Here is a 57,671-nt window from a genome sequence, read left to right as displayed (position 1 = left end):
CGGCGGACTAGCTCTTCGCCCCGTCCGGCAGCGGCGACCCAATTATCCGCCCTACGGAATCCCCTCACCTGTCGCATGATCGCCCCGCCTGCACCGCACGGCGCGACAATAGACATTTCCCGGTCCGGGCGGCATCCTCCCCTCCATCAAGCGAGACCAGAGCGCCACACCGACGGGGGAAACATCATGTTGCAGACACGGTTCACTAAGCTCGTCGGCGTCGAGCACCCGATCGTCCAGGGCGGCATGCAATGGGTCGGGCGCGCCGAGCTCGTTGCCGCGGTCGCCAACGCCGGCGCGCTCGGCTTCATCACGGCGCTGACCCAACCAACGCCGGAAGACTTGACCAAGGAGATCGCGCGTTGCCGCGACCTCACCGACAAGCCCTTTGGCGTCAACCTCACCATCCTGCCCGCGATCAAGCCGCCGCCTTATGCCGAATACCGTGCCGCCATCATCGACAGCGGCATCAAGGTGGTCGAGACCGCCGGCAACAAGCCGCAGGAGCATGTCGACGAATTCAAGAAGCACCGCGTCAAGGTCGTGCACAAATGCACCAGCGTCCGTCACGCGCTCTCGGCCGAACGCATGGGCGTCGATGCCCTCTCGATCGACGGCTTCGAATGCGCCGGCCACCCGGGCGAGGACGACACTCCCGGCCTGATCCTGATTCCGGCCGCCGCGAACAAGATCAAGATTCCGATGATCGCCTCCGGCGGCTTTGCCGATGCGCGCGGCCTCGTTGCCGCGCTGGCGTTAGGCGCCGACGGCATCAACATGGGCACCCGCTTCATGGCCACCAAGGAGAGCCCGATCCACCAGCTCATCAAGGAGAAGATCGTCGCCAATGACGAGCGCGAGACCGAGCTGATCTTCCGCACCATGCGCAACACCTCGCGCGTGGCCAAGAACGCGATCTCGACCAAGGTCGTCGCCATGGAAAAGGAAGGTGCCAAGTTCGAGGACATCCGCGAACTCGTCGCCGGTGCCCGCGGCAAGATGGTCTACGCGACGGGTAATTCCGACGAGGGCATCTGGTCGGCCGGCCAGGTGCAGGGCCTGATCCATGACATCCCGAGCTGCGCCGAGCTGGTCTCCCGCATCGTGCGGGAGGCGGAAGCCATCATCCGCAGCCGGCTGGGGGGCATGATCGTTCAGCGGCAACACGAAGCGGCGGAATAATCACTGTAAGAAGCGAGTGTAAGACATGAAGGCTTACGTCTACGGTCTTGACGGCGCTACGATTTCCGACGTCGCTCAACCAAAGCCCAAGGGCACGCAGGTGCTGGTCCGCGTCCGCGCCTGTGCCCTGAACCGCGCCGATACCGGCATGCGCAAGGGTCATGCCCACGGCGCAGCCGGCGGCGTCGGCACCGTGCTCGGCATGGAATGGGCTGGCGAAGTCGCCGAGCTCGGGCCGGACGCGAAGGGCGTCAAGATCGGCGACCGCATCATGGGGTCGGGCAGTGCCGCATTTGCCGAATATACGCTGGCCGATCACGGCCGGCTGTTCCACGCGCCCTCGAACATGAATTTCGAGGAGGCGGCCACCCTCCCCGTCGCGCTCGCGACCATGCACAATGCCGTCGTCACCGTCGGCGGCGTGCAAGCGGGCCAGAGCGTGCTGATTCAGGGCGCGAGCTCCGGCGTCGGTCTGATGGCGCTGCAGATCGCCAGGCTCAAGGGCGCCAAGCTCGTAATCGGCTCGTCGACCGACGCCACTCGCCGCGGCCGGCTGAAGGAATACGGCGCCGATCTGGCCGTCGATAGCTCCGATCCGAAATGGGTCGACGAGGTCCTGAAAGCGACCGGCGGCGAAGGCGTCGATCTCATCGTCGACCAGGTCTCGGGCAAGGTCGCGAACCAGAATCTTGCCGCGACGAAGGTGAAGGGCCGCATCGTCAATGTCGGCCGGCTCGGCGGCACCCATGCCGACTTCAACTTCGACCTGCACGCCGCGCGCCGCATCGACTATGTCGGCGTCACCTTCCGCACCCGCACCATCGAGGAGGTCCGCGAGATCTTCGAGGAGGTGCGCAAGGACATCTGGGGCGCGGTCGAGTCGCGAAAACTGCAACTGCCGATCGACAAGGTGTTCACATTCGACGACATCGATCAGGCGTTCGCGCACATGGAGGCGAACAAGCATCTCGGGAAGATCGTCGTGACGGTGCCTTAACCGTCATTCCGGAGCGCTTGAAGAACCGAACCTGAAATCTCGAGATTCGGGTCTGGTCACCATCCCGGAATGACATCGCCGTCGCTCCTGCAAGTCACTTGCGACTACGGCTGTGGATCGTCGCTTGATGTTCACCCACGCCCTGCTAAATCCCCGCCATGATCTCCCAGCACAACAAGACCTCGGTCGCCGCGATCTCGATCTTCGCCAGCGGCGGCATGGCGGCGGCCAAATTCGTGGTCGGAATTGCGATCGGCTCGCTGGCGCTGATCTCCGAGGCCCTGCATTCCTCGATCGACCTGGTCGCGACCATCATCACCTGGGCGGTGGTGCGGGTGTCCGACAAGCCGGCCGACGAGGAGCACCATTATGGCCATGGCAAGCTCGAGAGCGTCTCGGCGCTGGGCGTCACCGCCCTGCTCTACGTGCTCGCCGGCGGCATCCTGGTCGAGGCCTATAGCCGGCTGCGGGAGGGAACCCCGCCGCCGACCATTTCGGCCGTGCCCTTTGTCGTGCTGGTGATCGACATCGCCGTCAATCTCTGGCGCGCCCGCGCGCTGCACCGCGCTGCGCGGGAGACCAGGAGCCAAGCGCTTGCCGCGGACGCACTGCATTTCGCCTCCGACGTGATGGGCTCATCTGCCGTGATCGTGGGTTTGATCCTCGCCGGACTCGGTTTCTGGTGGGGTGACGCGGCCGCGGCCGCCGCCGTCGCCGTGATGATCGCGGCTCTCGGCCTGCGCATGGCGGGCTCGACCGTGCAGACGCTGGTCGATCGCGCGCCGGAGGGCGCCCATGAGCAGGCCACGGCCGCGATCCGCAGCGTGCCCGGCGTGATCGACGTCGAGCGGCTGCGCGTGCGCATGGTCGGTGCAACCTATTTCATCGATACCATCGCAAAGGTGCCGCGGACCTATCCGATCGACCGCGTCGAGGACATCAAGCGCAATGCGCAAGCCGCCGTCAGCAGAGCGTTCGGCGACGCCGACCTCACCTTCACGGCTGTCCCCGTCGCGCGCAACAACGAGACCGTACGCGACCGCATCATGGTGATCGCGCGCAATTCCGGCCTCGCCATCCACCACGTCACGGTGCACGACCTCGGCGCCAAGCTGATCGTCGGCATCGACCTCGAGGTCGATGGCGAAATGCAGCTCGAGGCCGCCCACGATGTCGCCAACACGCTGGAGCGCAGCATCCAGGAGGAATTCGGCGAGGACGTCGAGGTCGACGTCCATATCGAGCCGCTGGAACCGGAACTGCCGTTCGGCGTCGACGCCCCCGCGGAGCGCGTGCAGGCCATTGCCGCCGCGTTGACCGAGCTTGCTGGCGAGGGCGAGATCCACGACATCCACAATGTGCGCGTCCGCAACACTGAGGCCGGCGAGATCGTCAACTTTCACTGCCGCGCCACTCCGTCGATGAGCGTGATCAAGGTGCACGAGCATGTCGACGCAATCGAGCGCGCATTGCGGCGCGCCTTCCCGAGCGTGAAGCGCGTGATCAGCCACGCCGAGCCCCCGCGTGCGTGACACACGTGCGAAGAGTCACACGTTCTCGTTTCGGACCCGTCGCGCACGTCACTTTACGGACAAGCGATGCGCAAACTGCGCGTTGGATAAGAATAATTTCGCGTTAAGGATTCGTTGACTCTCGACAGCCCGCGAAAACTGGATTCAAATCGGTGTGATTCGAAAGCGACGTGGGGCCGCTTTCGACACTCGTCGTAAGCAGGTTTTCAGGGGGCCGAAGGCATGGCGCGTGCAGACGCCGCGAACGCATGCGTTCAATCCGATTCGATCAAGGGATTGGCGCAATCGATCGCGAAACCTGCCTATCACCGGCTGCTGATCGCGGAGCCGGCGCTGCGCCGCGCCGTGCCGACGCTCATCATCGCCTTCCTGATCACGATCTGCCTCGGCGCGTTCGTGCAGGTCGTCGACCAGACGCGCCAGAAGCGGCTGGTGATCCGGCACGACATCTCGGCGCTCGCCGATTTGCTCGCCGAACGCATCGACCGCCTCACTTCCGTGCGACAGGAGCGGCTCAAGAACATCGAGAGCCTGCCGACGCTGCTGCCTGATCTCATTCCGTCCTGGGGCACGGCCTTGGGCCGCCACATCATTGTCGCCTCGACCGGCATCGACCGCCGCATCCTCGCCCGCGTACCGGTCGACAGCGACCCTTCCGGCAACGACCGCCTGCTCGACGCGATCACGACGGCGCAACTGCTCGCGGCGCCCCCGCGCGACGGCAACGTCGCCGACATGACGCTGCCGAACGGCAACGCCGCGATGGCGACCTCGCGCCAGATCAAGTCGCTGCCCGGCTTCGTCACGGTGATCCAGGAACGCGACGAGCCGATTTGGGGCTCGGATGCCGCGCTCTCGGTGACGCTGTCGGCGACCACCGGCTTCGTCGTCCTGATCCTGGGCTTTGCCTTTCACTGGCAGTCGACCCGCGCCCGCGAAGGCGACCTCATCAACGACGCCGTGCGCGGCCGCATCGACACCGCGCTCAATCGCGGCCGCTGCGGACTGTGGGACTGGGATCTGTCGCGCGGCCGGATCTTCTGGTCGCAGTCAATGTTCTCGATGCTCGGCCTCGACGGCCGCAACGAGCTCCTCACCTTCGGCGAGGTCAACGCGCTGGTGAAGTCCGACGATATTGATCTGTTCGAGATCGCCGATCAGCTCATCTCCGAGAAGATCGATCACATCGACCAGACCTTCCGCATGCAGCACGTCGACGGTCACTGGATCTGGCTCCGCGTCCGCTGCGAGAAGACGCGCGGGGCCACCGATTCCAGCGTGCACTTGATCGGGATCGCGGTCGACATCACCGAGCAGAAGAGCCTCGCCGAGAGAACGGTGGAAGCCGACCTTCGCCTGCGCGACGCGATCGAGACCATTCCGGAAGCCTTCGTGCTGTGGGACGCGAGCGATCGCCTCGTGCTCTGCAACTCGCACTTCCAGCGCCTGCACAAGCTGCCCGACACCGCCGTGATCCCCGGCACCTCCTACGAGACCGTGCTCGAAGTCGGCCGCATGCCGGAGGTGCGCACCCGCCATAACGAGACCGCGAGCCAGGGCCCGGGCGCGCGCACCTTCGAGGCACAACTCGACGACGGCAGCTGGCTGCACATCAGCGAGCGGCGCACCAAAGACGGCGGCTACGTCTCGGTCGGCACCGACATCACCCGCATCAAGGAGCACGAGCAGAAGCTGGTCGACAACGATTTGCGCCTGCGCGCCACCGTCATCGACCTCAAGCGCTCGCAGGCCGCGCTCGAACGCCAAGCGATCGAGCTCGCCGACCTGGCCGAAAAGTACCAGCGCGAGAAGACTCGCGCCGAGGAAGCCAACCAGACCAAGTCGAAATTCCTCGCCAATATGAGCCACGAGCTGCGCACGCCGCTCAACGCGATCATCGGCTTCTCCGAGATCATGGGCTCGGGCATGTTCGGCGACCTCGGTTCGGAGAAGTACCAGGAATACTGCCAGGACATCCTGACCAGCGGCCACTATTTGCTCGAGGTCATCAACGACATCCTCGACATGTCCAAGATCGAGGCCGGCCGCATGAAGCTCGACATGGAAGAGCTGGACCTGTCGCGGACGCTGGCGGAATCCCTGCGCGTCGTCACTGGCCGGGCACAGGACAAGCACCTGACGCTCGATGCCGACATCGCCAAATCCATCTCCGTCGTCGCCGACCGCCGCGCCACCAAGCAGATCATCGTCAACCTGTTGTCCAACGCGGTGAAGTTCACGCCCGACGGCGGACGCGTCGTGGTGCGCAGCCGGCAGCTCGACGACCGGATCGTGCTGATGATCGCCGACACCGGCATCGGGATCGCGCCGCATTCGCTGGCGCGGCTCGGCCGCCCCTTCGAGCAGGTCGAGAGCCAGCTCACCAAGACCTATCACGGCTCGGGACTGGGCCTCGCGATCGCCCGCTCGCTGGCGCAGCTCCACGGCGGTTCGATGCGGCTGCGTTCCAAAATCGATGTCGGCACGGTGGTGCGCGTGACGCTGCCGCGCGACGCCGTCAAGGCGGCGTCCGGGATATCGGCTGCAGCGTAAAGCCCTCAAGCATGATGGAGCCCGGTTCGGTCGGCGTTCGGAATCACCTCTCCCCGACGGGGAGAGGTCCGGGTGAGGGGCCGCGGCATCCAGTGAGACCAGATCCCCTCACCCGGACCGCATCTTCGATGCGATCCGACCTCTCCCTACGGGAGAGGTGATCTGGGCTCTCGCCTCGGTTCAAGCGAAGCACATTCCGCTTTAAGATTGCAGCGTCGGTGCGACCTCGCGCGCGACATTGACCAGCGCCGCGATTAGCGGCGTCATCGGATCGCGCTGCGGGATCACGAGGCCAATGCTGTAATTGACTTCGGGGTCGGCGATCGGGATCGAACGCACCGTGTCGGACAGGCCGAGCGTCTCGGCGAGCTTGGCCGGCATCACGCTCGCCCAGCGCCCGGTCTTGACGTGCGTGAACAGCACCAGCAGCGAGTTCGAGGTCAGCGTCGGTGTCGCCTCGGCACCGACCGAGCGCAGCGCGCGATCGATGATGCGGCGGTTCTGCATGTCGGGCGTGAGCAGGCACAGCGGCACCTGCCCGACCTCGGTCCAGGTCACCGTCTCGCGATCACCGAACATCGCATCGGGGGCAGTCAGGAGCCGGTAGCTCTCGTTGTAGAGCGGAATGGTACGCACCTTGCCGATCGGCTCGTTCTCGATATAGGTCAGCCCCGCATCCACCTCGAGATTTTCCAGCAGCCCCAGCACCTCGGACGAGGTGGTGGACTGGATGCGGAAGCGCACCTCGGGATGCCTGGCGCGGAACGGCGTCGTCAGCGCGGCGACCATGCCGAGCACGGTCGGGATCGCCGCGATGCGGATCTCGCCGGAGAGCTGATGCTTCAGCCCGTTGATCTCGTCGCGCATGGCGCGGGCATCGCCCACGATCCGCCGCGCCCAGTCCAGCGCCCGCTCGCCTTCCGGCGTAAAGCCCTGGAAGCGCGACCCGCGCTGGACCAGCATCACGCCGAGGATTTCCTCGAGCTGCTTGAGCCCGGTCGACATCGTCGGCTGCGTCACGCCGCAGACCTCCGCCGCGCGTCCGAAATGCCGCTCCTTCGCCAGCGCCAGCAATAGTTCAAGCTTGTCGATCAACCGGTCGTCCCCTCGAATTCTGTCGTGGCATGCAAGCTAGCACGCTCGCCCCCTTGCAACACGCAAAAACCGCCGAGCGGAATGCCCATAATTGCATTTTCGGATCGACCGATCGCCGGTGCCAATCGATCCGAATTCGCAATCGCAGCACGGGACAGCTTTATTGATCTTCGAGCGATTCCAAATAGTTTGCGATCAGAAACGCTCAAGTTGAGAACGAAGAATGACAGCGGTTTACGAGCCTTGCTACGAGCCTTGGGACGAGACGCGCGGCGCCGAGATCATCGCCGAACACGCTCGGCAGGAAGGCGCGACGCTCGTCATCCTGCATGCTCTTCAGGAGGCGTTCGGCTATGTGCCGGAGGCCGCCATTCCGATGGTGGCTCAGGCGCTGAATCTGTCACGCGCCGAAGTGCACGGCGTATTCACGTTCTATCATGATTTCCGGCACAAGCCGGCCGGCCGCCATGTGCTGAAGCTCTGCCGCGCCGAGGCCTGCCAGGCTGCGGGCGGCGATGCGCTCGCTGCGCGCGCCGAGGCGAAGCTCGGCGTGTCGCTCGGCAGCACCACCGCCGACGATCGCGTCACGCTGGAGCCGATCTACTGCCTCGGCCTGTGCGCGACTGCGCCGTCCGCGATGCTCGACGGGCGCCTGATCGGACGGCTCGATCAGAAGCGCCTCGATGCGCTGGTTGCGGAGGCGCAGCGATGAGCATGCGTCTATACGTCTCACGTGATGCCGGCGCGGTGGCCGTCGGCGCCGACGAGGTCGCGCTGGCGCTTGAGCAAGCCGCCGCCAGGCGGGGCGTTGCAATCGACATCGTTAGGACCGGCTCGCGCGGCCTGTACTGGCTGGAGCCGCTGGTCGAGGTGGCGACACCGCAGGGCCGCATCGCGTTCGGCCCCGTCACCGAAACCGACGTGCCCTCCCTGTTCGATGCGCTCGCCAGCAACACGCCGCATTTTCTACGGCTGGGGGCGATCGACGAGCTCCCCTGGCTGAAGCGCCAGACCCGCCTCACCTTCGCCCGCTGCGGCGTGATCGATCCGCGCTCGCTCGACGACTACCGCGCCCATGGCGGCTACAGGGGCCTGGAGCGCGCGCTCTCGCTCGGCACGGATGCGATCCTGAGCGAGGTCACCGCGTCCGGCCTGCGCGGCCGTGGCGGCGCGGGGTTTCCGACCGGCATCAAATGGAAGACGGTCGCGCAGGCCAAGGCCGACCGCAAATTCATCGTCTGCAACGCCGACGAGGGCGACAGCGGCACCTTCGCCGACCGCATGATCATGGAAGGTGATCCCTTCCTGGTGATCGAAGGCATGACGATTGCTGGCCTCACCGTCGGCGCGGCCAAAGGTTACATCTACATCCGCAGCGAATATCCGCACGCGGTCGAGGCGATGAACGCTGCCATTACGGCGGCGAAGCGCAGCGGCTATCTCGACAGCTATATCGGCGGCTCGAAGCAAGCCTTCGATCTCGAGGTGCGCGTCGGCGCCGGCGCCTATGTCTGCGGCGAGGAGACCTCACTGCTGGAGAGCCTCGAAGGCCGCCGCGGCCTCGTGCGCGCCAAGCCGCCTCTGCCGGCGCATCACGGCCTGTTCGGCAAGCCGACCGTCATCAACAACGTGCTGTCGTTCGCGGCCATCCCCTTCATCCTCGCTGAGGGTGCCAAGGCCTATGCGGATTTCGGCATGGGGCGTTCGCGCGGCACGATGCCGATCCAGCTCGCCGGCAACATCCGCCATGGCGGGCTGTTCGAGACCGCGTTTGGCGTGACGCTCGGCGAGCTCGTCGACGACGTCGGCGGCGGCACGTTCACCGGCCGTCCCGTTCGCGCGGTCCAGGTCGGCGGCCCGCTTGGCGCCTATTTTCCCCGCGCCCTGTTCGACACGCCGTTCGACTATGAGGCCTTCGCCGCGCGCGACGGCCTGATCGGCCATGGCGGCATCGTCGTGTTCGACGACAGCGTCGACATGCGCAGGCAGGCGCGCTTTGCCATGGAGTTCTGCGCGGTCGAATCCTGCGGCAAGTGCACGCCGTGCCGGATCGGCTCGACCCGGGGCGTCGAGACCATCGAGAAGATCATGCGGGGCGAGCGCGTCAGCGAGAACATCACGCTCGTCGAAGACCTCTGCAACACCATGAAATTCGGCTCGCTCTGCGCGCTCGGCGGCTTCACGCCCTATCCCGTGCTCAGCGCATTGAAGCACTTCCGGGAGGATTTCCTTCCGGCGCCGACCACGCTTCAGGCCGCGGAATAGGAGAACGACCATGTCTCTGATCGAAGAAATCGACTTCGGCACGCCGGCTTCCAAATCGGAAACGATGGTGACGCTGACCATCGACGGCAAGCAGATTTCGGTGCCCGAGGGCACCTCGATCATGCGCGCGGCGATGGAAGCCGGCCATCAGATTCCAAAGCTCTGCGCCACCGACATGGTCGACGCGTTCGGCTCCTGCCGGCTCTGCCTGGTCGATATCGAGGGGCGCGCCGGCACGCCGGCCTCCTGCACCACGCCCGCGACGAACGGCCTCGTCGTGCGGACCCAGACCGAGCGGCTGAAGCAGCTTCGCAAGGGCGTGATGGAGCTCTACATCTCCGACCATCCGCTCGACTGCCTCACCTGCGGCGCCAATGGCGATTGCGAATTGCAGGACATGGCCGGCGCCGTGGGCTTGCGCGACGTGCGCTACGGCTATGAGGGCGAGAATCATGTCTTTGCGAAGACGGATGGCTGCAGCAACGACAAATGGATGCCGAAGGACGAGTCCAACCCGTACTTCACCTACGATCCTTCCAAGTGCATCGTCTGCTCGCGTTGCGTCCGCGCCTGCGAGGAGGTGCAAGGAACCTTCGCGCTGACCATCTCCGGCCGCGGCTTCGACAGCCGTGTCTCCCCCGGCATGAACGAGAGCTTCCTCGGCTCCGAATGCGTCTCCTGCGGCGCCTGCGTCCAGGCCTGCCCGACCGCGACGCTGACGGAAAAATCCGTGATCGAGATCGGTCAGCCCGAGCACTCCGTCGTCACCACCTGCGCCTATTGCGGCGTCGGCTGCGCCTTCAAGGCCGAGATGCGCGGCGAAGAAGTGGTGCGCATGGTGCCCTACAAGGACGGCAAGGCCAATCGCGGCCATTCCTGCGTCAAGGGCCGCTTCGCCTGGGGCTACACCAACCACAAGGAACGCATCCTTAAACCCATGATCCGCGAGCGGATCGAGGATCCCTGGCGCGAGGTGTCGTGGAACGAGGCGTTCTCGTTTGCCGCCGCCAGGATGCGGAGCATTCAGAAGAAATACGGCCGCGACGCCATCGGCGGCATCACCTCGTCCCGCTGCACCAATGAAGAAACCTATCTGGTGCAGAAGCTGATCCGCGCCGGCTTCGGCAACAACAATGTCGACACCTGCGCCCGCGTCTGCCATTCGCCGACCGGCTACGGTCTCGCCACCACCTTCGGCACCTCTGCCGGCACGCAAGACTTCGACTCGGTGGAGGACACCGATGTCGTGCTCATCATCGGCGCCAATCCTGCCTCGGCGCACCCGGTATTCGCCTCGCGACTGAAGAAGCGGCTGCGCCAGGGTGCCAAGCTGATCGTGATCGATCCGCGCCGCACCGAGATGGTGGAATCGCCGCACGTGAAGGCGCTCCACTTGCCCCTGATGCCCGGCACCAACGTCGCTGTGATGACGGCGCTGGCGCATGTCATCGTCACCGAAGGGCTCGTCAACGAAGCCTTCGTGCGCGAGCGCTGCGACTGGAGCGAGTTCGAGGAATGGGCCGCCTTCGTCGCCCAGCCCAAGAACAGCCCGGAAGCCACCGCCATCCTCACCGGTGTCGATCCCAGGGCGCTGCGCGAAGCGGCCCGCATCTACGCGACCGGCGGCAACGGCGCCATCTATTACGGCCTCGGCGTCACCGAGCACAGCCAGGGCTCGACCACCGTGATCGCGATCGCCAACCTCGCGATGGCGACCGGCAATATCGGCCGTCCCGGCGTCGGCGTGAACCCGCTGCGTGGCCAGAACAACGTGCAAGGCTCTTGCGACATGGGCTCGTTCCCGCACGAGCTGCCCGGCTACCGCCATATCTCGAGCGACGCGGTGCGCGACCAGTTCGAGGCGCTGTGGAACGTCAAGCTCAACCCGGAGCCTGGCCTTCGCATTCCCAACATGTTCGATGCCGCGGTCGAAGGCACGTTCATGGGGATCTACGTGCAGGGCGAGGACATCCTCCAGTCCGATCCCAATACCTCGCACGTGGTGGCGGCGCTGTCGGCGATGGAATGCGTCATCGTCCACGATCTCTTCCTCAACGAGACGGCAAACTACGCCCACGTCTTCCTGCCCGGATCGAGCTTCCTCGAGAAGGACGGCACCTTCACAAATGCCGAGCGCCGCATCCAGCGCGTGCGCAAGGTGATGACGCCGAAGAACGGTCTTGCCGACTGGGAGGTCACCATCGGCCTCGCCAAGGCCATGGGCTTCGAGATGAACTACAGCCATCCCTCCGAGATCATGGACGAGATCGCGGCGCTGACGCCGACCTTTGCCGGCGTCTCCTACGCCAAGTTAGATGAGCTCGGCTCGGTGCAGTGGCCCTGCAACGAGAGGGCGCCGGAGGGCACGCCGGTGATGCATATCGACGGCTTCGTCCGGGGCAAGGGCAAATTCGTCGTCACCGAGTATGTCGCGACCGACGAGCGCACCGGCCCGCGCTATCCCCTGCTGCTCACGACAGGGCGCATCCTCAGCCAGTACAATGTCGGCGCTCAGACCCGGCGCACCGACAACGTGGTCTGGCACGCCGAGGATCGGCTCGAGATTCATCCGCACGATGCCGAGCAGCGCGGCGTTCGCGACGGCGACTGGGTGCGGCTGAAGAGCCGCGCCGGCGAGACCACACTACGCGCCGAGATCACCGATCGCGTCGCGCCCGGCGTCGTCTACACCACCTTCCATCATCCGGACACGCAGGCCAACGTGATCACGACCGACTATTCGGACTGGGCTACCAACTGTCCCGAATACAAGGTTACGGCGGTGCAGGTCTCGCCGTCGAACGGACCGTCCGACTGGCAGAAGGCCTATGACGCGCAGGCGCGGCAGTCCCGCCGCATCGTGCCGGCCGAGGCCGCGGAGTAATGGCATGCACGTAGCGGTCCAGGCTATCGATCGTGAAATCTGGCGCAACGGGACGGCCTCTGAAGGCGCGCGGCTGATCCCGGAGGAGACGCCGCTGGCGCTGACCTATAATGGCGGCACCTACGCCGTCATGATGGGGACGCCGCAGAACCTCGAGGACTTCGCCGTCGGCTTCACCGTGAGCGAAGGCATCGTCGGATCGGCCGACGAGATCCGATCGCTCGAAATCGTCCGCCTCGACGACGGCATCGAGCTGCGCATGTGGCTGGCGCCGAAACATGCCGCGCGCATCAACGAGCGTCGTCGCCACATCGCAGGTCCGACCGGCTGCGGCATCTGCGGCATCGAGTCCATTGCCGAGGCGGTGCGGCCGGCGGCCGTGGTGCCGCAGGGGCAGAGCTTCACGGCCGCAGAGGTCATGACGGCGATGCAGGCCATCGCGCCGCTACAATCGATCAATTTACAGACCCGGGCCGTACACGCCGCCGCGTTCTGGTCCCCTACCGGCAACATCGTCGCGCTGCGCGAGGACGTCGGCCGCCACAATGCGCTCGACAAGCTTGCCGGTGCCCTGGCACGCAGCCGCACCAATGCGCGCGGCGGCATAGTGCTGCTCACGAGCCGCGTCTCGGTGGAGATGGTGCAGAAGACAGCCGCGATCGGCGCCCCCATGATGGTTGCCGTGTCGGCGCCGACCGCGCTCGCGGTGCGCACGGCGGAAGCCGCCGGCATCACGCTGATTGCCATTGCCCGCCAAGACGGCTTCGAAGTGTTTTCGCATGGTGACCGGGTCGTCGCCCGCCATGCCAGGGAGGTTGCCGATGTCGCCTGACCGTCTGATCTACATGGCCAACCAGATCGGCACATTCTTCCAGAGTCAAGGCCACGACAGGGCCGTGCCGGGCATCGCCGAGCACATCAAGAAGTTCTGGGATCCCCGTATGAAACGCGCGATCTTCGCCCATCTCGATGCGGGCGGCGCCGACCTTGCGCCTGATGTCCGCGAGGCCCTCACCTCGCTGAAGCAGACGACGACCCTTCCAGCAGCGCCCTGAACACGCGCCGCACCTCGCTCTGCGTCTCCTTCACTCGCGCCTGCAGCGACGAGAAATCCGGCGCATCGCCGGCGCGTGCCATCACACGGAAGAGGTCGGTGCCCGCCGTCTCCGGCTTGAAGCGATCGCTGACGCAGAGCCGCAAGATCTGCGTCAGGTCGTGATAGAGCCGGGCCGCGGCACGCAATATCTCGGTTTCAGACTGCGCGAGCACGCCGAGCCTGCATGCATTTTCCAACACCTGCATGGTGCTGACGTCGAGGATCTCCGGCTTGTCGTGGGCGTGCACGAGCTGGAGATATTGCGCGATGAAATCGATGTCGACCATACCGCCGGCGGCATGTTTGAGATCCCAGCAATCGGCCTCGCCCTTCTCCTGGGCGATGGCGCGCCGCATGTCGGCAACGTCGTTGGCGGTGATGGCGGGATCGCGGCGTCGGGTCAAGACGTCGCGGATGACGCGCTCGATTCGTTCCCGGAATTCGGGCGAGGCCGACACCACGCGCGCGCGTGTCAGCGCCATGTGCTCCCAGGTCCAGGCCTCGTTCGCCTGGTAGTCCGCGAACGAAACCAGGCTCGAGGCCACGGGACCGGCGCGTCCCGACGGACGCAGCCGCATGTCGATCTCATAGAGCACGCCGTAATTGGTGCGCGTCGTGAAGGCGCTGATCAGACGCTGGGTAAAGCGGGCGAAATAGTGGGCACCTTGCAGCGATCTCGCACCATCGGAGTCCGGATTGTCGCTGTCGAAATCGTAGAGCAGGATCAGGTCGAGATCGGACGACGCCGTCATCTCGCGGCTGCCGAGCCGGCCCATCGCGATGATCGCGGTCTGCTGATCCCTAATGCGGCCATGCTGGGCGGCAAAGCGCTCGGCAACGAGGCCATGCACGGTGTGGACGATGCCCTCGGCGACGTCCGCAAAAGCGGTACTCGCCTGCTGCGCCGAGACCGTGCCGGACAGGATACGCGTACCGATCAGGAACAGGCTCTCCTGTCCGAACAGGCGCAGGCGATCGAGGAACTCTTCATAGGAGCCCGCGTCCTGCACGGTCGCAGCTAACCGTCCCGACAATTCCTGCCTGTCCGGCATGGCGCCGAAGAAGCGCGGATCGATCAGGCCGTCCATGAGCTGCGGCTGCCGCGCCAGCATCTCGCCGAGCCGGGGCGCCGCGCCTAGCACCAGCGCCACCAGTGCGACCAGATCGCGGTTCTGGCCGAGCAGCGTGATCAGCCGGCCGCCGCGCTGAAGCGCGCCGAGGAAATGATCGAACGCCACGACCGCGCGGTCCGGCTCCTCGGCATGGGCAAGACCGTCGATCAGGGCCGGCACGAATTCGACGAACGCGTTGCGCGTCGCCTCATTGCGGAACACGCGATAGTCGCCGGTGATCCAGTCGCGCACGGTCTGCGCGACGGCGGCCGGCTTCTTGAAGCCGAGCGCCGCAATGTGCTGGAGCAGGCGCGGATCGTCGGGACCGGCACTGTAGTCGAGCGCCGGCAGTTTGGCCGTCCCGGTCGGATCATCGCCCTCGAACAGTTTTTCATAGTGCCCCTGGACGATCTGGAGCTGGTGCAACAGGTCGCGCGCAAAGGCCTCCCGATCCGGGTAGCCGAAGAACCAGGCGAAGCGCTCGACCGCCTCCTTGTCCTCGGGCAGTGTATGGGTCTGCTCGTCGGCGATCATCTGGAGGCGATGCTCGACCCGGCGCAGAAATTCGTAGGCCGTGGTCAGCTCGTCGCGCGCCGCGAACGTGATCCAGTTGCTGGAGGCGAGCACGTCGAGCGCATTGAGCGTCGGCCGCACCCGCAATTCCGGATGGCGGCCGCCCGCAATCAACTGCTGCGTCTGCGCGAAGAACTCGATCTCGCGGATGCCGCCGCGCCCGACCTTGACATTATGGCCCTCGACCGCGACCTCGCTCTGACCGCGATAGGTCTGCATCTGTCGCTTCATTTCGTGCACGTCGGCAAGCGCGGCGAAGTCGAGATGCTTGCGCCAGACGAAGGGCGCGATCTCTGCCAAAAGCGCTTCACCCGCGCGGGGATCGCCGGCGCAGGCGCGCGCCTTGATCATCGCGGCGCGCTCCCAGGTGCGCCCTTCCCGCTCGTAATAGTTCAGCGCGGCATCGCGGGAGATCGCCACCTGGGTCGAGGACGGATCGGGCCGCAGCCGCAGATCGACGCGGAACACGTAACCGTCATAGGTGCGCTGCTGGAGAATGCGCGCCATGCCTTGCGTCACGCGCACGAAGAACGGCTGCGGTTCCATATCGGGCGCGAGCGTCGTCGCATCGGGATCGAAGAACACGATGAGATCGATGTCGCTTGAATAGTTCAGCTCCCCCGCGCCCATCTTGCCCATCGCGAGCACAATCAGCCCGCAGCCTTCTTCGGGCGCCTCGGGATCGGGCGGTGAGAGCTTGCCGCGTGCAGCTTCCTGCCGCAGCAAGTACTGCAGCGCCGCCTGCACCGAGAACACCGCGATATCCGTCAGCGCCGCCGTCACCCGCATCACCGGCCAGACGCCGCCGATGTCGCACAGCGCGATCAGCAGCGCCGCCTCCGCCTTCATCCGGCGAAGCAGGCGCATCACCTCGGCTTCATCCGGCGCCGCGAGCACGGCGCCCCTCGCCTCCGCCATCAGCGCCCCAAGATGCACCTCCGGATCGCATTCGAGCAACCGGATCAGGCGCAGGGGATCGGCGCGAATCAGATCGAACAGATAGGACGAGAATTGCGCGATGCCGGTCAGAATATCCCGCGCAAAGGGACGGACCAGCAGGGATTCGAGACGGGTCGATTGCACCGGCTCGAGCTCGGCCAGCCAATTTTCGAAGCGTCTTTGGTCGGTTGTGGAAGCGGCAACATAGGGAGCCTCGGCGAAGCGTGCCGCGAGGCTCTCACCATGTTTGTCCGCGTTTCCCGGCGCGGAGTGGTTCATGCCACCTTCTGTGGCACATCCGGTATTGGCGGAGCAACCCTGTCGCCGGCGCCCGCGCGCGCCGGCAGCACCAGCGTGGCAACGAGACCGGGATGGGCATCGCCTAGGCGCAACTCACCGCCATGCAATGTCGCAACGGCCGAGGCGAGGCTGAGGCCGAGGCCGGAGCCCGGCAGCGTGCGGCTGGCCTCCAGCCGCACGAATCGCTCGACGACGTGCTTGCGATCCGCTTCGGGGATCCCCGGACCACGGTCGGTGACGCTGAGCAGCACCTGGTCGCCATCGCGCCTCGCCTCGATCGTGATTTGCCTCACGTCCATGCTGACCACGGTTCCCGCGGTCTGCGCCGCCGGCTTGCCGTATTTGATCGCGTTCTCGACGAGATTGGCGAGCGCCTGGCTGATCAGTTCGCGATTGGCGTGAACCGGCGCCGGCTCGCATTTGACCTTCAGGGTCATGCCGTCATCCTCAGCCAGCGGCTCGTAGAGCTCGTGGATGCCGTTCGCGACCTCGGCAGCGTCGAAATCGTCCATGTTGCCGCGCGCCTGCCCGGATTCGGCACGCGCGATCATCAGAAGCGCGTTGAAGGTGCGGATCAGCCCGTCGGATTCCTCGATGGTGCGCTCCAGCGCTGCACGGTAGTCCGCCTCGCAGCCCGATTTCGCCAGCGCCTCTTCGGCGCGGTTGCGCAAGCGCGTCAGCGGCGTCTTGAGGTCGTGGGCGATGTTGTCGGAGACTTCCTTCAGCCCAGCCATCAGCGCCTCGATCCGCTCCAGCATGGCGTTGAGGTTTTCGGCGAGACGGTCGAGCTCGTCGCCGCTGCGCCCCACAGGCAGGCGCTCGCTGAGATCACCAGTCATGATCCGCTGCGCAGTGCCGGTCATGGCATCGATGCGCCTCAGCACGCGGCGCGCGACGAAGACGCCGCCGCCGAGGCCGAGCACCACGACGATCAGGATCGACCATTGCGCCGCCTTCGCGACGATGCCGAACAGGCGCCGCCGCTCGTCGAGATCGCGGCCGATCAGAAGCCGGAAGCCGTTCTCCAGCTCCGTGACGCGCACCAGCGCGCGATGATCGCGTTCGTCAGCATCCTCGATCCGCCGATAGGCTGTCTCGGACCAGCCGCGCGTCGCCATCACGCCGGGCGCGAGCGAGCCGACATTGCCGGCGATCGCCTGCCCAGTCGGCGTAGTCACCAGATAGAGGTTTGCGCCCGGCCGCAGCGCCCGGTACTCGATCGCGAGCACGAGGCCCCGCAGGCCGCGGCGGCCGTAGATCTCGTTGATCTCCGAGGTCTCGGAATTCACCGTCTGCGTGATCTCCTCGGTGATCAGCCGCCGCGTATTCCAGGCGAAATAGGCGAGCAGCGAAGCCGCGAACATCGCGAACAGCAGCAGATAGACCAGCGTCAGCCGGAATGCCGTGGTGCGGACGAGTTTACCGAATGCCGTCACGGATCATGTATCCGGCGCCGCGGATCGTATGCAGCAGCGGGCGCTCGAAGCCCTTGTCAATCTTGGAGCGCAGCCGCGAAATGTGCACGTCGATCACGTTGGTCTGCGGATCAAAATGATAGTCCCAGACGTTCTCGAGCAGCATGGTGCGCGTCACCACCTGGCCGGCGTGCTTCATGAGGTATTCGAGCAGGCGGAATTCGCGCGGCTGGAGCGTCAGCTCGTCCTTGCCGCGGGCGACGCGGTGGGACAGCCGGTCGAGCTCGAGATCGCCGACGCGGTAGAGCGTGTCCTCGGCGGGCCCGCCGCGGCGGCGCGACAGCACCTCAACGCGGGCGAGCAGTTCGGCGAACGAATAAGGCTTTGGCAGATAATCGTCGCCGCCGGCGCGCAGGCCCTTGATGCGGTCGTCGACCTGTCCGAGCGCGGAGAGAATCAGCACCGGCGTGGTGTTGCCCTTGTCGCGCAGCGCGCCGATCAGCGACAGGCCGTCGCGCTTGGGCAGCATGCGGTCGACCACCAGCACGTCGTAATCGCCGTTCTCGGCCATGGCGAGACCTTCCTCGCCGTCGGCGGCATGATCGGCAATGTGTCCGACTTCGCGAAACGCCTTCACGAGATAGTCGGCGGATTCGCGGTCGTCTTCGATGATGAGGAGGCGCATCGTGCGTTCGGCGGCAGTCAAGGGAGTGAACCTTCTCTAAACATGGCGCGAGCGGCAATCGCATGCAAGCCGAGCGGAACGATCTCGGATCGGGGAAAAGGCGGGCGGTGAAGCTGGGGGGACTTCACCGCCCTAGGCCTTCCGACGGAGGGGGGCGTAATTCCACCGGAAGGTAGACAGGGGAAGCAAACGTTGCGCTGCTCCCCCGAAGGGCGCCGTCGGCGGGGGCGACTGATGCCGGCGACACCCTTCATCTCGTAAGCCTCCTGAGGCCTCAGCCCTTGGCGATGGACACGGCGACGAAGCGCGACTGCCCGCCGCTCTTCACGCGCATCAGGACGCTGTTCTTGTTATCGGTCCGCGCCGTGTTGATGGCATCGCGGACTTCGGCGGCGGTGCTGACGCTCTTGCCCCCGACTTCAAGAATCACGTCGCCTTCCTTGAAGCCGCGTTCGGCCGCGGCGCTCTTCGGATCGACTTCGGTGACCACGACGCCTTCCTTGCCGGCGCCGGCCACGGAATTGGCTGGAGCAACGGTCATGCCGAGCTTGGGCACGTCGGTGCCGCGGCTCGCACCCTTGCCACTGTCATTGTCGGTGTCGGCTTTGGCCTCGACCGTGTTCGGCAGCTGGCCGAGGGTGAGATTGACGACCTTGTCCTGGCCCTTGTGCAGCACGTTGAGCTTCACCGAGGCGCCGGGCGCCATGCCGCCGATGGTGCGAGCAAGCTCACGAGCGTCCTTGACGGGCTCGCCATTGACCGCGGTGATCACGTCGCCGGACTCGATGCCGGCCTTCGCCGCCGGACCGTTCGCCTGCGGCTCCGCGACCAGCGCGCCTTCGGCCTTCTTCATGCCGAGGCTGTCGGCGATGTCAGACGTCACCGGCTGGATCTGCACGCCGATCCAGCCGCGGCTGACCGAACCCTTGTCCTTGAGCTGGGCCACCACGCTCTTCACGGTGTTGGCGGGAATCGAGAAGGCGATGCCGACGCTACCGCCGGAGGGCGAGTAGATCGCGGTGTTGACGCCCATCACCTCCCCCTCGGTGTTAAAGGCCGGACCGCCGGAATTGCCCTTGTTCACGGGCGCGTCGATCTGGATAAAATCGTCATAGGGGCCATTGCCGATGTCGCGGCCGCTGGCCGAGACGATGCCGGCAGTCACGGTGCCGCCGAGGCCGAAGGGATTGCCGACCGCGAGCACCCAGTCGCCGATCCGCGGCTTGCCGTCGGCGAGCTTGGCGAACGGGAAATTCGAGCTGCCCTCGACCTTGATCAAGGCGAGGTCGGTGCGCTGGTCGGTGCCGATGACCTTGGCGGTATAGGTCTTGCCGTCGTCGGTGGTGACCTCGACCTTGTCGGCGCCGTCGACCACGTGATTGTTGGTCACGGCATAGCCATCGGGCGAGATGAAGAAGCCGGAGCCCTGGCCCTGAACGACGCGGCCACGGCCGCCCTTCAGGCCCGGGAAACCATCCGGACCACCGAAGCGGCGGAAGAAGCGCTCCATGGGCGAGCCCGGCTGGAACGGCGAGGAGGAATCGTCGCCGTCATCGTTGCTCGCGGTCTTCTCCTTGATGTTGACCTTCACCGAGATCACCGACGGCTTCACGCGCTCGACGATGTCGGCAAAGCCGATCGGACGCTCGACCTTCCGAACCTCTTGATTGACCTGCGCATGCGCCGGGCTGGAGAACAGGTCGGCCGGCGAGGTCGACGGGCTCAAGCCATAGACGCCCGCGCCGAGGCCGGCGATGACCGAGGCCATCAGCGCGATCTTGCGCGCGGAGAATACCGACCGGCGCGGCTGCCGGTAGGACGGGAGGTGCGAGAGGTCGGAACGGTCGGTCATGCAGAGATCTCCAGGGCCTTGAATTTCTTTTGGTGCCGGATGCCAGCACCTTACGGACCTGAACATGGGGGCTCCCGCCTTACCGCGCGCTGGCGGCAGGGTTAAACTTTCGTAATGAAGGCAGCGGCGATGCGGCAGTTTAACGCAGGCTAAAAGTTCTGGTCCTACAGGAACTTAGTCGGGTTCCGGTGAAACGCATCAGAACAGCTTTTGGCGACCTAGATTGCTCCGCAGCGGCACCCCTTAAGGCCGTTGGACTTGGGATTCTAAGCCGCGCCACGCTATTGCGACTTCGCATCGTCCGACATCAATCCCGCGAGCCGCGCCTCTTCCTCGGGCGTGAGCGGCGGTGCTGGCAGATCTGCACCGCTCCGCGCGCGGCGCCGGATTTGCAGCCATAGCGCCAGGCCGCCGCCAGCCAACAGAAGCGGCGCGAGCAGCCATAGCAGCAGGGTCTGGCGTTCGAAACGCGGCTTCAGCAGCACGAACTCGCCATAGCGCGCGACCAGGAAGTCGAGCACCTGCGAATTGCTGTCGCCGGCGGCAATCCGCTCGCGCACCAGCAGCCGCAAATCGCGCGCCAGCGGCGCGTCGGAATCGTCGATCGACTGGTTCTGGCAGACCATGCAGCGCAGCTCGCGCGACAGTTCGCGCGCACGCGCCTCCTTGACGGGATCCGACATGATCTCGTCGGGCTGCACGGCATGCGCCGCAGGCGAGGCCAGCAGCATTAGCGCGACGATCACGAACCACATCCGGCGCATCGGATCACTCCGCGGGCTGGAGCCGCTGCTTGGCCCGCGCCGGCTTCGGCGCACCGACCCGCAAGCGGCGATCGGACAGCGACAGCACGCCGCCAAACGCCATCAGCACCGGTCCCCACCAGATCAGCAGCACCATCGGCTTGTAATAGATGCGCACGGCAATGGCACCCTCGGCGGTGGCATCGCCGAGCGAGACGTAGAGCTGGCTCGCGCCGCGCGTCAGCAGGGCCGCTTCGGTGGTGGACGAGCCACGCGTTGTGAAGCTGCGCTTGGACGGCGTCATCATGCTCAGCGTCTCGCCGTCGCGGCTGACATTGAACTCGGCGATCATCTCCCGGTAGTTCGGGCCCTGACGCTGAAACAACCGATCGAGCTTCACGTCGTAGCCGGCGACATGGGCGACGTCGCTCTGCTTCATCGTCGCGATATATTCGCTGTTCCAGGTGGTCTCGCAGACGATTCCGATCAGCGCGACGCCGAGGCCGGCATGCGCCAGCGTGGTGCCCCAGGCCGAGCGCGGCAGGCCACGCGCCCGGTTCAGCACTGTGGCGAACGGCAGGCGAACCAGGCCCGTCCGCTCGACGATGTCGGTGACAGCGCCGGCGATGACGAAAACACCAAGCCCGATCGCCAGCGGCGCCAGCGCGCTGCCGCCGCGCGCCCAGGCCCAGGCGATGGCGATTGCGACGAGGCTGGCAACGCCCGCCGCGAGCAGGCGCTGCGTCACGCCGAGCAGATCGCCGCGCTTCCACGCCAGCATCGGCCCGAACGGTACAGCGAACAGCAACAGGGCAAACAGCGGCGCGAAAGTGAGGTTGTAGAAGGGCGCGCCGACCGACATCTTGAAGTCGGCCAGCATCTCCATCGCCAGCGGATAGAGCGTGCCGAATAGCACGACCGCGCAGGCGACGGTAAGCAGCAGGTTGTTCAGCACCAGCGCACCCTCGCGGGAGATCGGCGCGAACAGGCCGCCCTGCTTCAACGAGGTGGCACGGCCCGCGAACAGCGCCAGGCTGCCGCCGATGAACAGGCAGAGGATCAGCAGGATGAACACGCCGCGGGTCGGGTCAGTCGCGAAAGCATGCACCGAGGTGATGACGCCGGAGCGGACCAGGAAGGTGCCGAGCAGCGACAGCGAGAAGGTCAGGATCGACAACAGGATGGTCCAGACCTTCAGCGCGTTGCGCTTCTCCATGACCAGCGCCGAATGCAGCAGCGCGGTGCCGGCGAGCCACGGCATCAGCGAGGCGTTCTCGACCGGATCCCAGAACCACCAGCCGCCCCAGCCGAGCTCGTAATAGGCCCAGTACGAGCCCATGGCGATGCCGAGCGTGAGGAAGATCCAGGCCACCAGCGTCCACGGCCGCACCCAGCGCGCCCAAGCCGCGTCGATCCGCCCCTCCATCAGCGCCGCGATGGCGAAGGAGAACGAGATCGAGAAGCCGACATAGCCGAGATAGAGCATCGGCGGATGCACGGCGAGACCGATGTCCTGGAGCACAGGATTGAGATCGCGTCCCTCGAGCGGCGGGCTCGTGATGCGCAGGAACGGGTTCGAGGTCATCAGGATGAAGAGATAGAAGGCGCTGGCGATCCAGCCCTGGACGCTCAGCACGTGCGCGCGCAGCGACAGCGGCAGATTGTTGCCGAAAGCGGCAACCAGGCCGCCGAACAAAGCGAGGATCGATACCCACAGCAGCATCGAGCCTTCGTGATTTCCCCACACGCCGGTGATCTTGTAGAGCAGCGGCTTCATCGAGTGGGAATTCTCGTAGACATTGGCGACGGAGAAATCCGAGCTCACGTGCAGCATCACAAGTGCCATGAACGATGCCCCGACGAACAGCAGCTGCGCCAGCGCGGTGGACCGCGCCACGTTCATCAGGGCGGTGTCGTGCAGGCGTGCACCGATCAACGGCACGACGGACTGGATCAGTGCAAGCCCGAGCGCCAGCACCAGCGCGTAATGTCCGGATTCTGCGATCACCGCACGGCTCCCTGCGGATTGCCCTGCGCCGCCGTGGCCGCGGGCTTGCTGCCGCCCGAAGCCTTGGCGTCAGAGGCCTTGGCTTCAGAGGCCTTGGCGTCGTAATCGTCCTTCCAGTGGCCCTGCTTCTTCAGGGCATCGGCAACGTCCTTGGGCATGTAGGTTTCGTCGTGCTTGGCGAGCACGGTGTCGGCCTTGAACACGCCGTTGCTGTCGAGTGCGCCTTCGGCAACGACGCCCTGCCCTTCACGGAACAGGTCCGGCAGGATGCCCTTGTAGGCGACCGGCAGCTTGGCGTTGCCGTCGGCGACCTCGAAGGTCACCGCGAGATTGTCGCCGCGCTGGAGCGAGCCGGGCTGCACCAGCCCGCCGAGACGAAACCGCTTGCCGGGTTCGACGTGCTTCTCGGCGACCATGGTTGGTGTCGAGAAGAACACGATGGAGTCGCGCAATGCGTTGAGCACGAGCGCGGCGGCGAGCGCAAGCACGGCGAGCGAGCCGCCGATGATGGTCATACGTCGCTGCTTGCGCGTCATGGCGTATCCGTTCTCCGCTCGTCTGGTCCCGAAATCGTCATCCGTCGAGCCCGAGAGTCTTGAGCCCTTCGTTGAGCTGGCGCAGCCGCTCGGCATCGCCGGCAACCGCCTGGCGGGCATCGGCCGATGCCCCCACCGCCTTGCCGCGGTCGCCCATCACGAGATAGGCGCGCACCAGGCGAAGCCACCCCTCGACGTCGTCGCCGTTCTGCTTGAGGCGGGTGGCGAGGCGTTCGACCATGCCGCGCACCATCGCGTTGCGATCGCCCTCGGCCATATCCCTGGAGGCTGCGATCGTCTCGTCCGACAGCGCCGGCACCGTGCCGCCGCCGACCCGCGCCAGCGAGGACTGCACCAGGGACCGCCACGGCGCATCCGCCGGCGCCTTCGCCAGCAGCGCGCGCCAGATATTGGCCGCATCATCCTTGCGGCCGTCCTGCTCGGCGGCGAGCCCCAGGAAGTAGTTCGCCTTGGGATCATCGGCATCGAGCGCGTGCGCACGCTCGAATTCCGCTTTGGCCTCGGCGGTCACGACCCCGCCGGCGGCCGCCGAGAGCGCCTCGCCGAGATCGGACCGGCGCTCGGCGCTCTCGCCGTTGTAGGTGAGCGAGTTGCGATAGGCACGCACCGCATCGTCGAAGCGGCCGAGCCGCTCCAGCACCGGCGCGAGCACGTTCCAGCCGCGACCGTCAGTCGGATTTTTTTCCAGATGTTGCTCGACCTGCACGACGAGATTCTCGAGCGATTGCGCCACCCCGGATCCGGATCCGCGCTCGCGCTGCGCCAAGGGAAAGTCCTGAAGCCTGGGCGAGCCCAGCGGCATGTAAACCCCGATCGCAACCATCGGCAGGCCAGTCAACGCCAGCACCGCGGCCGCGCGGCGCCATTTGAGGCTCGATTTCGGCGCCATGGCAGGTTCGCTGGCAGCGGCGAGCAGCCTGCGGCTGATCTCGACGCGGGCCGCCTCGGCTTCAGGAGCGGCGATCAGTCCGGTGCCGAGATCACGCTCGATTTCGGCCAGTTGGTCCTTGTAGACCGCAATCTCGCTGCCTTGACTTTGCGCGGCTCCGCTGCGGCCGAGCGGCAGAAGCACGGCGAAAATCGCCGCGACTGTCATCAGCGCGAACACGAACCATAGCGTCATCTGGCAAGCTTCCGGCGGCGCGCGATCCGCGCCTATAGGTGGCTTTACACCACGGCCGGAGGAGGCGGCAATTGACAATTGTCAATTCGGCGCGACCGCGCCCGGTCCGAAACGATGAAACTCCAACAGCTTAGCCGATGTCGAAGTCCGCACTTTGCGCGGCATCCTCGCCGTGCCCGTTGAAGGCCTTCAGGAAATATGTTCCCGGCCTGACCGCATCCGGCAATCGGATGCGCAGCGCCCCGACTGGAACCGGAGACGCGACCCTGGTGAGCGTTTCAGACAATTGTCGGCCGCTTGCCTTCTCGACCAGCACCACCTTCGCGCCGACCATCAGTCTCTGATATTTGGCAACAACGACGCGGTTCTCGATTTCGATGGAGCTGATAACGGGTTTCATGCGCCCACAAATAGAAATTCCCCGGACTTGCATGGCGACCGTAGGGCGCGATATCGGCACCGTCAACCAGAAATTGTGATAACGAAATTATGCGCTCGGATCAGCTTGCGCGCGACGATTTGCGCTCGCCCGTCGCCGCATTCTCTGCCGCGCGACTCATCAGCGAGGCGTAATCGTCGCCGAACAGCACCTGACAGAAGCGGATCGCGGCCTGCACCTGCTGCTGCCGATAGGTGCGGACCTTGTGATCGGCGGAGCGCAGCGACTGCACCAGCTGCTCGGTCGAGCGCTCGACATATTGCTGGAGGTCGGAATAGGTGCGCAGCGTCACCTCGTTGATCGCAAGCTCACTCGCATAGTTGCGGCAGGCCGCGACGAAATCGATCAGCGCCACGGTTTCCTCGACCTCGGTGCTGTCGATTCGCGCCCCCGGCGGAATGTCCTTCTCGGCGCGTTGGCGCAGGATGCGACGAACGCGGCCGGGAACGCTGTCGATCTCGGATTGCAGCGCATTGGAGATGTCGGCGCGGATCGAGACCAGCTGCTTGCCCCAAGCGGAATCGTTGCGCAGGTCGAGCTCGGTGCGCAGGCCGCGCACGCCGTCATGCAGCGCCTTGAGATTGCCGGCGACGTTGTCGAAATTGCCGCGCTTGATGTCCATGCGCAGGACCGCGGCCACACAGGACAGATCGTGCAGGGCGATCGTGACGGCGACACCGTAGGGCGTTGCCGCGACGCGGATCTCGTCGTCCGAGGCGGCAATCTTGATAGCGAGGCGGATGATCTGCCACGGCGCGGTCATCCGCTGCACCACCATGGACAGCGCGAAGGGCAGCATCTGCGGGGTCTGGAGGACTGGAATGTTGAGCGCCGACGTCACCGAGGCGATCTGGGAATCGCCGAAGGCGCGCAGGAAGCGCGGCAACTTCTCGTTCAGGGCGGCGATGGCTTCCCGAACCTGGAGCACCGCACCGATTGAATAGAGGTCCTCGATCACGTTGGGCGGGCCGACACGGGCCAGCGCGCGCGACTTGTCGCCGCCGCCTGGCCCCGTCAGCTCGAAGATGGCGTCCGCCGCCACCGCCTGGAGCCTGGAGGCCAGCGCCTCGACCTGGCCTGCACTGTCTAGCGGTATGCGGGCCAGCGCCGCCTCGAATTCATTGACTTTGTCCGGGGCGCCGTCACGCCCGAGCCATTGCCAGATTGGATGCAGCGAGGAGCGGCGGATTTGTCCGACCCGGACCGGGGTGCCCGCCTCGACCAGGAACGGTTCCAGCACTTGGAAGAGAAGCCGCGACAGATCGTCCGTGCGCGGTGGCGGGGCTTCGTCGGCTTCGCTCTTGCGGACGATCTTGCGCAACTGCTCAAGCACGAGGGTCGCGACAGCCGTGTCCTGGCCGCGCTCCAGCGCGCGCTCGAACTCTCGCATCAGCAGTGCCTGCGACTGCGGCGGGAGCTGCGCGAGATATTCCCTCAGCCGCTCGATCGATGTCTGGCTCATGCGCCCGGGTCATGCACGGTAAAATGGCGGACATGGGATGCGTCCGGGCGCGATCTTAGGAGCTTCCCACTTAAGAAGCCGTTTAGGAAGTCGCCTCGAATGCCCCCCGGTTTTGCCGCAGAAGCATCCGCCACGGCGAAAAATCAAATGAGAACAAGAGATTATAATCCCGGGAGGACCAGTTCGGCTCGCAGGCCCCCGATCGGCGCGCCGCCGAGGGAGAGGCTGCCGCCATAAAGCGCGGCGAGGTCGGTCACGATCGACAGTCCCAGCCCCGAGCCCGGCTTGGACTCGTCGAGCCGCTGGCCGCGTCGGGAGACCTGGGCACGCTCGGCCTCCGACAGGCCGCGGCCGTCATCGTCGACGATGATCCGCAGACGCGGGCCGGCGCCGGCCAGTTGCGGCGTCTCGACCGCAACCTCGATGAAGACGCGTGAGGCTGCCCATTTGCAGGCATTGTCGACCAGATTGCCGACCATCTCATCCAGATCCTGGCGCTCGCCCCGGAACCTCGCAGACGGATCGGCCTTGGCCTCGACCACGATGCCGCGGTCGCGGTGGATCTTCTCCATCGTCCGCCGCAGCGCCTCGATCGCGGGCGCCACCTCCGTCACCGTCGCGACCACCGAGACCCGTGCCGCAATGCGCGCGCGCTCCAGATGATGGGCAACCTGGTCGCGCATCACGTCCGCCTGCTCCATCACCTTGGCCGCGAACGGATCGGCCCCGTGGGCGCCGGCCTCGTTGACGATGACGGAGAGCGGCGTCTTGATCGCATGGGCGAGATTGCCGACATGGGTGCGCGCCCGTTCGACGATTTCGCGATTGGCATCGATCAGCGCATTGGTCTCGCGCGCCAAAGGCGCGATCTCGACAGGAAATTCACCCTCGAGCCGCTCCGCCCGACCCGAGCGGATGTCGGCGATGGATTCCGAGATGCGCTTGAGCGGCGCGAGACCAAAGCGGACCTGGAACACGGTCGTCAGCAGCAGCACGATGCCAAGCGCCGTAAACGTGCCGCCGAGGTAATAGTCGAAGCTCCGCGTCTCGTCGAAAATCTCGGTGTCGTCGCCGGCGACGCTGACGAGAAATTTGCCGTCGGCGCCGAGATCGACCGGCCGCTCCACCATGCGCAGGTTCTGCCCTTCCGGCCCGTCGACATAAGCGAGCCGAATGCCGGCGGCGGTGAGCTCGGCACCCTGCTCTTCCAGTTTCGGCAGTTTCTTGTCCCAGAGCGAGCGCGAGGAGCGCACTTCCGGCTTCTCGGTGTCGGTCCGCGTGATCTGCCAGTACCAGCCGGACAGCGGCAGGTCGAACAAGGGCTCGCCCAGCGACTGGAACTGGCGGTCGGGCGGCTCGTCGGGGGTGGCGACCTCGGCGATCAGCGTGCGGAGATAGAGATTGAGACGGCGGTCGAAGGAGCGCTCGGTGGCGTTCTTGTAGACCGAGGACAGCACGACGCCGGTAACGGCCAGGATCACCACGAGCCACGCGGTCGCCGAGAGGAACAGGCGGTTCGCAAGTGAGCTAGCGGGCATCGGAACGATCCCGGGAGGCGCAGGATGGCAGGGCATCGGTCATGACCGGACCAAGGCCCTTGGCGGGCCGCCCGTCAAGCCGCTTCAAGCGCCGGGACTGGGCGGGGTCAGGAGATAGCCGAGCCCGCGAACGGTCTGGATGATGTCGACGTCGAGCTTCTTGCGGATGCGGCCGACGAAGACCTCGATTGTGTTGGAGTCGCGGTCAAAATCCTGGTCATAGAGATGCTCGACCAGCTCGGTGCGGGAGACGACGCGCCCGGAATGGTGCATCAGATAGGCCAGAAGCCGATATTCGTGCGAGGTCATCTTCACGGGATTGCCTGACACGCTGACCCGGCCCGTCCTGGTGTCGAGCGTAACGGGACCGCAGCTGAGCTCGCTCTGGGCGTGGCCGGTCGAGCGGCGCAGCAGCGCGCGGATGCGTGCCAGCACCTCCTCCAAATGGAACGGCTTGGCGACATAGTCGTCGGCGCCGGCATCGAACCCCTGCACCTTATCGCTCCAGCGGTCGCGCGCGGTGAGGATCAGGACCGGCATGGTACGGCCGTTGCGGCGCCAGGCCTCCAGCACCGAGATGCCGTCCTTCTTCGGAAGGCCGATGTCGAGCACGATGGCGTCGTAAGGCTCGTTGTCGCCGAGATAATGCCCCTCCTCCCCGTCGAAAGCGCGGTCGACGACGTAACCGGCGTCGGTCAGCGCCTTGGTAAGCTGGCGATTGAGATCGGGGTCGTCCTCAACAACGAGCAGGCGCACGCTTCTCTCCAAAGATTGGCTGCCAGAACAGGCTGCATGACCACGGCCAGAGATGAGCAATTCCGGCGTGAACCGAATATGAACGCGGGGAACCGGCCAGGTTACTTTTTGGTCATATACGACCTCTGACGCGCCGACGCGACTGCGCCCGCCACGCAACCGGGCGAGCCGGGGGCATGGCGGGCGCAAAGTGCTGCGTCACGCGGCGAATATGAAGATCCGTGGCGTTCGGATCCAGCCGGGTCAAGTCCGGAAGAACACGAACCAGACGACGGCGAGGATCAGGACGGCAAGGCCCGTCGAGATGGCAAGCAGCGCCGCCACCGAAGGCCCGGGCTCGCCCTGGCGCGCCTCGGTCGGAGTTTCCACGATCTGATGCCGCTCTCGCGTGGTTGCCATAATGCCCTCAATCTCTGGACGTCGCTTCGATAGCCGCGACCTCCTCGCAGCCGATGTCTCGAGCCAACGCGTGATTGAATATGATGTTCCGGCCTTTACGCTTCGATCCGGCAGGAGCGCAGGCCCAGCGGCCGGTTAACGCAGTTGCAAGATTCAGTAACCCGCCTTGCTATGATTCGTTGTTCCCTGATGGTATCCTAGTCGCCTGTCCCCGTTGCGTTTGGAGTAGCCCATGGCCCCCCGCGCCAATTGGAAGGGTTTTCTGCGTCTATCGCTCGTGACCTGTCCGGTCGCGCTCTATCCCGCCACTTCGGATACCGAGAAGGTCTCCTTCAACCAGATCAACCGCAAGACCGGCCACCGCATCAAGTACCTCAAGGTCGATGCGGAGACCGGTGACGAGGTGACGTCCGAGGACATCGTCAAGGGCTACAAGGTCGATACCGACACCTATATCGAGGTCACCAAGGACGAGCTCGACGAGATCGCGCTGGACTCCACGCACACGATCGAGATCGACGAGTTCGTGCCGAAGGCGGACATCGACAACCGCTACCTGATCCGTCCCTATTACCTCGTGCCCGACGGCAAGGTGGGCCATGACGCCTATGCGGTGATCCGCGAAACCATCCGCAGCATGGACAAGGTCGCGATCGGCCGCGTGGTGCTGACCAACCGCGAGCACATCATCGCGCTGGAGCCGCTCGATAGCGGGCTGATGGGCACGTTGCTGCGCTATCCCTACGAAGTGCGGAGCGAAAAAGAATATTTCGACGACATCCAGGACGTGAAGCTGACCAAGGACATGCTCGACCTTGCCAAGCACATCGTCGAGAAGAAGTCCGGCGCTTTCGAGCCCGAGCTGTTCGAGGATCACTACGAGACCGCGCTGATCGATCTCATCAACAAGAAGCGCAGCGGCATGCCGATCACGGCCAAGGCGGCACCGAAGACTGGCGGCAACGTCATCAACCTCATGGACGCGCTGAAGAAGAGTCTCGCGAGCGAGCGGGAGACAGCTCCCGCGGCGGGGGTCGCCAAGGAGACCGTCAAACGCAAGAAGCCGAAGAAGCGCGTCGAGGGCCAGCGCGAGATGCTGCTGCCAATCGCCGGCAAGAGCGGCAAGGACGCTGCGGCGAAAACCGCGCCCAAAGAGGCTTCGAAAAGGGCCGACAAGCCGGTACGCGCGCCAGCGCGAACGAAGAAGGCCGGTTAGCGACCTCACACTTACGATCTCGCGTGATGTCCCCCCTCGCCGGTCGGCCGGACTGACATGCCCTGGTCGACGGCGTTCGACGATCCAGTTCGTGTGAGCAACAAGCGCAACTTGCTCACGCTTCAGGAGGCGGCGGACTACATCATGCAGCTGCCGGACGACGCGCAGCACGAGGCGCACTGGCAGACTGCCATCGAAACCTTGATCAATGCGGCCGAGACCGGCGGCGGCTGGGTGATGTTTGCCCGCATCGCCATGTTGCGGGCGCTGAATGCGGACGGCCGGCGCGCATGAGAGCGATGGTCGCCACCTTCGGTTGGCATGCTTGCCGACCTCTTGACGAACAGGCTCAATAATCCGCTAAGCGAGACCCTCGTTTTCCGATTTGCGGCGCTCTGCGCGTGAACCAGGATATTCCTGCGGGAGACGAAGTTGAGCACTGGGCCGCGCACACGGCGCAGTCGCAGCCGGGCACGATGGGACTTTGTCGGCCCCCTCGCCGCCGTGCTGAAACGCCGCCTGCCGGCACAACGAGGCCGTCCTAGCGGACGCTGCGGCTGCCACTGAGAGTGCGCCGAATTGCGCGCATTTGGATGGGATGAGGGAACTTTAATTTAATGAATGTCAACGTATGAAGCAGTGGCGCGCTCGCCTGGGTTTAATTGTTTTGGCGCGAAGAAAATCTATTCGATCGATTGACGAGTTCGAAAACGACGCGGCCATACATTGGATCGGATGAAGAGGAGTTGGCAATGAGTTTGCTTAGGTCTTTCCTTGCCGATGAGACTGGCGCCACGGCCATCGAATACGGCTTGATCGCCGCCGGCATTGCATTGGCCATCGTGACCGTCGTGAACAACACGGGCAGCCAGCTCCTCAACAACAAGTTCAACTCGATCAGTTCGTCGATGAAGTAACGGCCGCCGTCGCCCGAGGCGGCGGACTTCCCGGGCACTGACTTCAGCATGGCTCGCGGCGCCTTGCCGGAGCATGCCTTCCCCATCTCGTCATTCCGAGCGCAGCGACGCTTCGCAGCGCCGCGCTTTGACGGCCATGCAAGTCCTGATATCCTTCGGCACGACATGGCTCGACGAGCCATGCCGTCAATGGATGAACCAGAGCTGCTTGAAGGATGCGGATGAGAAGCGTGGCGCTCTTGGCTCTCAGTCTTATGTTGGTCGGCGTCTGCTCGGGCGACAGCGCCAGAGGACAGAGTTCGGCCGCGCCACCGGTTTCGCTTGCTCCCCCCAATACATCGCCGCCACGCGGGAGCGCAACAAACTCCAGAATTCCGCCGGCGCCATCCGGCAGAGAAGCTTCGCCCCCCGTGATCGGCGGTGCGCCGCAGGTGCCGAATCCGGCCGCCGATTACGATGGCTTCAGCATAGGCGCCGCCGACGACCATGACACCCAAAGTCAGGTGACGCCGCCCGTGAGGTCACGTGCAGCAAAGGGCTCCAGTTCCAATCTGGAGACAAATGGCCTCGCGGGGCAATCATCGATTGATCAGGACGATGAGGCGTTGAAGCGAAAGCTGACGATTTGCAAGAATTGCAAATAGGGAAGTTTCTCGGCCGTTGGCAAAAACGGCTGAGTGGCTGGCAAGATTGCAGCCCGCTTGAACACCGGGAGTGGCTCCGCGGATGCAGTTTTCCGGACTGCACGCCAGCCGGGCTACCGCAGCACACCGCATGGCTGACCTACCGCGACTACCGTCTGCTCGCGCTTTACCCTCACCCAATTTCCTGATCCTCTCTCCTCCAATCAGCCGGGCCAACCGGCCAAGCCTCAGGAGAGAGACGCCATGAAACTCGGCACCGCAATCGCGGAAATCATGCGGCGTGAGGGCATCGAGATCCTCTGCGGCTATCCGGTCAACCATCTGATCGAGCATGCGGCGAAAGCCGAGATCCGGCCCGTGATGGTGCGGCAGGAGCGCGTCGGCATCCACATGGCGGACGCGATCTCGCGGGTGTCATCGGGGCGCAGCATCGGCGCGTTCTGCATGCAGCATGGGCCGGGCGCGGAGAACGCGATGGGCGGCGTTGCGCAGTGTTTCGGCGAGTCCGTTCCCGTGCTGGTGCTGCCGATGGGCTATCCGCGCAGGCTTACGCATATCGAGCCGAACTTCAATTCCAGCGAGGCGATGAAGCCATTTGCGAAATCCTCCGAGCCGATCAACCTCGCGGCCGAGGTCGCCAACATCTTCCGCCGCGCCTTCACCAAGCTGAAGAACGGCCGCGGCGGGCCTGTGATCGTCGAGATACCGGCCGACATGTGGAACGAGGAGGTGCCGGAGCCGCTCGACTACACGCCGGTGCTGCGCACGCGCTACGGCGCCGATCCTGTTCACGTGAAGGAAGCAGCCAGCCTGCTCGTGAACGCAAAACGGCCGGTGATCTATGCCGGCCAGGGCGTGCATTACGCGCAGGCGTGGCCGCAACTGAGACGGCTGGCCGAACGGCTGGCTATCCCCGTCACCACCAGTCTTGGCGGCAAGTCGTCCTTTCCGGAAACACATCCGCTCTCGCTCGGTTCGGGCGGGCTCGCGGTGCCGCGCGCGGTCCCGAAGTTTCTGGCTGAAGCCGACGTCATCTTCGGCGTCGGCTGCTCCTTCACCGAGACCAATTTCGGCATCGCGATGCCGAAGGGCAAGACCGTCATCCACTCCACGCTCGACCCGAACCATCTCAACAAGGATGTGGAAGCCAGGATCGGCCTCGTCGGCGACGCCGGCCTCGTGCTCGATGCACTGCTGGAGGAGATCGGCAGGTCGGTTACGTCCGATCGTGATGCCTCCGTGGTCGCGGCGGAGATTGCGGCCTCACACGAGCAGTGGCTGGCGAAATGGATGCCGAAACTCACCAGCAACGATGCGCCACTCAGCCCGTATCGGGTACTCTGGGACCTGCAGCACACCGTCGACATCCACAACACCATCATCACGCATGATGCCGGCAGCCCGCGCGACCAGCTCTCGCCATTCTGGAAATCGGTCGAGCCTCTCAGCTATCTCGGCTGGGGCAAGACGACGCAGCTCGGCTATGGGCTTGGGCTCGCGATGGGCGCCAAGCTCGCGAAGCCGGACAAGCTCTGTATCAATGTCTGGGGCGATGCGGCCATTGGCTTTACGGGCATGGATTTCGAGACCGCGGTGCGCGAGCGCATCCCGATCATGTCGATCCTGCTCAACAATTTCTCGATGGCGATCGAATTGAAGGTGATGCCGGTCTCGACCGAGAAATATCGCTCGACCGACATTTCCGGTGACTACGCCGCGATGGCGCGCGCCTTCGGCGGCTATGGCGAGCGTGTGTTGAGGCCGGAGGACATCGTGCCCGCGATCAAGCGCGGGATCCAGAAAACGCGGGAAGGGATACCAGTGCTGCTGGAGTTCATCACCAGCAAGGAAACGGAGGTGTCGCGGCCGGGCACGTGAGCCCGGCCGGGCTTCAGCGGCGGGGCGTTGGCTCCGGCCGCAGAAGATGTGATAATCCGGCCCGGTGCCGCGCTTGTCGCGGCATCAAGCCGGATTAGGAATGACCGTCCCTTCCAACGAAATCGAAGAACTCGAACAGCGATTGCAGTCGGCCGCAACCGAGAATGCACGGCTGCGCGGCGAGCTTGCGGTCGCGCGGGATCGCCAGAACGCCAGCGCCGAGATCTTTCGTACCATCGCAGCCTCGCCCTCCGACGCCCGGCCGGTCTTCGCGGCGATCGCGTCCAGTTCGAAACGCCTGCTCGACGGCTTCTCCGCCACCGTACTTCAGTTCATCGGCGACGAGCTGCACCTCGTGGCGTTCACGCCGACCAGTCCGGCGGCGGACGAAGGGCTCAAGGCGTCGTTCCCGCGCAAGATCGCGGACTTCCCAACGTTTGCCCTCGTGCGCGATGGCGAGACGATCCAGTTTCCCGACAGCGAGGCTGCCGACGTCCCGGAGCTGAACCGAAGGCTGGCGCGGCTGCGCGGCTTCCGCAGCGTGCTGTTCATGCCGCTGATGAACCGGGGCGCCCCGGTCGGCATGATCAGCGTCACGCGCGCCGAGCCTGGCGCGTTCGCGCCCGATCTCGTGCAGCTGCTCCAGACCTTTGCCGACCAGGCCGTGATCGCGATCGAGAATGCACGGCTGTTCAACGAGACGCGCGAGGCGCTGGAGCGCCAGACCGCAACCGCCGACATCCTCAAGGTGATGGCCGCCTCGCCATCCGACGTGCAGCCGGTGTTCGAGGCCATCGCCGCCAATGCCAATCGCCTGATCGGCGGCTTCTCCACGGCGGTACTGCGCTACATCGACGGCGCCGCGCACCTTGCGGCATTCACCCCGACCGATCCGGCCGGGGATCGTGTGCTCCAGAATTCCTTTCCGGTGCCCTTTGCGCAGTTCCCGCCATACCCGCTCGTGGCCAATGGCGCCGCGGCGCAACTGCCCGACACCGAGCTCGAGCCGGCCGCGCGCGACATCGCGCGCGCCCGCGGCTATCGCAGCATGCTGTTCACGCCGTTGATGAGCGAGGGCGAAGCCATCGGCATCATCATCGCCACGCGCCGGGCGACCGGCCGCTTCGCCGAGCATCACGTGCGGCTGCTACAGACCTTCGCCGACCAGGCGGTGATCGCGATCAAGAATGTGAGCCTGTTCAACGCCACCAGGGAAGCGCTGGAACGTCAGACCGCGACTGCCGACATCCTCAAGGTGATCGCGGCCTCGCCTGCCGACGTGACGCCGGTGTTTCAGGCCATCTCCGACAGCGCCAAGGCGCTGATCGGCGGGCACTCCTCCACCGTCACACGCGTCGTCGACGGCATGCTGCATCTGGCAGCCTTCACCACGGACGTTGAGGCCGGCAACGCAGACTTGCTCAGCTCCTTCCCGACGCCGCTGTCGGCGTCAGGCATTCACAGCCGGGTGGCAAGAAGCGGACAATATGCCTTCCGCAGCGACATGCAGAGCGAACCCGATCTCACCGAGGCCATGAAGGAGTTGGCGCGGACGCGGGGCTATCGCAGCATCCTCGTGGTGCCGATGCTGCGCGACGGCATCGCGATCGGCACCATCGCGGTGACGCGGCGGGAGCCCGGTCATTTTCCGGAGAAGGCGATCAATCTGCTCAAGACCTTTGCCGATCAGGCCGTCATCGCGGTCGAGAACACGCGCCTGTTCAACGAGGTGCAGGACCGTACCCGCGAGCTAGCAAAATCGCTCGACGACTTACGCGCCGCGCAAGACCGGCTGATCCAGACCGAGAAGCTTGCATCGCTGGGCCAGCTCACCGCCGGCATCGCCCATGAGATCAAGAACCCGCTCAACTTCGTCAACAATTTTGCTTCTCTCTCCGCCGAGCTGACGGACGAGCTGAACGAGGTGCTTGCGCCTGTCATGCTCGCAGACGACATCCGCGCGGAGGTCGACGAGCTGACGGGGCTTCTGAAGGGCAATCTGCAAAAGGTTGTGCAGCACGGACGACGTGCCGATTCCATCGTCAAGAACATGCTGCTGCATTCGCGAGAAGGCGGCGGCGACCATGGGCTGAGCGACATCAACGCGCTGGTCGAGGAGAGCCTCAACCTCGCCTATCACGGCGCACGCGCCGAGAAGCCGGGATTCGACGTGACGCTGAAGCGCGAACTGGATCCCGCGGCCGGGCAAGCCGAAGTGTTTCCGCAGGAGATCACCCGGGTGCTGCTGAACCTGATCTCGAACGGCTTCCACGCGGTCACCAAGCGCAAGGCCGAGGGCGCAGCCGATTACGATCCGGTGGTGATCGCTGCGACGCGCGACCGCGGCGACAGCATCGAGATCCGCATCCGCGACAATGGCACCGGCATTGCGGACGAGGTCAGGGAGAAGATGTTCAATCCGTTCTTCACCACCAAGCCAGCCGGCGAAGGCACCGGCCTCGGGCTGTCGATGAGCCACGACATCGTGGTGAAGCAGCACGGCGGCACCATCGACGTCACGACGGAGCCCGGCGCATTCACGGAGTTCACGATCCTGCTGCCGCGGAAGAGCAGCTTTCCGGAGCGAAGCCGCGCCTAACTGGCTGCGATTCCCTACTCCGCCATCTCGACCGGCTGCGCGGTGGCGGGCCCGGCGAGCGGCCGCTCCTCCATCGCAATCAGGCAGAGCGCGGCGATGGTCATCAGCGCGGTGGCGGCGCCGAACACGTAACGGAAGGCGTGCCGCATCTCGTCGGCGGGGATTGCGACGCTGCCTGCGGCGTGATGCTCGCCCGCGAGCGGAACGTCGGTGCCGAGCGCGATCAGCAGGATCGCCGCGAACGCCGCGACCGTGAACGAGGACATCAGCGAGCGGAAGAAATTCATTGCGCCGGTGATGGTGCCGACTTGCGGACGCGCGACCGAGTTCTGCAGCGAGACCACGCACACCGGGAAGGTCGTGCCGAGACCGAGCGCGAACGCGGCCATCAGCGTGAGGAGGCCCCATAGCGGCAAGGTCGTGAGTGTGAGGCCAAGGCCGCACAGCGCAGCCCAGGACGTGCCGATGATGGCGACGCGCTTGTAGTGCTTGGCGCGCGCCATGGTGCGGCCGGCAATCGCCGCGCCGCAGGTCGAAACCGCCGCGAGCGGAATCAGCGCAAGCCCGGCCTCGCTGGCGGTGAGATGATAGACCTGCTCGTAATAAAGCGGCAGTTGCACGGTGAGGCCCGTGATCGCGCCGAGACCGCAACCGCCGGCCGTCAGGGCGAACGGCGCGACAGTCCCACCGAGCAGCGGCAGCGGCAGGAACGGCTCGTCCGCACGCCGCGCGTGCCAGACAAAGGTCACGACGAGCGCGACGGCGCCACCCAGCATCGCAAGCACGGCCGGCGACAGCCAGGCATAGCGCGTGCCGCCCCAGGTCAGCACCAGCATGAACACGACGGCGGACGCCATCAGCAACACGCCGCCGAGCCAATCCACCTTTCGCTTGCGGTGGAACACCGGGATCTTTTTCATCCTCGGCAGCAGCAGCGCGATCGCGGCGGCTGCCAGCGGCAGGTTGATCCAGAAGATCATCGACCAGTGCAGATGCTCGGCGAACACGCCGCCGATGACCGGGCCGAGGATGCCGCCGACCATCCAGACGCTGGAGAAATAGGCTTGGTATTGGCCGCGCTCGCGCGGTGAGACGACGTCAGAGATCACTGTCTGCACCACCGGCATGATGCCGCCGCCGCCGAGGCCCTGAAGACCGCGCGCCAGAATCAGCATCGGCATGTTCGGCGCGATCGCGCACAGCACCGAGCCCGCGACGAACAGGCTGAGCGAAGTGATGATCATGGCCTTGCGGCCGTAGATGTCGCTGAGCGTGCCGAACACCGGCGCGACCGCGGTCGAGGCGAGCAGATAGGCCGTAATCACCCAGGACAGGCTGGAGACGTCCTGGAACTGGCGTCCGATGGTCGGCAGCGCGGTCGCCACGATGGTCTGGTCGAGCGCGGCCAGGAACATCGTCACCATTAGGCTGATGACGATGGTGCGGACCTCGTCCTGTGACAGCGGCACTGGCGGGGCGACGGATGGCGCGTCATCGACGCTGATGACTTCGCTCGGAAGGCGGGACAGCTCTTCGGCAATGTCGTCAGGCAACGCCTGGATGTCGGCAGAACTGCTCTGCCGGTCGAACTTGTTCATCTCGCTCGGACGTCGTGTGGCGGCGCAACGCCGCGAAGGATTCGTTCTATGCAGCCCAATGTAGACAGCAAAATCCTTCCCGGGCAGGCACCGGGGCGCATGGGTGCATCCCGCCGCCGGGTCATCCCGAACCCGTGATCCGGAGTCTGCGGCAGTCAGTTCTTCGGCCGTCGCTTCAGGCGGGCTCGTTTCGGCAGCGCGGCCGGCCATTGCACGATGTGGTCCTCGAGATCCTCGTCCGGGATCTCCTCCTCGCTGCCCTCGACCCGGCCACGTACGGAGACGCCGGCCTCATGCACGGTATTGGGATCGCCTGACACCAGCGGATGCCACCAATAGAGGTCGCGCCCCTCGGCAACTAGCTTGTAGGCGCAGCTCGGCGGCAGCCAGTTCAGGATGCGGACATTGGCCGGGGTGAGGCGGACGCAGTCCGGAACCTTGTCGGAGCGATTCGGGTAGTCCTTGCAGGCGCAGCTCGCCCCATCGAGCAGCTTGCAGCCGATATGGGTGAAATAGATCTCGCCGGTGTCCTCGTCCTCGAGCTTGTTCAGGCAGCAGCGCCCGCAGCCGTCGCAGAGGCTTTCCCATTCATCCTGAGACATCTCTTCCAACGTCTTGGTTTTCCAGAAGAATCCTTCCTGGCCGGAAGGTCGTTTGGGAGCTGCGGTCATGCGCCTCAACAAGAGTTCGAAAGAGCTACGGCGATGTCATCTACGGCGTGCGGCTGTGCAGGTGCAAGCAGAGGCCCTTTGAGGCCCGTAATGACCCGGGGTCAATTAGGCCTGTTGTTCAAAATCGCGAGCGTGGCCATTGGTTTATGGGCCCTGCTCGGCTAGAACGAACAGCAAGTCCCCAAAGGACGCGAACCGGGCGCCTTGGGTTTGCCGCAACATTCCCGCAAGACGTCTCGATGCCGCCCCGGCCGGGTGCTTGAACGCTTTCGAAGCAAGCCGCAAGGGTTCTAGGTGCGCCAGATCATACCACCGCATTGGAAGCAGAAGATCCGGAATTTCCTCCTGGATCTCGATGCGCGCATCGACTCCTCGCTATTCTCCTCGGCCAAGGGCATCCGCGAGCTCTACGAGCGCTACTCGACCTTCATGGACCGGTTCTATGTCGGGCGGTGGAAGCGCTGGGTGTTCATCGAGCCGCTGTCGGAAGCCGCCACCGTCGGCCTCGGCGGCCTGGTCGTGATGCTCACGCTCGCCATCCCCGCCTTCCGCGAGACCGCGGACGAGGACTGGCTGAAGAAGTCCGACCTCGCGGTGAGTTTCCTCGACCGCTACGGCAACCCGATCGGCAGCCGCGGCATCAAGCACAACGACTCGATCCCGCTGGAAGACTTTCCGGACGTGCTGATCAAGGCGACGCTGGCGACCGAGGACCGCCGCTTCTACGACCATTTCGGCATCGACGTCGCCGGCACCGCGCGCGCTCTCGTCACCAATGCCCAGGCCGGCGGCGTTCGCCAGGGCGGTTCCTCGATCACCCAGCAGCTCGCCAAGAACCTGTTCCTGAGCAACGAGCGCACCATCGAGCGCAAGGTCAATGAGGCCTTCCTCGCGATCTGGCTGGAATGGCGCCTGAGCAAGAACGAGATCCTCAAGCTTTATCTCGACCGCGCCTATATGGGCGGCGGCACCTTTGGCGTCGATGGCGCCGCGCATTTCTACTTCAACAAGTCGGCGCGCGACGTGACGCTGGCGGAAGCGGCGATGCTCGCCGGCCTGTTCAAGGCGCCGACCAAATACGCCCCGCACATCAACCTGCCCGCCGCCCGCGCCCGCGCCAACGTCGTGCTCGACAACCTCGTCGATGCCGGTTTCATGACTGAGGGCCAGGTGTTCGGCGCCCGCCGCAATCCGGCCTTCGCGGTCGACCGCCGCGACGAAGCGTCGCCGAACTATTATCTCGACTACGCCTTCGACGAGATGCGCAAGCTCGTCGACACCTTCCCGAAGTCCTACACCGAGCGTGTCTTCGTGGTACGCCTTGCGATCGACACCAATGTGCAGAAGGCCGCCGAGGACGCGATCGAGAACCAGCTGCGCCAGTTCGGCCGCGATTATCACGCGACACAAGCGGCGACCGTCGTCGCCGATCTCGACGGCGGCATCCGCGCTATGGTCGGCGGCCGCGACTACGGCGCCAGCCAGTTCAACCGCGCCACCGACGCCTATCGCCAGCCCGGCTCCTCGTTCAAGCCCTACGTCTACACCACCGCCCTGCTGAATGGCTACACGCCGAACTCGGTCGTGGTCGACGGCCCCGTCTGCATCGGCAACTGGTGCCCGCAGAATTATGGCCATTCCTATTCCGGCTCGGTGACGCTGACCCAGGCGATCACGCGCTCGATCAACGTCGTGCCGGTGAAGCTGTCGATCGAGATCGGCCGGCGGGATCAGCCGAAGGCGCCGAACCCGGCCAAGGTCGGCCGCGCCAAGATCGTCGAGGTCGCCCGCCGTTTCGGCATCAAGGCGCCGCTGCCCGATACGCCGTCGCTGCCGATCGGCTCGGACGAAGTCACGGTGCTCGAGCATGCCGTCGCCTATGCGACGTTCCCGAACCGGGGCAAGGCGGTGACGCCGCATTCGGTACTGGAGGTGCGTACCGGCGCCGGCGACCTCGTCTGGCGCTGGGACCGTGACGGTCCGAAGCCGCGCCAGGCGATCCCCGCCTCCGTTGCGGCCGACATGGCGGGCATGATGAGCCACGTCGTCAGCGAAGGCACCGCGCGCCGCGCTGCGCTGGACGGCATTCCGACCGCGGGCAAGACCGGCACCACCAACGCGTATCGCGACGCCTGGTTTGTCGGCTACACCGGCAATTTCACCTGCGCGGTGTGGTACGGCAACGACGACTACTCGCCCACCAACCGCATGACCGGCGGCTCGCTGCCGGCGCAGACCTGGCACGACATCATGGTCGCGGCGCATCAGGGCGTCGAGGTGCGGGAGATCGCCGGCATCGGCATGGGTCAGAAGCTGCCGCCGCAGCATGTCAGCAACGCGCAGGCCAATGCGGCGCCGAAGGTGCTGGAGACCAAGCCCGGTCCGCCGCCCGTGCTGACCAAGCGCGGCGCCGACGTTCTGGTGCGCGTCGAGAAGCTGCTGGATGATGCGGCCAAGACGGCGAACAAATCGGCCGCCGACACCAAGCCGGCCTCGTCGACGAGTGCGCTCGCCTTCCCGCAGAACTATGCGGAAGAGAACGCCAACGCCTCCGCCCCGCGCAAGAACTGATCGAAACCCGTGCGGCTGATCCTGATCACATTGACGGCCCTTCTGCTCGCGACGGTGGTCGGCGTCGGCGCCACCTGGATGACGACGACGCGCGGCACCGAGATCGGCGCGCTGACCATCGGCGCCTGGACCGCGCGCCCGCGCACCGGCACCGCCGACGTCGATCCCTATTCGCGCGCCACTATTGTGCGCAACGGCGAATTGCCGATCGGCACCGGCGACGGCGTCGCCTTCACCGCGACCACCGACGACAAGAAGAAGGCGCTCGACGGCCGCTGCGACGTGATCGTCTCCGGCGTGACACCGCCGGCGCGGTTCTGGACGCTGACGCTGTACGACCGCAAGGGCCACCTCGTCGCCAATTCGCTGCAGCGCTACGGCTTCACCAGCCAGGAGATCGTGCGCCAGTCCGACGGCTCGTTCGAGATCCGCATCGCTTCGCGCTCGCGCGCCGGCAATTGGCTGCCGACCGGCGGCATCGAGCGCTACGCCTTGATGCTGCGCCTCTACGATACCCCCGTCGGCGTCGCCACTCGCACCCAGCGCGATGCGCCGATGCCGCAGATCACGACGGTGGGCTGCTTATGATCCGCCTGTTGTTCACCATCGTTGCCGGCATCATTCTAGGTCTCGTGGTCCATCTCGTCAGCGTGCTGGCGCTGCCGCGGATCGCGACGCAGGACGCCTATTCGCGGCTGACGCCGATGACGAAGGTGAACGCCGTCACCCAGCTTCCCCTCGCCGATCCGCAGACCTCACCGATGCCGTTCATGGATCCGGCCTTTGCGCTCGCGATCTGCCGCTACGATCTGTCGGGCGGGCCGATCAAGCTGACCGTGCCGGTGAGCCCGGCCTACACCTCGGTGTCGTTCTACACCCGTAACGAGATCGCCTATTACGCCATCAACGACCGCTCCGCGGGCCGCAAGGTGATCGAGCTCGACCTGATGACGGAGGCGCAGCACAACGAGCTGCCCGAGGACGAGGAGGTCACCGCGGCCGACCGCCTGATCATCGATTCCCCTGCTACCACCGGGCTGATCGTGATGAAGGCGCTCGCCCCCGAGCCCGGCCTGATGCCGCAGGCGCAAGGCTCGCTCGCGGCCGCGACCTGCGCCCCCCAGACCGAGCCGCCGGCCAAAGCCGAAGCGCCGCGCAGCCGGCGCTGAAGCGCGCCGCTTCGGCAGCGCAGCAACAAAACTGCGAAAACAACCCCATGCACAGTAGCCAAGCTACTGAAGTCAAGACCGTTTTCATGTCGGCATTTCCTCCATAGCGGCCGCGAGGCGCTGGGCTCGGGCCAAACGTCCTTTTGACACGTCGGGCAAAACACCGGCACAATGCCATCATCGAGGGATCGGCCGTTGCGCGTGCGGAACCGCGCGGCCGACAATTGCTCCCCAGTAATCTGACCGCAGCCGCGATGGCGGGAGATGTCAGGCGACAGTAGGACGCAATCGAAAATCGATTGCGCCCGTTGAAGCAGCACGTTTCCAGCGCTATCGATCTGAAAAACTTGCGTTAAGCGGGAGAAACGCATGAGCACCATCACCGGCGGCTGTCACTGCGGCGCAATCCGTTATCAAATCGAGGGGGAAGCAATCGTGCACGCGCTGTGCCACTGCCGCGATTGCCGGCTTCACGCCGGCGCTCCGCTCGTCGGCTGGACGATGTATGCGGAGGATGCGGTCAAGGTGACCAAGGGCGAGCCCAAGGTGTACCGGTCTTCGGAACATGCTCGGCGGCGCTTCTGCGGTGACTGCGGAACTGGCCTGTTCTACGTCAACGCCAACATGCCTGGGATCATCGACGTCCAGAGTGCGACCTACGATGATCCCGATGCCGTGCCGGCCACGATGCACATCCAGGTCGCCGAGCGTCTGCGCTGGATGGAGCGTGCACACGAGCTGCCGACGTTCGATCGCTTTCCTCCGCAGCCCTAGCGACAGGCGTCGATCCGGCTTCGCGCCAACGTTTAAGGCATTCCAGCCGCGAGCTTGATCCGCGCCTCAAAACTCCAACTTGTCGCGTATGGCTTCGATCCCGGCTTTCGCGCACGCTTCGTCCGCGTCGCCGCCCGGAGCGCCGGATACGCCGACCGCTCCGACCAGAGAGCCGCCTGCTTCGACGATCAGCCCGCCTCCGATGATGACTGTTCCGGGAAGATTTCGAATGCCCGCCTGCATCATGCCGGGTTGGCTGATCGCATTCAGATCGGTCGTACTGGTCTTGAACGACGCAGCTGTCCACGCTTTGCCGGATGCCGTTATTGGCGTGTGAGGACCTGCAAAGCGGTCGCGCAGCATCACTTGCGTTAGACCGGAGCGATCGACGACAGCGACGGCAACCTGGTAGCCACGGGCGCGGCAGCTATCCAACGCGGCACGCGCGAGATCGAGCGCCAGCTCCGGACTAAGCGATTTGTAGGCAACGAGGGCTTCTTCCGCCTCCATTGGACTGATGCACGCGATCAGCAGGGCGGTCGCGACCGACAGACATCGAGCGTTCATGGCTAACTCCGGCGAGGTTGGGCAGATGCTATTTGACCTCACCATATGCCAGATCATCGAACAGGGTCACGCTATCCGCCTTGGTCCACAGGCCGATCATCCCGGCATTCGTAATCGTGGCGTCCTCCACCTCGAATAACGGCTTTCCATCAAAGGTCACCTTGAATCGATGTCCCGCGAAGTCGCAACGCAACGCGTGCCATTGCCCGGACGCCACCGGTGTGCGGACGCCATATCCGCCCTTGCGACCGACAATCTCCAGTGACGTTCGAATGCCGTTGATTGTCTTGTAAAGCACGACATTGTCCTCCAGTGCGTTGGCCCGCACGACGTAGTAATTGTCGGCATCCTTGGCGCGCCAGATGATTCCCGCGGCGCGATCTTCGGACCCGGTAACCGCCTTGAACTTCACTTCAACAAAACCGTCGCGGATGGTGGTACCACTCTTGATGGCGACCGGAAAAGTCGCCCGTCCGGATTGCTTGAGGACGTTCGGCTTGCTTGGCGCTGTGGGCTCGGCCTCGACGGTCCATTTCGATTCTCCCTGACCGGTCTTCGTTAAAGTCCATCCTTCCGGCGGCATTCCGGCCGGAACGTTGTCAAAATTCAGGGTCTCGGCCATGGCGTTCCCTCCCAATAACCAAATCAGCATGGATGCAAGAGCAAGCCACGCCCATGCGGAAGGTCGCAACGAAAAGTTTGTGGCGGTGCCTATCATCAATTTTCCTATCATCAACTTTTCGGTCCATCGGATCGGCGTGCGGCTTGCCTCGGCTCATCTGCAGTCATCGTTCGCCGGAGAATACCAGAAGGCGATCACCTCCAGGCAGTCGGGCGCCGTGTGCGCAATGAAGACGCCGCGCGTCTTCGGATCGAAGGCGGCGTCATCGAAATCGCTGTTCAGGCCATTCGGGACCGGGATGAAGCCCAAGCTCTTCAGTGGCATGAAGCCTCATGGTCAGCGGGAGGAAAACGGCAGTGTCGACGCGATCAGCGAGAGCCCGGCGATCAGCAGCAATGCCAGCACAGACTTGCGAAAGGTCTCGTCGTCGATCATTCCGAACAGCTTGAATCCGGACCAAAGGCCGGCGACCATGAAGGGAACGCCGAGTACGTACAGCATCAGTGTTTCCTTGGTGATCGTGCCGGCCGCCGCCTGGGACAGAGAGATGACCACGAAGGCGACGAACAGCACCGGCTGAAAGACGGCCCGCTGCACATCCTTCGGCCAACCTCGCCACTGGCACGATATCGTGGAGATGACGCCGCCGAGTCCTGTCAGCCCGCCAAGCATCCCGTTTGAGATGCCGATCGCGATATCGGCGCCGGTCCCGATCTTCATCGGCGCGAACACCGGCCTTGTGAGGCCATATATCGAGTAGACCAGCAACAATAATCCGACGCCGAACCTCAGATAGACGGGATCGAGATAGGCGAGAATTCCAACGCCGATCGGAATGCCGATGACGGTTCCTAGCGCGAGCGGCCATGCCTTGCGCAGATCCACCACATGTCGCAGCTTGTACATGCCGTAACCCTGGGTGAGCAGACCGTATCCAGCGATCAGAGTGGCGGTCTGTATCGGCGTGATGATGTGCAGCCAGACGCCGGAAACCACCAGACCCATCGCAAAGCCCGAGAAGCCGCTGACGAAACCGCCGACGAGGGCGGCAAGAGCAAAGACAGTGAAGACAAGAACATCCATATGACCGTCCCCGGAACGAGGTGGCGAGCGCTTGGATGGGAATCCATCTCACGGGGAGCTCGCGGTACCCCCGAAATCATCAGGTGTTATGTCAGACGCTTCTCCCGCTTACCTCCCGTCCTCGCGATATGCTGCAAGATGCCGGCGAGCACATAGCTGCTGGCCTTGGCGCCATAATCGACGTGACAGGTGCTCGTACATGTTGAGCGCCAGAATCGGCGTTCCGCCGGCAGGCTGTCAGTGACCCGACGCCCACTGATTGACGAGCCTGCGATCGCGCGGCGACCGGCCGACCGCGAGGTCCTGACGCGAGAGGAATAGAAGGGTTTGGAGATGGATAGGCAAACGGCAGACATGCAGCGTCCTTATCGAAAAAGGGACGCGATTCTTGGGCATGTCGCCTCACGGGGAGATCGCTTCCCCGTACCCGCAACTATTGCGCAGCAGGCGGATTTGTCAAATGCCCTCCGCACTCCGCTCTGACCAGCGGATGGATATTTCAACTGACTCGTAGACAACCAGCGCTTGCGAGCGTCCGGAGGTTGGCTGTCGATTCACCGCCGTTCACGATCGTCAGGATGAGCTCGCCAATCTCGGCCCACGGTTTGATGCTCCTGCCCGGATGAGTCAGCTCGACCCGCGCGTTCGCCTTCGCTGCCGCCTTGCGCTTTCCAATCACGGCCAATCTGAACGTCTTCAGCATCCTTTCTGTCCTGCTCGCGGGCCTGCTCGGCCTGCCCGGGCGTTTGATCCGGTTGCACTGGAACGGCGGCCGGACCCGACTGCGTCGGGACCTTCTCCATTTCGGCGGCAAGTAAGGGGCCGACAGCGCAGGACAGCAGAACTGCCGTTATCATCGCAAGAACGCGCATGGTTTCCTCCTCTGTTCGATGAACGGTAACAACCGGTCCGCACATGAGTTCAGAAAGGATCGCAGCGCTTGGCGCTGCACGGCGGGGCAAGGCACGACAAGTGCCTTGCTCCACGCCCATGCATTGGACCAGCGCTTCGGATGACTTGGACTCGGTCAAGCACGCGACTGGCCCGACGAACATCATCGTGCGCAGCTCCCTCCCGGGCGTCAGCTCTTCGTGCTGGCCGTCTTGTCGAGCGCCGCCCGCAAGCCCTCTGCAAGTTTGACGGCATCGTCGTTGGCCCAGAAATGCATGAAGAAGAGCCGCGGCTGCTCGTCCAGCATGTGGCTGTGCAGCGCCGTCACCTCGATGCCATGCGTCCGCAGCGCCGCGAGGACCGGGTTCACCTCGTCGCCGGTCAGGACGAAATCGCCTGTGATGGCCGCCTTGCCGCCGCCGGTCGGCTGAAAGTTGATGGCGATCGCAACGCCCATAGCGCCGACCGGAGTCAGCGGCATGCCGTCCTCCGTGATCGGGTCGCGCCGCTTCACGTTGAACTGATAGACGCCGCCATTGCCCTGCCCCTTGACGCCGATGATCTGGTCGAGCTTGGCCGTGTCGAGCTCGATGGCAGGCGGCGCGTTCCCTGGCGCCGCGGCCGTCAGCGGCGTCTTGCTTTCGGCAAGCCCATCATGGATGGCCGAGGCCAGTTTGACTGGATCTCCGTGTCCGGCGATGTGCATGTAGAATGTGGCCGGGCTCGCGCGAAGCAGATGATTGTGTACGGCGGTGATCTCGAGACCGCTCGCGATCATCTTCGCCATGACGGGATTGACCTCGGTCTCGAGCAGCACGAGGTCGCCCATGACCATGGCGCCGCCATGCGCCGGCTTGAACGCGACCCAACCGCCAAGCGCCAGCGCCGGCTTGATGGTCACGCCGTCGAGCGTCACCGTGAGATCGGTGCGAGGAAAGCCGTAGCGATGGACATCGTCCGTAACAGTGGGCTTGCGGCCCAGCGTCTCATCAACCTTCTGCCAGTCGACATTCTGGGCGTGAGCCGCCACCATGAAGCAGGTGCCGATGAGCATCAGAACCGGGATTGTCTTTCTCATTGAACTGCTCCCTCAATCTGGATTTCGTCCGCCAGTGCCTCACTTCTGCTCCTTGATCTGGCCGCCACTGTCGACGACGAGCCGCACTTGCTTGCCGTTCTTGACGGCCTTTGCGGTCGTGCCCTCGGCGGTCGACTTGACGTCGCTGACCTGCGAATAGCCGGCAGCCTGGATTTTGGCGATGAATTCCTCCTGTGTCAGAGCGTGTGCGCTCGACAGCCCTGACGCGAACGCGAGAAACAGGGCGGCATGAAGGATGCGTGTACACATGGTCTTTCTCTCCAGGTGAAATCCCTGCCCCAGGTTAGATCGGCTTGCGACGTGGCGCCCGGATGAACCCGGGAGACGCAACACGATGCGGCCATCGATGCGCTTCGGCGTGCGCACGATGAACCAAGAATTGTTCGGATGAGATCGGGTAATCATGACATGCGGCGCCCTTGGTGATCAGGACGCGATGCTTGGGCATGTCGCCTCACGGGGAGATCGCATGTCCCCGTTGCAGCGAGTAAAAGCCTCGACGGACGAGCTGTCAACGCGCGCATGCCCGCGACCGGTCAAGAAATGTTCAACGTTCCGACGGAACCGGCCGAACCTGGGTCTTGAAACATGCGAACCATCTCACGTAGATTGCCCGCGTGGGGATGAAGCAGACTCCCCGTGAGACTCCGGTCCAAGCTCTGCGCAGCACGCAATTCGTGGAGCTTGCGCATGGACACCGAGGAACACCCCACTTCCCGCAACACCGTAGCCATTCTCTCGCGCGGCGATGCTGCCGCGCGCCGGGAGGCGACGGCGCAAAACAGCCGCTTCGTTCGCGTCTTCGAAGCACTCGCCGCTATCGGCATCGAAGCCCAACCGGTGATCTACGACGAAAGCTTCGCCGATGCGGTGCGCGACCAGTTGCTCGCCGCCGACGGCGTGCTCGTCTGGATCGATCCGATCCATCAAGGCAAAACCCGCGCCGAGCTCGACGACCTGCTGCGCGACGTTGCAGCGCAAGGTACATGGGTGAGCGCACATCCCGACGTGATCCTGAAGATGGGCGTCAAAGAGGTGCTCTACCGGACGCGTCACCTGGGCTGGGGCACCGACACGCACCGCTATGATACCGTGGCGGCCTTTCGCGCCGAATTTCCATCGCGCCTGCGGGCAAGCGGCCCGCGCGTGCTGAAGCAAAATCGCGGCAATGGTGGCCAGGGCGTTTGGAAGGTCGAAGCACTTCCGAACACGGACGCCATGGTCCGGGTGCTCCATGCCCAACGTGGCAGCCTGCCTGAGGACACCCAGCTCGATGCCCTCATCGCGCGCTGCGAGCAATATTTCGGCTGGGGTGGCTGCATCATCGACCAGGCATTCCAACCTCGTCTGCCCGAGGGGATGATCCGCTGCTACATGAGCGGCGCCAGGGTCGCAGGCTTTGGGCATCAATTGATCAAGGGCTTGATCCCGCCGCCGCAGGGAGGCCCGGATGCTGCTGAGGCGCAACCGGGACCGCGAATCATGCACGGGCCTGATGCGCCGCCGTTCCAGTCGTTGCGAAGGGCCATGGAGCACGAATGGACCCCGCAGATGATGGAGACGCTCGGCATCGATGAATCTTCGCTGCCGGTGATCTGGGATGCGGACTTCCTGTACGGGCCACGCGATGCGTCAGGGGCCGACACATACGTTCTGTGCGAGATCAACGCGAGTTCCTGCTTTGCCATCCCCGAGGAGGCGCCGGCAGCGATCGCGCGAACAGTCAGGCACCGCTTGCTGCGCGCTCAGGAGGTGCGCTGCGGCTGACAGAAACTGTCGGGACCAATAAGCGTGCGCCGACCTCGTCCGCCATCCGGCCGTGGCGGTCGCGCGACCCTGGCAAACACCTTTGCGGCCTTTCGCCCCGCTGACCCGCCCCGCTTCATCCTTGCGGAGCCTTGTGGCGCGTTTGCAGATATGCTGCTGATGAATTGGCTGCTCGGACACTCGCACGGCCAGCCCAATCCCTGCTGCGGAGGCAACCCGATGACCGTCACGATCTATCATAACCCGGCTTGCGGCACCTCGCGCAACACGCTTGCGATGATCCGGCAGAGCGGCGTCGAACCTGTCGTCATCGAATATCTGAAGACGCCGCCATCCCGCGAAACGCTGGTCGAGCTCATCAAAGGCTTGGGGATCTCCGCTCGCGCGCTGCTGCGGGAGAAAGGCACGCCCTTTCACGACCTCGGCCTCGATGACCCAAAATGGTCCGATGACGAGCTGATCGACCAGATGCTCGCGCATCCCATCCTGATCAACCGTCCGATCGTGGTGACCCCAAAAGGCACACGACTGTGCCGTCCCTCGGAAGCCGTCATCGATCTCCTGGAGAATCCCGTTGGCCGGTTCGTGAAGGAGGACGGCGAGGTGGTGGAATCGCGATAGGCAGGTGCTGCTCTCGCCGGCCGCCCCGCACCGTTCGCAACGCTATCCAAGCAGCCCCTTCAAGCCGGCGTAGATCGAGCCGACCGCGGTTGCGGCGACACCGGCCAGCGGCCCGGCTGTCTGCATGAGGTCCTGGATCAAGCGGGCACGGCGGCGCAGTTGTTCCTCGCCGACATGTTGTCCCAGCAGGCGCGCCACGCGGAAGGCGAACGCGTTCGGTTTGCCCCCGTGCGACAGCACACGCGGCAAGACCTGGAAGATCACGACGCTCAAGATATTGCCGGAGACGAAGGCCAGCAGGATGCTCGCGCCATATTCGAACACTTCCCGCCACTCGATCCAGATCGTCGGCAGGATCGGGACGTGATCGTGGATCCCGGTCACCGTCAGCATCGCGAAGATGCTGACGCAAGCCGCCAGGAACCCCAGCACAAATGCCGTCAGGGCGAAGACCCGATGCAGTGGATAGGCCACGAAACCGAACAGCAGCGGTATGGCGATCGATGCGATCCGAAGCGGGATCGGGGACACGTTGAAGGTGATGGTCACGAGCACATGCGCGATCACCAGCAGCAGGGACGGAATGGCAATATAGAGCACCGCATGCGTTCCGTAATAGCGCAGCGGATTGTTGTAGCGCTCGAGGCGGACATTGACACGATCGAGATCGCGCCTGATCTTGTCCAGATCGGCAACGATCTCGTCAATCTCGACAAGCGTCGGCCGCACGACGCGCAAGTCCCGCGAGCAATGCTTGCACGCGATGGCTTCGTCCTTGATCGTCTCGGCGCAAAACGGACATTCCATCGCTAGCGCGACTTCCTTCGCCTCATAATGGCCTCGACCTCGTCTCTGGCCTTCCGCAGTTCATCACGCAGCTCCTCGCGCTTGCGCAGGAGATCGTCACGCTCGGCGATCAGCGTGGCGGGAACGGCGATGTCGCGCCCGCAGGACGCACAAACCAGCGCACCCTCTGCAGTTCCGGACTGGCAGTAGGGGCACGTCACTTGGGTGCGACCTTCAGCGTAAAGATGGTCGTGCCGGGCCGACCATCACTGTCCTTGATATCGACGCGCACCGTGTATTCGCCCGGCGGCAGTTCCGCATCCTGCATGTTGATGCCGTCGGGCTGGACGAAGGGCTTGACCCGCGGAGTCAAGTCGACATTCGGCGTCCGGAGGAAGATCACCCTGACCGAGTCCGGATCAATCTTTGCGCCGCCATAAGACTGAAACTTCAATACCAGTCGCAGAGGTGAACTCGCCGAGTCGCCCGGCGAGACGAACTCGACTTTGGGGCCGCGCATGATGCCGCGCTGATCGACGGCAACCGCGCCCTTCGGCGGCGGCAGCTTCGCTTCCTCTTCCGTAATCAATGGCGTGGCGCGCGTTGGTCCGGAGAACAGCAAACCTGCGGCCATGAGGCCCAGCAAGACATTCCGCTTCATTGTCCGTGCACCCCTTCCCCGGTTGGTCAACGCAAGCCGCCATCGCCGATGATGGTGTACGGCGCCCAGAACAGCGGATGCGCATAGGCGAACTCGGTCTTGCCCTCGCTGTTGAGATAGCCGGGACCATCGATGAGAGCCATCGTCGCCTGGCGCAGCGCCTCGCTGCGCGACAGCTTGGGATCTTCGGCCTGCCGCTTGAACAAGTCTGTCACCAGTTGCCGTGCCGACTGCGAATGCACCGACCAGTTCGTCACCAGCAGCGCCCGCGTTCCGGCATAGAAGAACGCGCGCCCGAGCCCGGATGCCGCCTCGGCCCCTGCGCCAGCGCCGGCGCCGGTGTTACAGGCTGACAGGACGACCCAGTCCGCGTCCAGCTTGAGACCGAGGATCTCCTCCATGGTCAAGAGCCCGTCGCCGCCCTCGCCCGTCACCGCCGGTGACGACAACGCGAGCGCCGGTTGCGTCAATCCGTTCAGCTCGCCCGGGACCAGACCATGGGTGGCAAAGGCCAGGATTCTGAAGCCGGACAGATTCATCGTCTTCACGGCGCTCTCGGTCGCGCTCTTGCCAAGGAACAGCACCTTCGAGGGGTCCGCCTGCAGCGCCAGCGCGATCGATTTGAGCTCGTCCGCGGTATCGGGCAGACGAGGCAACAGACCGAGCTCGGCGCTGTCGACGCCCTCGAGCTTGGGACTGTTGCGTCGCTTCAGCGGCCCGCCGCGCGTGACGTTGCCGCTGGCGTCGGCGACCTGAATCTTCTGCCCGCCTTCCGCCTCGGCCTGCTGATCGCTGTTGAAATAGGGATCCCCGAAGGCCACGAGGTCGCCGCGGCCGGGCTTGCCCGGCGGCAGCTGCCGCAATGTGCGCAACGCCGCCGCCGACGGCACCGTCGATACGGCATGGGTTCGCGCCAGCCACGGCACGTTGCGATAACCGATGAAGAGCGGGTCCTCATCCGCAGCCACCTCTGCCGGTGCCGTCGGCAACAACGCCAGCGGCAACAGTCCCAGCGCGCCATTGGTCACGACGATCAGGTTCCTGGCCGGCTTCCAGCCGCTCTCGACCGGCTTGAGCAGCAGCTCGTAAAGTTCATGGCCGAGCTTGAGATCGAAGGGCGGAATGTCCGAGATCATCGCGGCCTGCGGCTCGAGCGCTTCGCGCAGCTTGCGGATCTTCGTTTCGATGTCGCCGATCCTGGCCTGGACGGCCGCGAACGCCACCGGCCCCGACTTCGGCACGGCCCAGACGAAGCTGCCGTTCTGGCCGAAATAGAACGACAGCATGGCCTCGCTGTCGGCCAGCGTCGCACGAATCTCGGCAACGCTCGGCGGCTTGGGCGAGACGAGATCGGCGTAAGTCGGGAACTTCTGCTTGATCTCCTGGCGTGCCTTGTCGCGCTGGCCGCGCAAGGCGGCGATCGAGGCCTGGATTTGCGCAACGCCCTTCTCGTCGCGCTCCGCCGAGGGAAGCGCGAGCACGTTGTTGAGCGTGCCGAGCTGGGCATTGACCTGCTTGGTCAGGTCCTGCTCCTTGCGCACGAGCTCGGCGAGGGCGGGATCCTTTGCCGCCGCACGCGCGCTCGACGCCGCCAGCGCCTGCTGCACCGAGCGACCACGGACGGCGTCAGCGAGGCTGAACGTCTCTTCGCCGACCTCCTTGCCGGCTCCTTCCGCCCTGCCGAGCAGCAGCAGATAGCTCTCGACGATGGTCTGCAGCCGCTGACTCCGCGCAGCCACCACGGTCGTGTTCTCGTCATCGGCATTTTCGTTGGCGCTCGCCATCATGACCGGAATGGCGGCCTTGAACTCCCTGATGGCATCGGCATCGCGCCGAGCGCGCATCAATCCGACCGCCAGCGTGCCACGCGCCGAAGCCGCGTCGAAATGATTTTCGCCGACCCGGGCGATCTGCTTCTTCACGAGCTGCTCGGCGGCGGCAATGCCTGCGTCGAGCTGCCCGGAACCATAGAGCGACAGGATCCGGGCCGGATTGAGCTCGAACACCTGGCGGCGCTGCGGCTCCCAGCCGGCCACAGCCTTGTCGATCCGAGCAAACATCGCGCTTGCTTCGGCGTTGTTGCGCCGAAGCGTCAAGATGCCGGCAAGCTGCGACAGCAGCTGCACCGTCGCGTGCGAATCCTCCGGCACACCCACGGTCTTGTTGATGTCGAGGGCAACACGGCCGAGCTTCTCCGCCTCCTCGTAACGGCCCTGATCGACCAGAATGCCCGCCAGCGCCATCACGAAACGCGGCGTCACGGGATTGTACTTGCCGGTATCCTTCAGGCGCGAGAGCAGCGCGCGGCGCGCGTCCACCTCGGCCTCGGCGAGCCTGCCCTGCTTCGCCTTCATGCGCGCCTGGTTCAACACGGTCCCGTCGATCGCCTGCAGCAGAAGGGTCTCGGCCGGTGGATTGTCCGATTCCATGACGGCCTTCGTGCTTGCGCGCTTGCGAAGCTCTGCCGTGCGATAGGCAGCCTCGGCTTCGGCAAACTGTCCGCGTGCCTCGAAGATCAAGGCGCGAGCGATCTCCAGCTCGCCCTCCCAGCTCTGGCCAAATCGAGCATAGGCGGATCGCCAATTGGGATGACCGCTGGTGCGGGCCTCCTGTATCGCGGTCTGGGTGCGGCGAAGATAGGCCTCCGCCTGCGCGACGTCTCCCATCTGAATGAGGACGGATGCGATCGCGCGGTTCGTATTGAACTGCATTCCCCTGGCGCCCGGCATGCTGGCCGATTCGCGCAGGAGCCTTTGCATGATCTCAAGCGAGCGTTTCGGATCGCCTGCAAGAGCGTGCTGCAGGGACTGGAGCTGCAACATCCGCCCCAGCAAATGAGGACTGACGGCGCCGCGCCCAACCTCCACGGCCTTGTCGGCGTCGGCGATGGCTTCGCCGAGCCGGCCGAGCTGCGCGCGCGCGTTGGCGCGATCGAAATAGAACTGCGCCAGATCCTGACGGGATTCCTTCCCGCTCGGTGCGGCATCGGCATCCGACTTCAATTCGGCGATCATCTTCTCGTCGGGCTTGTCGCCGTCGAGGATCGCCGTGATGTCGGCGATGCTGCGCGGCGGCGCAACGAAGTCCTTCGGAAGCGCAGCGCCTTGCTCGAGCTTGGGCGCCGCTTCCTTCGGAAGCTCGACTGCGACATTGGCGCGGCCATTGGCGGCATTCAGCGCCGCTTGCACGCAGGCCCGGACCTGAGGCGTGGCCTTGGCGCGACAAGCTTCCAGATTGGCGCCCCCGGCGGGGCCTCCGCCTGCACGCATGCACCCCTGCACGATCGGTCTGCCGACGGTCATCCGGCAATTCTCGATCGCCGCCTCCTTGGTCAGCGCGGCTGCGGAGCCTGTCGATCCAAGCAGAATGGCAAGTGCCAGCAGGTGGTGTGGTGAAACGTCCAGACGGCTCTTGAACGGACGCGTGGCGTCTAAGCTCATCTTGAAGGACCTTTGGGTAAAATGACTTGAAGAAACGAGATAATCCTATCCAGACGGCCCGGAAGGACAAGCACAATCAATGCGGTTCCCGATGCCACAAGAGCGTTAGCGGGCTACCGCCGGCATAAGGTGCCTAGGATCGCGCACGACAGGCGGCTCAACCTCGTCGCGCCGATTGGCCGCGAGGTAAGATGGCCGCGCTCGACAGGCAGCGAGTTTATGCGGCGAGCTTGTACGTCAGCCCTTCGAGACGAGCGCGCGGCCGTAGGGCGGCTGCGCTGCGACCGGCGGGTTGGCGGTCTGGGCGGCGAGCTCGCCGATCAGGCGGTCGGCGTCGGCGGCCATGCCGTCGGGGGCCTGGATCACCAGCCGCTCCAGCGCCCAGCGGTAGGATGAAACCCGCTGCTCGAGGCATTGCTGCACCCACTGCACGATCAGCGAGTTCTCCTGCATGCGCGCGACCGCGTCGTCCTTCTCCCTCGGCGAGAGCGCGGAGACGCGCGCCATGCTGGCATCGCGCTTCCTGTCGAGATCGATGACGCGGATGGCGCTGGCGAAGAACGGCTCGAAGCGTGTGATGTCGTTGCGCACGTCCTCGATCAGCTGCGCATAGCGCGAGGAATGCGAGCGGTGCGGCTCGTCGATCAGCGTGCGCCCGTACATGGTGCGGTCGAACACGATCTTCTGCCGCCAGGGCGATGGCAGCGGCTTGTAGTCGCCGAACACGGTCTTCCAGGCGGGGCGCGATAACGGCGGCTCGATCATGGGATAGGCGAGGTCGCGAAGCTGGCGTTCTTCGTCGGTGAGCTGGAATTGCGAGGGCTTCAGGCCGACGCTGGAGGTGACCTCCGCACCCAGCCAGCGATGCATGTCGTCGCTGCGCATGTCGGCGCGGGTGCGGCCGAAATCGCCGCCGCTACAGGCGCCGAGCGTCGCGCCGAGCAGCGCGAGCAGGACGGCCGATACGAAAGGCCGGATCTGGCGAATGGTGTCCGGCATTGCAAAGCCGGACGTCAGCGGCGGCGACGACGGCGCCCCGGCGCTGTGCCCTGCTCTGGCCCGCGATCGCCGCTGGTTTCGTCCGCCACGCGCTCGATACGGATCACCGGGAGGATCAGAACCATTCCCGTTTCCGTGCGCGGTGTGGCATCCCCCGACGAGCCTGCCCGGCGACCGGCCGGAAATTCGATGATCGTCCCCATATCCAGCTCTCTATCAATTGCCGCGCGACCAAACCGCTCATGCAACATGCATTCATTAAGATCAGTTCATGGTTAACGGGATGTAAACGCGCTTTCCGGACCGTAACCGCACGGGCCGTGCCGCGCCGTCCCGTTGCGGCACGACAATGCCATAAATTGCCGAGCCGGCTTCACGCCTCGTTTTCCTTAACGAGACTTTAAAAGAACCTGCGATAGGCTCGTGACAAGTGTCTCTCCCGAGTTGCGTACGCCTCAATGACCAAGTCGCTGTTTCCCGGATTCGACGGGCTGATGACCCTCTCCCGTCGCGAAGGCGTCGACATCCGTCCGACGCTGCTGCGCGTGCTGACCGACCTCTATGTCCAGACGCGCGTCCACAGCGATGACGAACAGCGGCAATTCGTCGAGCTCGCCACACGTTTGATCGACCAGGTCGACGACGCGACGCGCGCCGCCGTCAAGGCGCGGCTCGCGGTCTATCCATCGACGCCGGTCCCGATCCTCCAGAAGCTCGGACTGGTCGCCGCCCAGGAAGGCCGCAGGGTTCCGCTGGCGCGAGAGATTCCGCAGCCGCCGGCACCCGCCCCGGTCCGCACGCCCACCGAGGCCGAGCAGCGCTTGGCCTCGAACATGGCGATGCAGCCGAAGGACGCCGCCGAGATCCACGACATGTTCTTCCGCGCCGGCGCCTCCGAGCGCGCGCTGATCCTGCACAATCTGGCGCAGACCCCGCTCAAAGCGGCGCCGCGGATTCCGGCCGTGCGCGCCAAGCGCGCGATCCAGATCCTGGAGATGGCGGCGATCGCGGGTGACATCGAGAACTTCACCCTCGAGCTCGGCGACAGCCTGATCCTGCCCTCGCGCGTCGCGGCCCAGATCGTCGACGATGCCGGCGGCGAAGCGCTCGCGGTCGCCGCGCGCGCACTCGACATGCCGAGCCCGGTCTTCCAGCGCATCCTCTTGTTCTTCAAGCCGGAGATCGGGACCTCTGTGAACGACGTGTACCGGCTGTCGCGGCTCTATGACCGGCTCGGCGAGCGCTCGGCGCTGGTGATGCTGGCGGCCTGGCGCGGCTCGACGCTCGCCGTCACCCGCGCAAAGTACCAGTCTTCGCTGCATGACGGCGAGCGCCAGCGCGCGCGTACAGGCGCAAGCCAGACGCGGCCGGGCGTGCAGCCGGGCACGAGCCCGACGGTGCGCACCCGCACCGGCGGATCGGATCGGTAAGGCTTGCCTTCACAGCCAACGGCATTGGATATCGCGCGCGCGACGCCCCCAAGCTCGTCATTGCTGTGCATGTTCACTAATTCGCTGATTGGATCGCTCCAGCGGAGGACGATCCGATGCGCGACAACAGCTATGACCGGACGATTGAGCGCAACTATCTGCA

At 65.0% G+C, this 57,671-nt stretch carries 51 protein-coding genes and 1 pseudogene (1 of these 52 running past the window's edge); 23 read left to right on the top strand and 29 right to left on the bottom strand.

The window, feature by feature from the left end; all coding sequences use genetic code 11:
• The 5 genes from IVB01_RS08305 to IVB01_RS08285 all read left to right on the top strand — a co-directional run.
• Positions 1 to 11, top strand: partial view of a hypothetical protein gene (locus tag IVB01_RS08305; protein WP_247275838.1) — the final stretch only. Its footprint begins 640 nt before the window's first position; only the last 11 of its 651 coding nucleotides appear in the window; its start codon lies beyond the left edge, outside the window; its stop codon occupies positions 9 to 11.
• 175 nt (positions 12 to 186) lie between these two features.
• Complete coding sequence (locus IVB01_RS08300; protein WP_247494411.1) at positions 187 to 1,182, top strand: nitronate monooxygenase family protein; 996 nt, start codon at positions 187 to 189, stop codon at positions 1,180 to 1,182.
• A 25-nt stretch (positions 1,183 to 1,207) separates the two neighbouring features.
• A complete protein-coding gene (locus tag IVB01_RS08295; protein WP_247415438.1) occupies positions 1,208 to 2,179 on the top strand; it encodes a zinc-binding dehydrogenase in 972 nt (323 codons plus the stop codon).
• 158 nt (positions 2,180 to 2,337) lie between these two features.
• Positions 2,338 to 3,711, top strand: coding sequence for a cation-efflux pump (locus IVB01_RS08290; RefSeq protein ID WP_247275841.1), 1,374 nt, complete (start codon positions 2,338 to 2,340; stop codon positions 3,709 to 3,711).
• Positions 3,712 to 3,933: 222 nt separating this feature from the next.
• Positions 3,934 to 6,264, top strand: a complete 2,331-nt coding sequence (locus IVB01_RS08285; protein ID WP_247275842.1) for a PAS domain-containing sensor histidine kinase — start codon at positions 3,934 to 3,936, stop codon at positions 6,262 to 6,264.
• Between the two features lie 201 nt (positions 6,265 to 6,465).
• On the opposite strand, the gene IVB01_RS08280 is transcribed toward IVB01_RS08285, so the two are convergent.
• Positions 6,466 to 7,359, bottom strand: a complete 894-nt coding sequence (locus IVB01_RS08280; protein ID WP_247275843.1) for a LysR family transcriptional regulator — start codon at positions 7,357 to 7,359, stop codon at positions 6,466 to 6,468.
• Between the two features lie 223 nt (positions 7,360 to 7,582).
• On the opposite strand from IVB01_RS08280, the gene IVB01_RS08275 reads away from it, so the two are divergent.
• The 5 genes from IVB01_RS08275 to IVB01_RS08255 are packed head-to-tail and all read left to right on the top strand — an operon-like array spanning position 7,583 to position 13,563.
• A complete protein-coding gene (locus IVB01_RS08275) occupies positions 7,583 to 8,071 on the top strand; it encodes a formate dehydrogenase subunit gamma (RefSeq protein ID WP_247275844.1) in 489 nt (162 codons plus the stop codon).
• Entirely contained in the window at positions 8,068 to 9,624 is a 1,557-nt protein-coding gene (locus IVB01_RS08270) for an NADH-quinone oxidoreductase subunit NuoF (RefSeq protein ID WP_247275845.1), read from the top strand. Before IVB01_RS08275 ends, IVB01_RS08270 begins: the two co-directional genes overlap by 4 nt.
• 10 nt (positions 9,625 to 9,634) lie before the next feature.
• On the top strand, positions 9,635 to 12,508 hold the full coding sequence (fdhF, locus tag IVB01_RS08265) for a formate dehydrogenase subunit alpha (RefSeq protein WP_247494410.1): 2,874 nt from the start codon (positions 9,635 to 9,637) through the stop codon (positions 12,506 to 12,508).
• A gap of 4 nt (positions 12,509 to 12,512) precedes the next feature.
• Entirely contained in the window at positions 12,513 to 13,340 is an 828-nt protein-coding gene (fdhD, locus tag IVB01_RS08260; RefSeq protein WP_247275847.1) for a formate dehydrogenase accessory sulfurtransferase FdhD, read from the top strand.
• Entirely contained in the window at positions 13,330 to 13,563 is a 234-nt protein-coding gene (locus IVB01_RS08255; protein WP_247415445.1) for a formate dehydrogenase subunit delta, read from the top strand. Before fdhD ends, IVB01_RS08255 begins: the two co-directional genes overlap by 11 nt.
• Here the strand turns inward: IVB01_RS08255 and IVB01_RS08250 are convergent.
• The 13 genes from IVB01_RS08250 to IVB01_RS08190 all read right to left on the bottom strand — a co-directional run bounded on the left by IVB01_RS08250 (position 13,520) and on the right by IVB01_RS08190 (position 29,505).
• Positions 13,520 to 16,507, bottom strand: coding sequence for a bifunctional [glutamine synthetase] adenylyltransferase/[glutamine synthetase]-adenylyl-L-tyrosine phosphorylase (locus IVB01_RS08250; RefSeq protein ID WP_247275849.1), 2,988 nt, complete (start codon positions 16,505 to 16,507; stop codon positions 13,520 to 13,522). The genes IVB01_RS08255 and IVB01_RS08250 overlap by 44 nt on opposite strands.
• Positions 16,504 to 17,964: an ATP-binding protein gene (locus IVB01_RS08245; RefSeq protein WP_247275850.1), complete on the bottom strand. Its 1,461-nt coding sequence runs from the start codon at positions 17,962 to 17,964 to the stop codon at positions 16,504 to 16,506. The genes IVB01_RS08250 and IVB01_RS08245 overlap by 4 nt, the downstream gene beginning before the upstream one ends.
• Positions 17,948 to 18,628 carry a response regulator transcription factor gene (locus IVB01_RS08240; RefSeq protein ID WP_247275851.1) on the bottom strand — a complete coding sequence of 227 codons (681 nt, stop codon included), beginning with the start codon at positions 18,626 to 18,628 and terminating at the stop codon, positions 17,948 to 17,950. Before IVB01_RS08240 ends, IVB01_RS08245 begins: the two co-directional genes overlap by 17 nt.
• Positions 18,629 to 18,902: 274 nt before the next feature.
• Positions 18,903 to 20,480: a Do family serine endopeptidase gene (locus IVB01_RS08235; protein WP_247494409.1), complete on the bottom strand. Its 1,578-nt coding sequence runs from the start codon at positions 20,478 to 20,480 to the stop codon at positions 18,903 to 18,905.
• Between the two features lie 281 nt (positions 20,481 to 20,761).
• On the bottom strand, positions 20,762 to 21,244 hold the full coding sequence (locus IVB01_RS08230) for a cytochrome c-type biogenesis protein (RefSeq protein WP_247275853.1): 483 nt from the start codon (positions 21,242 to 21,244) through the stop codon (positions 20,762 to 20,764).
• A 4-nt stretch (positions 21,245 to 21,248) separates the two neighbouring features.
• Positions 21,249 to 23,231: a heme lyase CcmF/NrfE family subunit gene (locus tag IVB01_RS08225; RefSeq protein ID WP_247275854.1), complete on the bottom strand. Its 1,983-nt coding sequence runs from the start codon at positions 23,229 to 23,231 to the stop codon at positions 21,249 to 21,251.
• Positions 23,228 to 23,767 carry a cytochrome c maturation protein CcmE gene (ccmE, locus tag IVB01_RS08220; protein ID WP_247275855.1) on the bottom strand — a complete coding sequence of 180 codons (540 nt, stop codon included), beginning with the start codon at positions 23,765 to 23,767 and terminating at the stop codon, positions 23,228 to 23,230. Before ccmE ends, IVB01_RS08225 begins: the two co-directional genes overlap by 4 nt.
• 37 nt (positions 23,768 to 23,804) lie before the next feature.
• Positions 23,805 to 24,911, bottom strand: a complete 1,107-nt coding sequence (ccmI, locus tag IVB01_RS08215) for a c-type cytochrome biogenesis protein CcmI (RefSeq protein WP_247275856.1) — start codon at positions 24,909 to 24,911, stop codon at positions 23,805 to 23,807.
• A gap of 130 nt (positions 24,912 to 25,041) precedes the next feature.
• On the bottom strand, positions 25,042 to 25,311 hold the full coding sequence (locus tag IVB01_RS08210) for a hypothetical protein (RefSeq protein ID WP_247275889.1): 270 nt from the start codon (positions 25,309 to 25,311) through the stop codon (positions 25,042 to 25,044).
• A gap of 100 nt (positions 25,312 to 25,411) precedes the next feature.
• Positions 25,412 to 26,812: a hypothetical protein gene (locus tag IVB01_RS08205; RefSeq protein ID WP_247275857.1), complete on the bottom strand. Its 1,401-nt coding sequence runs from the start codon at positions 26,810 to 26,812 to the stop codon at positions 25,412 to 25,414.
• Positions 26,813 to 26,973: 161 nt separating this feature from the next.
• Positions 26,974 to 28,350, bottom strand: coding sequence for a sensor histidine kinase (locus IVB01_RS08200; protein WP_247275858.1), 1,377 nt, complete (start codon positions 28,348 to 28,350; stop codon positions 26,974 to 26,976).
• An 84-nt stretch (positions 28,351 to 28,434) separates the two neighbouring features.
• On the bottom strand, positions 28,435 to 29,106 hold the full coding sequence (locus IVB01_RS08195; RefSeq protein WP_247275859.1) for a response regulator transcription factor: 672 nt from the start codon (positions 29,104 to 29,106) through the stop codon (positions 28,435 to 28,437).
• A gap of 243 nt (positions 29,107 to 29,349) precedes the next feature.
• A complete protein-coding gene (locus tag IVB01_RS08190; protein WP_247275860.1) occupies positions 29,350 to 29,505 on the bottom strand; it encodes a hypothetical protein in 156 nt (51 codons plus the stop codon).
• 232 nt (positions 29,506 to 29,737) lie between these two features.
• Here IVB01_RS08190 and IVB01_RS08185 point away from each other — a divergent pair, with 232 nt between their 5' ends.
• The 6 genes and pseudogenes from IVB01_RS08185 (at position 29,738) to IVB01_RS08160 (ending at position 36,759) form a co-directional block, all read left to right on the top strand.
• Positions 29,738 to 30,721: a Ku protein gene (locus tag IVB01_RS08185; RefSeq protein ID WP_247494408.1), complete on the top strand. Its 984-nt coding sequence runs from the start codon at positions 29,738 to 29,740 to the stop codon at positions 30,719 to 30,721.
• A 57-nt stretch (positions 30,722 to 30,778) separates the two neighbouring features.
• Complete coding sequence (locus tag IVB01_RS08180) at positions 30,779 to 31,015, top strand: hypothetical protein (protein WP_247275862.1); 237 nt, start codon at positions 30,779 to 30,781, stop codon at positions 31,013 to 31,015.
• A gap of 458 nt (positions 31,016 to 31,473) precedes the next feature.
• Positions 31,474 to 31,638 (top strand): Flp family type IVb pilin, encoded by a 165-nt coding sequence (locus IVB01_RS08175; RefSeq protein ID WP_247275863.1) that lies wholly within the window; start codon positions 31,474 to 31,476, stop codon positions 31,636 to 31,638.
• 410 nt (positions 31,639 to 32,048) lie between these two features.
• On the top strand, positions 32,049 to 32,282 hold the full coding sequence (locus IVB01_RS35680; RefSeq protein ID WP_346015464.1) for a hypothetical protein: 234 nt from the start codon (positions 32,049 to 32,051) through the stop codon (positions 32,280 to 32,282).
• Positions 32,283 to 32,516: 234 nt separating this feature from the next.
• Positions 32,517 to 34,160 (top strand): annotated as a pseudogene (locus IVB01_RS08165) (thiamine pyrophosphate-requiring protein); the annotation flags it as partial.
• A gap of 100 nt (positions 34,161 to 34,260) precedes the next feature.
• Positions 34,261 to 36,759, top strand: a complete 2,499-nt coding sequence (locus IVB01_RS08160) for a GAF domain-containing protein (protein WP_247275866.1) — start codon at positions 34,261 to 34,263, stop codon at positions 36,757 to 36,759.
• Positions 36,760 to 36,773: 14 nt separating this feature from the next.
• Here the strand turns inward: IVB01_RS08160 and IVB01_RS08155 are convergent, their stop codons facing one another.
• Positions 36,774 to 38,357 (bottom strand): MDR family MFS transporter, encoded by a 1,584-nt coding sequence (locus IVB01_RS08155; protein WP_247275867.1) that lies wholly within the window; start codon positions 38,355 to 38,357, stop codon positions 36,774 to 36,776.
• Between the two features lie 155 nt (positions 38,358 to 38,512).
• Complete coding sequence (locus tag IVB01_RS08150; RefSeq protein WP_247275868.1) at positions 38,513 to 39,028, bottom strand: YcgN family cysteine cluster protein; 516 nt, start codon at positions 39,026 to 39,028, stop codon at positions 38,513 to 38,515.
• A 294-nt stretch (positions 39,029 to 39,322) separates the two neighbouring features.
• On the opposite strand from IVB01_RS08150, the gene IVB01_RS08145 reads away from it, so the two are divergent.
• The 4 genes from IVB01_RS08145 to IVB01_RS08130 all read left to right on the top strand — a co-directional run bounded on the left by IVB01_RS08145 (position 39,323) and on the right by IVB01_RS08130 (position 43,542).
• Positions 39,323 to 41,599 (top strand): PBP1A family penicillin-binding protein, encoded by a 2,277-nt coding sequence (locus tag IVB01_RS08145; protein ID WP_247275869.1) that lies wholly within the window; start codon positions 39,323 to 39,325, stop codon positions 41,597 to 41,599.
• A gap of 9 nt (positions 41,600 to 41,608) precedes the next feature.
• A complete protein-coding gene (locus tag IVB01_RS08140; protein WP_247275870.1) occupies positions 41,609 to 42,187 on the top strand; it encodes a DUF1214 domain-containing protein in 579 nt (192 codons plus the stop codon).
• Positions 42,184 to 42,768 (top strand): DUF1254 domain-containing protein, encoded by a 585-nt coding sequence (locus IVB01_RS08135; protein ID WP_247275871.1) that lies wholly within the window; start codon positions 42,184 to 42,186, stop codon positions 42,766 to 42,768. The genes IVB01_RS08140 and IVB01_RS08135 overlap by 4 nt, the downstream gene beginning before the upstream one ends.
• Positions 42,769 to 43,137: 369 nt before the next feature.
• Complete coding sequence (locus tag IVB01_RS08130) at positions 43,138 to 43,542, top strand: GFA family protein (RefSeq protein ID WP_247275872.1); 405 nt, start codon at positions 43,138 to 43,140, stop codon at positions 43,540 to 43,542.
• A 66-nt stretch (positions 43,543 to 43,608) separates the two neighbouring features.
• Here IVB01_RS08130 and IVB01_RS08125 read toward each other — a convergent pair whose 3' ends face one another.
• From IVB01_RS08125 to IVB01_RS08095, 7 genes are all read right to left on the bottom strand, one after another.
• Entirely contained in the window at positions 43,609 to 44,109 is a 501-nt protein-coding gene (locus IVB01_RS08125) for a heme-binding protein (protein ID WP_247275873.1), read from the bottom strand.
• Positions 44,110 to 44,137: 28 nt separating this feature from the next.
• Positions 44,138 to 44,731, bottom strand: coding sequence for a hypothetical protein (locus IVB01_RS08120; RefSeq protein ID WP_247275874.1), 594 nt, complete (start codon positions 44,729 to 44,731; stop codon positions 44,138 to 44,140).
• 153 nt (positions 44,732 to 44,884) lie between these two features.
• Positions 44,885 to 45,055, bottom strand: coding sequence for a hypothetical protein (locus tag IVB01_RS08115; RefSeq protein WP_247275875.1), 171 nt, complete (start codon positions 45,053 to 45,055; stop codon positions 44,885 to 44,887).
• Between the two features lie 12 nt (positions 45,056 to 45,067).
• On the bottom strand, positions 45,068 to 45,814 hold the full coding sequence (locus IVB01_RS08110) for a sulfite exporter TauE/SafE family protein (protein WP_247415461.1): 747 nt from the start codon (positions 45,812 to 45,814) through the stop codon (positions 45,068 to 45,070).
• A gap of 499 nt (positions 45,815 to 46,313) precedes the next feature.
• Positions 46,314 to 46,517, bottom strand: coding sequence for a hypothetical protein (locus IVB01_RS08105; protein WP_247275876.1), 204 nt, complete (start codon positions 46,515 to 46,517; stop codon positions 46,314 to 46,316).
• A 378-nt stretch (positions 46,518 to 46,895) separates the two neighbouring features.
• Complete coding sequence (locus IVB01_RS08100) at positions 46,896 to 47,783, bottom strand: DUF1259 domain-containing protein (protein WP_247275877.1); 888 nt, start codon at positions 47,781 to 47,783, stop codon at positions 46,896 to 46,898.
• A gap of 39 nt (positions 47,784 to 47,822) precedes the next feature.
• Positions 47,823 to 48,053 carry a hypothetical protein gene (locus IVB01_RS08095; protein WP_247275878.1) on the bottom strand — a complete coding sequence of 77 codons (231 nt, stop codon included), beginning with the start codon at positions 48,051 to 48,053 and terminating at the stop codon, positions 47,823 to 47,825.
• Positions 48,054 to 48,494: 441 nt separating this feature from the next.
• Here IVB01_RS08095 and IVB01_RS08090 point away from each other — a divergent pair, with 441 nt between their 5' ends.
• The gene (locus tag IVB01_RS08090; protein WP_247275879.1) at positions 48,495 to 49,571 is read left to right on the top strand and encodes a Cj0069 family protein; all 1,077 of its coding nucleotides are present in this window, start codon (positions 48,495 to 48,497) and stop codon (positions 49,569 to 49,571) included.
• A gap of 219 nt (positions 49,572 to 49,790) precedes the next feature.
• Positions 49,791 to 50,192, top strand: coding sequence for an arsenate reductase (glutaredoxin) (gene arsC, locus IVB01_RS08085; RefSeq protein WP_247275880.1), 402 nt, complete (start codon positions 49,791 to 49,793; stop codon positions 50,190 to 50,192).
• Positions 50,193 to 50,234: 42 nt separating this feature from the next.
• On the opposite strand, the gene IVB01_RS08080 is transcribed toward arsC, so the two are convergent.
• The 6 genes from IVB01_RS08080 to IVB01_RS08055 all read right to left on the bottom strand — a co-directional run bounded on the left by IVB01_RS08080 (position 50,235) and on the right by IVB01_RS08055 (position 56,281).
• Entirely contained in the window at positions 50,235 to 50,999 is a 765-nt protein-coding gene (locus IVB01_RS08080; protein ID WP_247275881.1) for a hypothetical protein, read from the bottom strand.
• Positions 51,000 to 51,001: 2 nt separating this feature from the next.
• A complete protein-coding gene (locus IVB01_RS08075) occupies positions 51,002 to 51,199 on the bottom strand; it encodes a hypothetical protein (protein ID WP_247275882.1) in 198 nt (65 codons plus the stop codon).
• Positions 51,196 to 51,624, bottom strand: a complete 429-nt coding sequence (locus IVB01_RS08070; protein WP_247275883.1) for a hypothetical protein — start codon at positions 51,622 to 51,624, stop codon at positions 51,196 to 51,198. The genes IVB01_RS08075 and IVB01_RS08070 overlap by 4 nt, the downstream gene beginning before the upstream one ends.
• 41 nt (positions 51,625 to 51,665) lie before the next feature.
• On the bottom strand, positions 51,666 to 55,079 hold the full coding sequence (locus IVB01_RS08065) for a CHAT domain-containing protein (RefSeq protein WP_247275884.1): 3,414 nt from the start codon (positions 55,077 to 55,079) through the stop codon (positions 51,666 to 51,668).
• 237 nt (positions 55,080 to 55,316) lie between these two features.
• A complete protein-coding gene (locus IVB01_RS08060) occupies positions 55,317 to 56,078 on the bottom strand; it encodes a hypothetical protein (RefSeq protein ID WP_247275885.1) in 762 nt (253 codons plus the stop codon).
• Positions 56,079 to 56,092: 14 nt separating this feature from the next.
• Positions 56,093 to 56,281, bottom strand: a complete 189-nt coding sequence (locus IVB01_RS08055; RefSeq protein ID WP_247275886.1) for a hypothetical protein — start codon at positions 56,279 to 56,281, stop codon at positions 56,093 to 56,095.
• Between the two features lie 255 nt (positions 56,282 to 56,536).
• Between IVB01_RS08055 and IVB01_RS08050 the strand changes: the two genes are divergently transcribed.
• Positions 56,537 to 57,508 (top strand): DUF2336 domain-containing protein, encoded by a 972-nt coding sequence (locus IVB01_RS08050; protein ID WP_247275887.1) that lies wholly within the window; start codon positions 56,537 to 56,539, stop codon positions 57,506 to 57,508.
• The last annotated feature ends 163 nt before the right edge of the window (positions 57,509 to 57,671 follow it).

The organism is Bradyrhizobium sp. 164 (genome assembly GCF_023073715.1).
Lineage (GTDB): Bacteria > Pseudomonadota > Alphaproteobacteria > Rhizobiales > Xanthobacteraceae > Bradyrhizobium.
Note: the sequence above shows the minus strand (reverse complement) of the source record. Positions and strands in the feature narration are given on the sequence as shown.

Excerpts from the sequence above, each read along its gene's own strand:
- IVB01_RS08185 (WP_247494408.1), top strand. The coding sequence starts at position 29,738 with ATGGCCCCCCGCGCCAATTGGAAGGGTTTTCTGCGTCTATCGCTCGTG.
- ccmI (WP_247275856.1), bottom strand. The coding sequence starts at position 24,911 with ATGACGCTATGGTTCGTGTTCGCGCTGATGACAGTCGCGGCGATTTTC.
- IVB01_RS08255 (WP_247415445.1), top strand. The coding sequence starts at position 13,330 with ATGTCGCCTGACCGTCTGATCTACATGGCCAACCAGATCGGCACATTC.
- ccmE (WP_247275855.1), bottom strand. The coding sequence starts at position 23,767 with ATGACGCGCAAGCAGCGACGTATGACCATCATCGGCGGCTCGCTCGCC.
- IVB01_RS08200 (WP_247275858.1), bottom strand. The coding sequence starts at position 28,350 with ATGCCCGCTAGCTCACTTGCGAACCGCCTGTTCCTCTCGGCGACCGCG.
- IVB01_RS08100 (WP_247275877.1), bottom strand. The coding sequence starts at position 47,783 with ATGAGAAAGACAATCCCGGTTCTGATGCTCATCGGCACCTGCTTCATG.
- arsC (WP_247275880.1), top strand. The coding sequence starts at position 49,791 with ATGACCGTCACGATCTATCATAACCCGGCTTGCGGCACCTCGCGCAAC.
- IVB01_RS08120 (WP_247275874.1), bottom strand. The coding sequence starts at position 44,731 with ATGGCCGAGACCCTGAATTTTGACAACGTTCCGGCCGGAATGCCGCCG.
- IVB01_RS08210 (WP_247275889.1), bottom strand. The coding sequence starts at position 25,311 with ATGAAACCCGTTATCAGCTCCATCGAAATCGAGAACCGCGTCGTTGTT.
- IVB01_RS08055 (WP_247275886.1), bottom strand. The coding sequence starts at position 56,281 with ATGGGGACGATCATCGAATTTCCGGCCGGTCGCCGGGCAGGCTCGTCG.
- IVB01_RS08160 (WP_247275866.1), top strand. The coding sequence starts at position 34,261 with ATGACCGTCCCTTCCAACGAAATCGAAGAACTCGAACAGCGATTGCAG.
- IVB01_RS08080 (WP_247275881.1), bottom strand. The coding sequence starts at position 50,999 with ATGGAATGTCCGTTTTGCGCCGAGACGATCAAGGACGAAGCCATCGCG.
- IVB01_RS08110 (WP_247415461.1), bottom strand. The coding sequence starts at position 45,814 with ATGGATGTTCTTGTCTTCACTGTCTTTGCTCTTGCCGCCCTCGTCGGC.
- IVB01_RS08275 (WP_247275844.1), top strand. The coding sequence starts at position 7,583 with ATGACAGCGGTTTACGAGCCTTGCTACGAGCCTTGGGACGAGACGCGC.
- IVB01_RS08050 (WP_247275887.1), top strand. The coding sequence starts at position 56,537 with ATGACCAAGTCGCTGTTTCCCGGATTCGACGGGCTGATGACCCTCTCC.
- IVB01_RS08130 (WP_247275872.1), top strand. The coding sequence starts at position 43,138 with ATGAGCACCATCACCGGCGGCTGTCACTGCGGCGCAATCCGTTATCAA.
- IVB01_RS08270 (WP_247275845.1), top strand. The coding sequence starts at position 8,068 with ATGAGCATGCGTCTATACGTCTCACGTGATGCCGGCGCGGTGGCCGTC.
- IVB01_RS08205 (WP_247275857.1), bottom strand. The coding sequence starts at position 26,812 with ATGAGCCAGACATCGATCGAGCGGCTGAGGGAATATCTCGCGCAGCTC.
- IVB01_RS08230 (WP_247275853.1), bottom strand. The coding sequence starts at position 21,244 with ATGCGCCGGATGTGGTTCGTGATCGTCGCGCTAATGCTGCTGGCCTCG.
- IVB01_RS08105 (WP_247275876.1), bottom strand. The coding sequence starts at position 46,517 with ATGCTGAAGACGTTCAGATTGGCCGTGATTGGAAAGCGCAAGGCGGCA.
- IVB01_RS08285 (WP_247275842.1), top strand. The coding sequence starts at position 3,934 with ATGGCGCGTGCAGACGCCGCGAACGCATGCGTTCAATCCGATTCGATC.
- IVB01_RS08295 (WP_247415438.1), top strand. The coding sequence starts at position 1,208 with ATGAAGGCTTACGTCTACGGTCTTGACGGCGCTACGATTTCCGACGTC.
- IVB01_RS08065 (WP_247275884.1), bottom strand. The coding sequence starts at position 55,079 with ATGAGCTTAGACGCCACGCGTCCGTTCAAGAGCCGTCTGGACGTTTCA.
- IVB01_RS08125 (WP_247275873.1), bottom strand. The coding sequence starts at position 44,109 with ATGAACGCTCGATGTCTGTCGGTCGCGACCGCCCTGCTGATCGCGTGC.
- fdhD (WP_247275847.1), top strand. The coding sequence starts at position 12,513 with ATGCACGTAGCGGTCCAGGCTATCGATCGTGAAATCTGGCGCAACGGG.
- IVB01_RS08180 (WP_247275862.1), top strand. The coding sequence starts at position 30,779 with ATGCCCTGGTCGACGGCGTTCGACGATCCAGTTCGTGTGAGCAACAAG.
- fdhF (WP_247494410.1), top strand. The coding sequence starts at position 9,635 with ATGTCTCTGATCGAAGAAATCGACTTCGGCACGCCGGCTTCCAAATCG.
- IVB01_RS08300 (WP_247494411.1), top strand. The coding sequence starts at position 187 with ATGTTGCAGACACGGTTCACTAAGCTCGTCGGCGTCGAGCACCCGATC.
- IVB01_RS08115 (WP_247275875.1), bottom strand. The coding sequence starts at position 45,055 with ATGCCACTGAAGAGCTTGGGCTTCATCCCGGTCCCGAATGGCCTGAAC.
- IVB01_RS08240 (WP_247275851.1), bottom strand. The coding sequence starts at position 18,628 with ATGCGCCTCCTCATCATCGAAGACGACCGCGAATCCGCCGACTATCTC.
- IVB01_RS08095 (WP_247275878.1), bottom strand. The coding sequence starts at position 48,053 with ATGTGTACACGCATCCTTCATGCCGCCCTGTTTCTCGCGTTCGCGTCA.
- IVB01_RS08190 (WP_247275860.1), bottom strand. The coding sequence starts at position 29,505 with ATGGCAACCACGCGAGAGCGGCATCAGATCGTGGAAACTCCGACCGAG.
- IVB01_RS08090 (WP_247275879.1), top strand. The coding sequence starts at position 48,495 with ATGGACACCGAGGAACACCCCACTTCCCGCAACACCGTAGCCATTCTC.
- IVB01_RS08155 (WP_247275867.1), bottom strand. The coding sequence starts at position 38,357 with ATGAACAAGTTCGACCGGCAGAGCAGTTCTGCCGACATCCAGGCGTTG.
- IVB01_RS08290 (WP_247275841.1), top strand. The coding sequence starts at position 2,338 with ATGATCTCCCAGCACAACAAGACCTCGGTCGCCGCGATCTCGATCTTC.
- IVB01_RS08235 (WP_247494409.1), bottom strand. The coding sequence starts at position 20,480 with ATGACCGACCGTTCCGACCTCTCGCACCTCCCGTCCTACCGGCAGCCG.
- IVB01_RS08135 (WP_247275871.1), top strand. The coding sequence starts at position 42,184 with ATGATCCGCCTGTTGTTCACCATCGTTGCCGGCATCATTCTAGGTCTC.
- IVB01_RS08060 (WP_247275885.1), bottom strand. The coding sequence starts at position 56,078 with ATGCCGGACACCATTCGCCAGATCCGGCCTTTCGTATCGGCCGTCCTG.
- IVB01_RS08175 (WP_247275863.1), top strand. The coding sequence starts at position 31,474 with ATGAGTTTGCTTAGGTCTTTCCTTGCCGATGAGACTGGCGCCACGGCC.
- IVB01_RS08250 (WP_247275849.1), bottom strand. The coding sequence starts at position 16,507 with ATGAACCACTCCGCGCCGGGAAACGCGGACAAACATGGTGAGAGCCTC.
- IVB01_RS08150 (WP_247275868.1), bottom strand. The coding sequence starts at position 39,028 with ATGACCGCAGCTCCCAAACGACCTTCCGGCCAGGAAGGATTCTTCTGG.